We start from the raw sequence: 55894 nt of genomic DNA on the forward strand, positions 1-55894 counted from the left end.
CGGCAAACAAGCCGGATGAGCTTGAGGGAAGCTGAGCACGGCTCATTGCGTTTGCGTCCGACGCTGGATGACCCCCTCGCGATCCGGCGCACCATTTCCGTTGCCTGAGTTGACTTCACCCGTCGCGTCCGGTTTGTAACCGTGACGTCGCGAGGCGAGATCATGTCGCCGGAAAGTTCAACGGCTTTTCGGGCAAGACGGTCTTCAACTCGCTGATAACAGATAGTTTTTTGCCATCGGGTGCCTGTCCGATGGGAACGCGCCCTGGCGCAGCAACTTGGCCGGTACTCACTATGATGGACAAGACGTTCGATCCTGCCGCCGTCGAGGCGCGTATTTCCTCCCGCTGGGATGAAGCCGAGGCGTTCAAGGCGGGGCGCGAAGATCGCCGGGACGCTGCTCCCTACACGATCGTGATTCCGCCGCCGAACGTCACCGGCTCGCTCCATATGGGGCACGCGCTGAACAACACGATCCAGGACATCCTGTGCCGCTTCGAGCGCATGCGCGGCCGCGACGTGCTGTGGCAGCCGGGCATGGACCACGCGGGCATCGCCACGCAGATGGTGGTCGAGCGCCAGCTGATGGAACGCCAGATCCACCGCCGCGAGCTTGGCCGTGAGGAGTTCGTGAAGCGGATCTGGGAGTGGAAGGACGAATCCGGCGGGCGCATCAAAGCGCAGTTGCAGCGGCTCGGCGCCTCCTGCGACTGGTCGCGCGAGCGCTTCACGATGGACGAGGGTTTGTCGGCCGCCGTCCTCAAGGTTTTCGTCGATCTCCACAAGCAGGGCCTGATCTACAAGGACAAGCGCCTCGTCAACTGGGACCCGAAATTCCAGACCGCGATCTCCGATCTCGAGGTGCAGCAGGTCGAGGTGAAGGGCAGCCTCTGGCACATCCGCTATGCGATCGACGGCCAGCCTGAGCGCTTCATCACGGTGGCGACCACTCGGCCGGAAACGATGCTCGGCGACGTCGCCGTGGCGGTCCATCCCGACGACGAACGCTACCGCGACCTCGTCGGCAAATTCGCCATCCTGCCGCTGGTCGGGCGCCGCATTCCCATCGTGGCGGACGAATATTCGGATCCTGAGAAGGGCACCGGTGCGGTCAAGATCACGCCGGCGCACGACTTCAACGATTTCGAGGTCGCCAGGCGCCACAAGCTGGCATCCATCAACATCCTGGGCACGGAAGCGCAGCTGACGCTTGCGGACAACGAAGACTTCCTGCGCGATCTGCCGGAATCCGCCACGCTGCAAGCCGTGATGGCGCTCGACGGCCTCGACCGCGCGGAAGCGCGCAAGCGCATCGTCGCGATGCTGGAGGAAACCGGCGACCTGGTGGAGATTGAAGCGCACACCCACACGGTGCCGCATGGCGATCGCTCCGGCGTGGTGATCGAGCCTTATCTCACCGACCAATGGTATGTGGATGTGAAGCCGCTGGCAGAGCGGGCGCTTGGCGCCGTGCGTGCCGGCAAGACCAGGTTCGTGCCGGAAAACTGGGAGAAGACATATTTCCAGTGGCTGGAGAACATCGAGCCATGGTGCGTCTCGCGCCAGCTCTGGTGGGGCCACCAGATTCCTGCCTGGTATGACGAGGAGGGCAACCACTTCGTTGCCATGACCGAGACCGAAGCGCAGGCGCAGGCGCGCGCCAGGCACGGCCGCGACGTGGTCCTCGTGCGCGACGAAGACGTCCTCGATACCTGGTTCTCGTCCGCCCTGTGGCCGTTCTCGACCCTCGGTTGGCCCGACGAGACGCCCGAGGTGAAGCGCTATTATCCGACGAACACCCTCGTCACCGGCTTCGACATCATCTTCTTCTGGGTCGCCCGCATGATGATGATGGGCTTGCACTTCATGGACGAGGTGCCGTTCGACACGGTCTATATCCACGCCCTCGTTCGCGACGAGAAGGGCGCCAAGATGTCGAAGTCGAAAGGCAACGTCATCGATCCGCTCGACGTGATCGAACAATATGGCGCGGATGCGTTGCGCATGACGCTCGCCGCCATGGCGGCGCAGGGGCGCGACATCAAGCTCAGCGTTCAGCGCGTGGAAGGCTATCGCAACTTCGCGACCAAGATCTGGAACGCCGCGCGCTTTGCCGAAATGAACGGCTGCAGGCGCGTCGACGGATTCGATCCGAAATCCGTCACGGAGACGCTCAACAAATGGGCCCTCAGCGAAACGGCGAAAGCCGTCAATGAGGTCACGGCCGGGATCGAGGCGTACAAGTTCAACGAGGCCGCCCTTGCCGCCTATCGCTTCGTCTGGAACGTGTTCTGCGACTGGACGCTCGAATTGGCAAAGCCCGTGCTGCAGGGGCCGGATTCCGACGCCAAGGTCGAGACGCAAGCGACCATCGCGTACATCTTCGACGAGATCAGCAAGCTGCTGCACCCGTTCATGCCGTTCATCACCGAAGAATTGTGGGCGATCAAGGGCGAGGAGGGCCCCAGGCGCGAGACGATTCTGGCGCTTGCGGGCTGGTCCAATCTCGACGCGTTGATCGACCCCGCAGCCGAGGCCGAGATCGGCTGGGTGGTGGATCTTGTCAACGAGGTCCGCTCGGCCCGCTCCGAGACGAACGTTCCGGCAGGCGCGCAGATTCCGCTCGTCCTGGTGACGCCCTCAAGCGACGTGAAAGCCCGCGCCGCGCGGTGGGATGACACGCTGAAGCGCCTCGCGCGCCTCTCCGGCATCACCATCGTTGAGAAGGCGCCGAAAAGCTCCATCCAGTTGCTGATCCGCGGCGAAATCGCAGCGCTGCCGCTCGAAGGCGTGATCGATCTGGTCGCGGAGCGGGCGCGGCTCACCAAGGAAATCCAGAAGGTCGATTCCGACGTTTCGAAGATCGACGCGAAGCTCGGCAACGCGGATTTCCTCAAGCGCGCGCCCGAAGAGGTCGTCGACGAGCAGCGCGAACGCCGCGAGGAATCGCTAGGGCGCAAGGCCAAAATGGAAGACGCATTGCGGCGGTTGTCGGACGGTTGATGCGCGACGGCCGTGGGCGTTGATCGTCCACGGCACCGCCTGGGTCAGCCGAGAGCGAAGTCGAGCAACAGCTTGATGTTGAGTGTGACGATGATCATGGCGATGATGCCGGCGATGATCGACAGCCACAGGGGAGCAACCAAGGGACCCATCTTGGCCTTCGAGCGTGTGAACATCACGAGAGGCACCACGGCGAAGGGCAGTTGCAGGCTGAGCACCACCTGACTGAGAATCAGAAGCTTCGTGGTGCCGGATTCGCCGTAAAGGATCGTTACGCCCGCCGCCGGAACGATGGCGATGCCGCGGGTGACGAGGCGGCGCAGCCATGGTGGCAGCCTGAAATTGATGAACCCCTCCATGACGATCTGCCCTGCCATCGTGGCGGTGACCGTCGAGTTCAATCCGCAGCACAGGAGCGCGATGCCGAAAAGGGTCGGCGCGATGGCGGCGCCGAGCAACGGTTGCAGCAAGGTGTGGGCTTCGCCGATATCGGCAATGTCCGTTCGCCCTGTTTCGTGGAATGCGGCTGCCGCGAGGATGAGAAGCGAGGCGTTGATGGTGAGGGCGAACATCAGCGCGAGAGTGGAATCCAGCGTCGCAAAACGCAGGGCTTCGCGACGTTCGGGCAAGGTCTCGCCATAGGCGCGGGTCTGCACGATGCCCGAATGCAGGTAGAGATTATGCGGCATCACCGTCGCGCCGAGGATGCCGAGCGCGAGATAGAGCATATCCGGATTGGTCACGATCTCGGTCGTCGGTGCAAAGCCGCGCACCACATCGCCCCATTGCGGATCCGCAAGCGCGATCTGAATGCCGAAACACATTGCGATGACGCCGAGCAACGCGATCACGAAGGCCTCGACCCAGCGGAAGCCGATATTCTGCAGATAGAGGATCAGGAACACGTCGAGTGCCGTGATCATGACGCCGATTTCGAGCGGCAGGCCGAAGAGCAGATTGAGGCCGATGGCGGTGCCGATGACTTCGGCGAGGTCGGTCGCGCAGATGGCGAGTTCGGCCAGCGCCCACAACACCCAGGCCACCGGCGCCGGATAAGCGTCGCGGCAGGCCTGGGCGAGATCCCGCCCGCTGCCCACCGCGAGCCGCGCGCACAGCGCCTGCAGGACAATCGCCATGATGTTGGAGATCAGCGCCACCGACAGAAGCGCGTAGCCATATTTCGAGCCGCCCGCGAGGGAGGTCGCCCAGTTGCCGGGGTCCATATAGCCGACCGCGACGAGATACCCGGGCCCGAAGAAAGCCGCCATCCGCCGCCATTTCGACCCCGACCTGACCGCGATGGAGCGGCTTACCTCCGGCAGGGACGGCCCGAAACGGGCCTTGCGCCAGCCGGCATCGGGCGAGGGTGAGGAGGGGGCACGGGTGTCCATGGGGATTTCTGCAGTTGCGAACGAGTTGCAAAAAGGCTAGCGGCTCATTGCGCCGCCCGCAAGGAGTTTCTCGGGGGATCGCAGCGAGGAGCGCGGCCGTGGTGTCTAGCGCGCCGGAGCGTGCGCCGCCCGCTTGAGGGACATGCGACTTCGTGGAAGTCGGTTCCAAAAAACCTTCGCGCGTGACAACGCGCCAAGGTTTTGCTCTAGCTGAGAGACAACCGGCATCCGCGCGCGGCAGCCTGAGGGAGAGCCCATGCTCGAGAGCGTTCTGATCGCGAATCGCGGCGAAATCGCCTGCCGCATCATCCGCACGGCCCGGCGCCTCGGCATGCGAACGATCGCAGTCTACTCGGAAGCGGATGCGAACGCGTTGTTTGTGGAGATGGCGGACGAGGCGTATCTGATCGGCCCGGCGCCCGCCCGCGACAGCTATCTTCAGATCGACCGGATCATCGCCGCGGCAAAACAATCCGGCGCCGCGTCCATCCATCCCGGCTACGGGTTTTTGTCCGAGCGGGCGGAGTTCGCCGACGCCTGCGCCAAGACCGGCATCGTGTTCGTGGGACCTCCGGCGTCGGCCATCCGCGCCATGGGCCTGAAGGATGCGGCCAAGACCCTGGCGCAGCAGGCGGGCGTGCCGGTCGTTCCCGGCTATCACGGCGCGAAGCAGGAGCCGGATTTCCTGCGCCAGAAGGCCTATGAAATCGGCTACCCGGTGCTCATCAAGGCGGTTGCCGGCGGCGGCGGCAAGGGGATGCGGCGCGTCGACAAGGTGACGGATTTCGATGCCGCTCTCGAGAGTGCGCAGCGCGAGGCCGCGAGCGCGTTCGGCGATCCGCGCGTGCTGGTGGAAAAATACATCCTGTCGCCGCGCCACATCGAAATTCAGGTCTTCGCGGATGCGCATGGCAATGTGGTGCATCTGTTCGAGCGCGATTGTTCGCTGCAACGGCGGCACCAGAAGGTCATCGAGGAAGCGCCCGCGCCCGGCATGACGCCCGATATGCGCGCCGCCATGGGCAAGGCCGCGGTCGAGGCCGCAAGGGCGGTCGGCTATGTGGGTGCGGGGACTGTCGAGTTCATTGCCGATGGCCGCGACGGATTGCGACCGGACCGGTTCTTTTTCATGGAAATGAACACGCGGCTGCAGGTGGAGCATCCGGTCACCGAGGCGATCACCGGCCTCGATCTCGTCGAGCTGCAGTTCCGGGCCGCATCAGGCGAGACGCTCCCATTCAAGCAGGAGGATCTCGCGATTGCGGGTCATGCGGTGGAGGCGCGGCTTTACGCCGAGGACCCTGAGCGGGAATTCCTGCCTTCGACCGGCAAGCTCTGGGCGCTGGAGTTTCCCGAGAGCGACGGGATCAGGATCGACACCGGGGTGCGCCCCGGCGACGAGGTCACGCCGTATTACGATCCGATGATCGCCAAGGTGATTGCCCATGGCACGACCCGGGACGAGGCTTTGGCCTTGCTCGCCGATGCGCTCGGCGAAACGATCGTGGCGGGCCCGAAAACCAACGTGGCATTTCTCAAGAAGCTCTGCGAGGCTGACGACTTCAGGGCAGGGCGGTTCGATACGGATTTTATCGATCGCAATATCGAGGCGTTGGGCGCGGTGGCGCAGGAACCGGACGCGGAATCAATCCGCCTCGGCGTCTTAAGCCTGCTGGATCGCGATTTCGACGACCGCAATTACCGCGCCGCCACGAGAGACGGTTCAGTCGAATCGCCATGGAGCGACCACGATGGTTTTCAGCTCAGCGGAGCACGCCGCCAAACATATCCCGTGTCGGTGGATGGGGAACGAACCGAGGTGTCGCTCGCATGGCCGGGTTCGAGCGCGGCCGGCGAGGTGAACATTGCGGTGGCTCTGGCCGGACGATCCTCAGGCATGCTCGAGGATTTTCGAACCCGCGATCCCCGCAAGTTCGTGTCCACGGAAAACGGCGTGATCGTGCTCCATCACGGCCGCCAGACGCGAGTCGCGCTTTTCGATCCCTTCGCCGTCGATCTCGAACATCTCGACGGCGGCGACTCGGTCAAGGCGCCGATGCACGGCAAGCTGATCGCGGTCTTCGTCAAGCCCGGCGACAGGGTCCAGAAGGGGCAGCGGCTCGCCGTTGTCGAAGCCATGAAGATGGAGCATGCGCTGGTCGCGCCCGCGGACGGGGAGGTGGCGGAAGTCTCGGCCGAGCCCGGTGCGCAAGTGGCCGAAGGGGCGCGGCTCATTGCCCTTAAGACGGAGGAATAGGATGCGGCGGATCGCCCTGTTCTCGCGCCTCCCGGCCCGTGATTGATATCCTGTATGGCCCTGCACCTGCTCAAACTCTGCGTCGGCTGCGAGTCCATCGCGGATCTCGAAGGATGGATCGAGGAGAACCGCGCCCATCACAAACGGCTCGGACGACCTTTTGAGCAGACCCACACGACCCGGATGATGCCCAAGCGCGGCGACGAGCTTCTGGAGGGCGGGTCGCTTTACTGGGTCATTCGCGGGCAGATCGCCTGTCGCCAGACCCTGCTGGCGATCACGCCCTTCACGGATGCGGACGGCATCGGCCGCTGCCGTCTGTCGCTCGATCAGACGGTGGTTGCCGTGGAGCCGCGCCCCTATCGGCCCTTCCAGGGCTGGCGCTATCTGGCCGCCAAGGATGCGCCCCGCGACATCGACATGGGAACCGGCGACGTTGCCAAGATGCCCGAGGACATGCGGCGGCAACTGGCCGAGATGGGATTGTTGTGATGAAGATTGTCTCATACCTCCTGATGCTCTGTGCCTTGAGCACTTTCGCGGCGGGAGCCGCCGGCGCGAAAGATTGCCGTGTGCCGCATCTGCCCGGCGCGCGAGCCGTGAAACCGCCTCCCGGCTGCGATCTGCCGGCCAAGCCCGACAGGGATGCTGCTTCGCGGCTCAAGCAGGATGGCGGGTTCGTGGACCTCGGGAACGGCACGAAAGTGAAGATCGGTGGCCGAGTCCGTGTCGATGTGGGCGCACGGCCGTAGATCACGTTCATGAGTTTTCCGTCGATTCGATCGAAACTCAGCCTTTTGAACCAGGAACTTCTCGGAACTCCGCCACTCGAATTGGCATTGGCTCAACAGTTCGGTTGAGTATGAGTGGGAGGTTGCCATGTTCCTTGCGGTATCCGAAGGCTGGCACTGGCGTTATGAAGTCTGCGAGCATGCAGACGGCTACCTCGTCCAGATGCGCGATCTTGAAACCGGCGATCTCGACGAGGATTTCTCCACCGTATTCCGCACCATGCCCGTGGCTTTCGCCTATGCGGAGATGTCGGCTGCCTATGAGCGCTATGTGGCGACCGAGGGCGAGGAGGAGGATGCCGGCGAAACCGGGCTCGAACTCGCCACGACGGAACGCCACTTTGTGGATCTCAGCGACAGGCTCGGCGATTCAGGCGTTCATGGTGTGATGGTCGCGGCCTGGGAACAGGTGCGTCCGCCGGCCAAGCCGCGGGTCATTCACTAGATCGCGCGCTCAGACGGCGAAATTGTCGATGAGGCGGGTGGTGCCCAGTTTTGCCGCGACCAGCAGCCGGAGCGGGCGCGCGGATTCCGCCGCCGGGGGAGCGAGCGTTTCGGCATCTCTGGCTTCGAAATAATCGACCTGAAAATGAGCCTTGGACAGCACGGCGAAACCGGCCTCCACCACCTCGTCGCGATCGTCGCCCGCGCGGATGCCCTCGGCGCAGGATTTGAGGGTCTGATAGAGGATCGCCGCGTGTTCACGGTCCTCGGCGCTCAGGTAACGATTGCGCGACGACATCGCGAGGCCGCTCGGCTCGCGCAGCGTCGCCCCTGCGATGACGCGCACCGGCATGTAGAGATCCTGGACCATGCGGGTAATCACGCGGTGCTGTTGGTAATCCTTGTCGCCGAAAATCGCCACATCGGGCTGCACCTGATTGAAAAGTTTCGTCACCACCGTCGCGACGCCCTCGAAATGAGTCGGACGGAACCGGTCCTCGAGACCGACGGTCGCCGGGCCTGCGACCTGTACGCGCGTACTATCGCCGGGCGGATACATTTCCTCAACGGAGGGCGCGAAAATCAGATCCGCTAACCCGGACAGCCTCTGGCGATCCTCATCGAAACTGCGCGGATACTTCGACAGATCCTCGTTCGGCGCGAATTGCGTCGGGTTGACAAAGATCGAAACCACCACCTTGTCGGCTTCCGATCGCGCAAGCCGCACCAGGGACACATGCCCATCATGCAAGGCACCCATGGTGGGAACGAGAGCGATGCGCTGTCCGCTCCGACGCCACTCGGAGATCGCCTGGCGGAGAGCCGCGACGTGATCGACGACATTGGCAGGCGACATTGCACACTCCGCAAAATACCGTTGCGACCGAAGGCTGGGCCTCCCGTCCTCCGTCGCAGCGTGCTGAAAGCCAGCCCGTCCCGAAATCGGACGCGAAAGCGCTCTACCAGAGGCCGCAGGGACTAGGCAATTACCGCTCGCGGTCTCATTTACAAGCAGCTTGTCTTTGCCCACATGACAAGCGGGAACAAATAACATGATGCTGCTCTACGGACTTGCCGCCTTTGGAGCCCTGTGGTGGCTGTCGAAAGTCTTTGTCCGGTCCGATACCAAAGCGGTTGCCAGGGCGGTCAAGATCATCGGCGGCGTACTGGCGCTCGGCGCGGCCGCTGTGCTGGGGATGAAGGGCCGCATCGACATGGCGCTGCTGCTCGGCGGCGTCGGCGCATGGGCGCTTGGCTGGAGCGGTCTCAATCTCCCGGTGCCATGGCGCAAGTCCGGCGAAGGGCTCGCGCGCTTCAGGTCGGCGATGATCGAAATGGAAATCGATCGCCGCTCAGGCGCCGTGTCCGGTACCGTCCTCGCCGGCGGCTACATGGGCCGCCGCCTTGGCGATCTCGACCAGCCGTCCCTGCGCGCTCTCTACGGGGAGTGTCTTTCCTTCGATCCGGAGGGCGCCGCTTTCCTAGAGGCTTATTTTGACCGCCGGTTTCCCGGCTGGCGTGAATACGCTCAGGGCAATCGTGACACGCGGACGCGCACGCAGACGGGCGCGATGTCGAAAGAGGAAGCCTACCAGGTCCTGGGGCTTCAGCCGGGCGCGAGCCTCGACGAGATCCGCGAAGCGTATCGCCGGCTGATGAAGAAACTCCATCCCGACCAAGGGGGGACGGCGCACCTCGCGGCCAGGGTCAACCAGGCGAGAGAAGTTCTGTTGAGCCGACATCGCTGATACTCCACACGCGATCCCGAGAAGGAAGTCCGTGGCGGTACAAACACACGTGCCGCCGCCGGTCGATTTTTTAGATCACGACCTCACGGGACGTGATCAATGCCGACGAACTGGAGCATGGTGTCACCCAGAACTGCTCCCACGCTTTCGGCATCATGCCTCAGCCTCGCGCCGCGAAGCAGGTGAATCCGCTTTTCTTCAGTGCCTTGCAGGCATCCTGCGCGGCGCTCGATTCCTCGAAGCCCGAAAAGCGAGCCCGGTAGAGAGTATTGCCGCCAACCGTTACCTTTTCGGTAAAGGGCGATGCTTTCGGCACAAACTTGCCGGCGCGGTCGAGGACAGCCTTTGCCTTGTCCTCGTCATCCGTCGCCCCCAACTGGATCACCCACCCGGAAGCAGCCTGCCGTGCGGCGGGCTTGGCAGCCTCAGGCTCCGGGCTCACGGTTTCGGCATTGTCCAGCGACGCCGTCTTCACCGCGCTGGTTTGCGTCGGGGAGGATGCTGGCACGCGGGCTTCGATCTTTGCGGCGAGCGCCAGCTTCTGCTTTTCGGAAATCTCATCGGCCTCCTGCAGGGCCGCGAAGGCCTGTGCGTTCAGGGGCAGGGGCTGTGCGCCCTTCTGCCAGCGAACGCCGGAGGACGGCGTGGTGGTGCCGCTTGCGCCCGACGCCGAGGCAACGACGGGGCGAAGGGTACTGATATCGAGCGGCTTGCGAGCCGGAGGCACGGGCGTCGGCTCGACGGCAGCGGCTGTTTCGACCGGTGCGCTCTGGGCCGGGATCGTCGCCGCCGGCGACGCGTCGGCCACCATGATCTCGCGGCTGCCGCCTTCGACGACCGGCGGAGCGATGCGGGCACCCGCATAGGCGCGGGGAAGATTGGTGCCGATCAAATTTGCCATGGTGTTGTCGCGGGACGACGCAGAACGGCCTCCCAGGACCACGGCGACCACATGACGGCTGTCGGTCTTGACGTTGGTCAGAACGTTGAAACCCGACGCGCCGATGAATCCGGTCTTGATGCCGTCCACACCCTCGACCCGGCCAAGGAGACGGTTGTGGTTGCGCATGCTCTTGCCCGCGTAATTGAAAACGCGGGTGTTGAAATAAGTGTAGTACTTGGGAAATCGGTCCTGGATCGCCCGTCCGAGGATGGAGAGGTCCCGGGCCGTGGTCACCTGCTCGGGATCGGGAAGGCCGGACGCGTTCCGGTATACGGTGCGGGACATGCCGAGCTGGCGCGCCTTGCGGGTCATGCGGTCGGCGAACGCGTCCTCGGATCCGGCGAGGTTTTCAGCCACTACCACCGCGATGTCGTTGGCGGATTTCGTCACCAGCGCGAGGATCGCGTCTTCGACCTCGATGGTCTGGCCGGGGGGCAGGCCGAGCTTCGAGGGAGACTGACGGGCCGCGTAAGCGGAAACGGTGAACGGGGTATTCAGCCTGACCCTGCCGGCCTCGAGCTGCTCGAAGAGCAGATAAAGCGTCATCACCTTGGTGATCGAGGCGGGATGGCGGATGGCGTCGGGATTCTCCGCGTCCAGGACCTTTCCGGTCTTGGCATCTACAACGATGGATGCGCTCGGAGGATTGTATCCTCCGCCGGATTTCTTGCGGCGAGCAGCCTCCGCCGGGGAGGTGATAGCGATGACGAGCGAAGCCGCTGCCACACCGACAAGAGCCAGTGTCCTTCGACGTCCGACCCAAACGCGTACCGAATTCATCCTGTAAAGGTCCCTGCTTAGCTTGGTCTCAGGCCCCACGCCGACCGCTCCTTGGTGGAGATCGTTGCCGGCACAACACAGTCTCGGAAGTTAGGGGGATGCGGTTACGGGCGGGTTAACGCGAGGGAAATAGACGGAGGGTTATATTGCGGTGCACAATTTTCTTGACAATTATTGTGCGGTGCACATATTGGGTTTTGACACATTCCAGCCCCCTAAGTCTAACCTTGAGGTCTCCCATGATTCCGTCTTTCGACCAATTCCAGAAATATGGCCAAGAAAACATGGAAGCCGCCATTCAGGCGGTCGGCACTTTTTCTAAAGGTGCGCAAGCGATTGCTGCCGAGTCAAGCGACTTTGCACGCAAGGCGATCGAGCGCAACTCCTCGGCCATAGAGCAGCTCGCGGGCGCAAAGACCATCGAGAAGGCGGTCGAAATCCAGACCGAATACGTCAAGGGCGCTTATGAAGGCCTCGTGAGCCAGTCGACGAAGCTGGGCGAGCTCTATTCGTCCTTCGCTACGGAAGCGTTCAAGCCGATCCAGGGTCTCTATTCCAAATTCACGGCGGCGTAATCGCCCCCGTCCGATTTGTTGAGCCTTTCGACGCCCGGCCTTCGCGCCGGGCGTTTTTTTGTGACGCCCCCGCGCGCCGCGCCTCCGGCGAAAATGTCGCGCTTTCCGTGAACCGTGCGACCACCCACCTTGTTGATCTAGCGAAGCAGGTGGAGCGACTATACATTTGCATCAGCGACGCGGTCGCGAACGGGGCCGCGCCGCGGGTCATATGCAAGGGGTCGGTCGAAACATGATGCTGCGGATAGGTCAGGGCATTTCCGCTGGAGCCGAGCGCATATCCGTCACGGGCGCGGGGGCGCAAACGCCCGGCGGCGGCGATGACGGTCGCTCGGGAACGGCGATCGTCACAAAGACCAAACCACGGACGAAACGGCCCAATCTCTACCGTGTTTTGCTTTTAAACGATGACTACACCCCGATGGAGTTCGTGGTGCATGTGCTGGAACGGTTCTTCAACAAGGACCGCGAAGGCGCCACGCGCATCATGCTCCACGTTCATCAGAACGGCGTCGGGGAATGTGGAGTATTTACTTACGAGGTGGCGGAAACGAAAGTGACGCAGGTGATGGATTTCGCCCGCAAGCACCAGCACCCGCTGCAATGTGTAATGGAAAAGAATTAGCCGAGACGCCGTCTCATTAAGGACAAGCCGTTGCCGAGCTTTTCTCGCAGTCTGGAACAAGCCTTACACCGCGCCCTTGCGATCGCAGGGGAGCGCCGTCATGAATATGCCACCCTCGAGCATTTGCTGCTCGCGCTGGTCGACGACCAGGACGCGGCGGCTGTGATGCGGGCCTGCAATGTGGACGTGGACCTGCTGCGCCGTAATCTGGTGGAATATGTCGACGGCGAGCTTGCCAATCTGGTGTCGGACGGGCGCCAGGATTCAAAACCGACAGCGGGTTTTCAGCGCGTGATCCAGCGCGCCGTCATTCATGTTCAATCCTCGGGTCGCGACGAGGTGACGGGGGCCAACGTGCTCGTGGCGATATTCGCCGAGCGAGAGAGCCATGCGGCCTATTTCCTGCAGGAGCAGGACATGACCCGTTACGACGCGGTCAATTACATCAGCCACGGCATCGCCAAGCGCCCCGGCCTGACGGAAGGCCGCGCCCCGCGCGGCGCCGAGGAGGAGAGCAACGAGCGCCCCGCATCCGACGAGAGCGAGGTTCGCCCTAAGAAAAAGGGCGACGCGCTCGATAGTTATTGCGTGAACCTCAACAAAAAGGCGAAGGACGGCAAGATCGATCCGCTCATCGGCCGCGAGATGGAGGTGCAGCGCACGATCCAGGTCCTGTGCCGGCGCCAGAAGAACAACCCGCTGCTCGTCGGTGATCCCGGCGTCGGCAAGACCGCCATTGCGGAAGGCCTTGCCCGCAAGATCATCAAGGGCGAGGTGCCCGAGGTGCTGCGGGACGCCACGGTCTTCGCCCTCGACATGGGCACGCTGCTGGCCGGCACCCGCTATCGCGGCGATTTCGAAGAACGCCTCAAGCAGGTGATGAAAGAGATCGAAGCGCACCCGAACGCCATCATGTTCATCGACGAGATCCACACGGTGATCGGTGCAGGCGCGACCTCCGGCGGCGCCATGGACGCGTCGAACCTCCTGAAGCCGGCCCTGGCATCGGGAACTTTGCGCTGCATCGGCTCCACCACCTACAAGGAATATCGTCAGTATTTCGAGAAGGACCGCGCGCTGGTTCGGCGGTTCCAGAAGATCGACGTGAACGAGCCGTCGGTGCCCGACACCATCGAGATCGTGAAGGGCCTGAAGCCGTATTTCGAGGAATTCCACAAGCTCCGTTACACCAACGAGGCGGTGAAGGCGGCTGTCGAATTGTCGGCGCGCTACATCAATGACCGCAAGCTCCCCGACAAGGCGATCGATGTGATCGACGAGACCGGCGCTTCGCAAATGCTGTTGCCGGAGAACCGCCGCAAGAAGACCATCGGCATCAAGGAAATCGAGGCGACCATTGCCACCATGGCGCGGATTCCGCCCAAGACCGTGTCGAAGGACGACGCTGAGGTTCTGGCGCATCTCCAGGAAACCCTCAAGCGGGTCGTCTACGGTCAGGACAAGGCGATCGATGCGCTGAGTTCGGCCATCAAGCTCGCCCGCGCGGGATTGCGCGATGCGGAAAAACCGATCGGCTCCTATCTGTTCGCCGGCCCCACCGGCGTCGGAAAGACCGAGGTCGCCAAGCAACTGGCGGTCTCGCTCGGCGTCGAGTTGTTGCGCTTCGACATGTCGGAATACATGGAGCGCCACACGGTCAGCCGCCTGATCGGCGCGCCTCCCGGTTATGTGGGCTTCGACCAGGGCGGCCTCTTGACCGATGGCATCGACCAGCATCCGCATTGCGTGCTGCTGCTCGACGAGATCGAGAAGGCGCACCCGGATCTGTTCAACATCCTGCTCCAGATCATGGATCATGGAAAGCTGACGGATCACAACGGCAAGCAGGTCGACTTCCGCAACGTCATTATCATCATGACCACCAATGCCGGCGCCGCCGACATGGCGCGCCCGGCCTATGGGTTCACCCGCTCCAAGCGGGAGGGAGACGATACCGAGGCGGTCAACAAGCTCTTCGCGCCGGAATTCCGCAACCGCCTGGACGCCATCATCTCGTTCGGCCACCTGCCGAAGGAGGTCGTGCAGAAGGTCGTCGACAAGTTCATCATGCAGCTCGAACTGCAGCTGGCCGACCGCAATGTGTCGATCGAACTGGCTGAAGAGGCCCGCGAGTGGCTGGTCGAGCATGGTTATGACGAGACCATGGGCGCCCGTCCGATGGCGCGCCTGATCCAGATGAGCATCAAGACCCAGCTCGCCGAGGACGTCCTGTTCGGCAGGTTGAAGAATGGCGGCGCCGTCCGGGTCGTGGTGAAGACCGACGATATCGGCCTCAAGACGCTCGACTTCGAGTACCCCGAGGGTCCGGCGAAGCCGAAACCCGAAAAGGTCGCGGCCAAGCGCAAGCCGAGGGTGAAGACGGCGGGATCGAGCAAGCCAAAAAAAACCGTGAAGCCGAAGGGATCGGGTGGTAATAGCGGCGGAGGCATCCGCACCGTTCCCAAGGTTCCGCTGGTTAAGGCATGACGACCGAATTGCACGAAGGCCCTCTCGAGGCCGCCCCGACCATCGCTCCGGCGAAGCTGTCCTGGCGCGAACAGCGCCGGAACCGCCGGCGCAAACGCGTGTGGTTCGAGGAGATCCTCGGGTGGATCCTCGTGCCGGTGATCGTGGTCGGCAGCTATTGGCTGGCGGAGGGAATGCTCGCCGCGGTCGGCACGTCATTCTCGGCGATCTTCAACGGACTGACGACCATCACGCAGAATTTGTAGGGTTCGCTCGCGTCTTTCCGGGGCCGCGAAGCGGAGCCCGGAACCCAGACGCGCTCGCCTTGCAGGACAAGGCAGCGACGGCCGGCACTGCTCGTTCTGATCCTTTAGCGTTTATAGGTTCCGGGCTCTCGCTCCGCTCGCCCCGGAATGACGCGGCTATTCCTCCCCACGCCGGAACGGCGTCGCCGACGACAATTCGTCTGCGGCCTCCAGAACGTAGCGCCGCTCCTGCGCGAGGTAGTCGCTGACCGCGCGCTTCAGGCCCGGATCGGCAATATCATGGGCCGATGAGGTGATGACGGGCTTGTAGCCGCGCGCCAGCTTGTGCTCGCCTTGCGCTCCTGCCTCCACGCGATCGAGCCCGCGGGCGATGGCGAAATCCATCGCCTGATAGTAGCAGACCTCGAAATGCAGGAACGGATGATCCTCGATGCAGCCCCAGTTCCGCCCATAGAGCCTGCGATCGCCGATGAAATTGATGGCGCCTGCGATGTAGCGCCCGGACCGTTTTGCCATCACGAGCAGAACCCGCTCGCTCATCCGCTCGCCGATGAGGGAAAAGAACAGCCGATTGAGATAGGGCCGCCCCCATTTGCGCGAGCCGGTATCCATGTAGAACGCGTAGAACGCGTCCCAATGCGCCTCGGTGATCTCGGGGCCGGTCAGCCATTCGATGGTGATGTCGTGAAGGACGGCATCGCGCCGCTCGCGGCGGATCACTTTGCGCTTGCGAGAGGAGAGGGCGGCAAGAAATTCCTCGAACGTCGCGTAGCCTTCGTTGAACCAATGAAACTGCTGGTCGTCCCGGCGCAAAAATCCGCGCGACGTGAAGGCGTCGAGATCAGTTTCCTGAAGGAACGTTGCGTGGATGGAGGACGCGCCGGTTTGCTGCCGGACAGCGCGCAGGCCTGCGATCAGGTGGTCGCGGATTTCCCCGGCGCGCGGTCCATCCGGCACGAGAAGGCGCGGGCCCGTCGCCGGAGTGAACGGCACCGCCACCTGAAGCTTGGGGTAGTAGCGCCCGCCCGCCCGCTCATAAGCGTCGGCCCATGCATGGTCGAAGACGTACTCGCCCATGGAATGGGACTTAAGATAGCAGGGTGCGGCACCGAGCAGCGCGCCGTCGCCGCCTTCGGCCAGGATGTGGAGGGGCGCCCAGCCGGTCTGTTTCCCGACGCAGCCGGAATCCTCGAGCGCGGAGAGAAAGGCGTAGGACACGAATGGGTTATGCGGGTCTTCGTCGCCACGTCCGGATGGCGCGCAGGCATCCCAGGACGCGGCCGAAACCGATCCCAGCCCTTGGATCATTTTTACACGGAGCGTCACGTGAAAGCGGAATCTCGCCGTTGCCTCTCATAGGTAAGGTGATGGCGAGGTGCTGGCAATGCGACGGGGCGCCGAGGGCGCGCTTTTCCCTCCCCCTTGCGGGGGCTCAGGGTGGGGGTCGCAAAGTCAAGATGCGGCGTCTTCAAGTTCTCGCCGCTTCTTTCGATTTGCGTTCAACCCAGTCGTTCGACCCCCACCTCCAACTCCTCCCCGCAAGGGGGAGGAGAGCGGTCGGACCTACGGCAGGAATCCCTCGAACACCATCTGGTCCGCGTTCTTCTCGGCCCGGGCGCGCTCTTCCGGGTTGCGCACGGTCCAGGCCATCACCGGCAGGTTGCCGAGGAGCCGGGACAGGAAGGGTCCGGCGCATGGCAAATCGTGCACTTTCCATGAGATGAATTGCGGCTGGGACTCGTTGAAATGCAGCAGGTTCGCCAACCGGTGCTTCTGCTCGGGGCTCAGGATGCTGTCGGTCTTTGAGGCGTAATGCAGCTCACCGATGATTCCGCGCGAGACGTTCGGTGCCAGCGTCCGGAGCGCTTCCACGATGACCGGATCGAACGACTTGATGACGAACGGCCCATGGTAATCGGCCAGGATCTCGCAGACGCGCTTTGTCAGGCGCAGATCGCCGTCGAACTTGCTCTTGATCTCGATCACAAGCGGCACGCGCTTGGCGATCTGGCTCAAGAATCCCTGCAGCGACGGGATCTTGTCGCCCTTAACCGAGCCCGAGATCGTGATGGCGGTGAGATCCGCGAGCTTGCGGTCGATCACTCGGCCCTCGGCAGCGGTGACACGGGCGAGGTCGAAATCGTGGAACACCACGGCCTCGCCATCGGCGGTGAGCTGCACGTCGCACTCGATGGGAAACCCGTGAACGATTGCTGCCTCGGCGGCCGCGAGCGTGTTCTCGATGATGCCTTGCGTTTTGTTGTGAAGGCCGCGATGGGCGATGGGCTTCGCGACGAGCCAGCTTGGGGTGCTCATTGGACTTCGAACATCCCTTCGACCTCGACGCAGACATCCAGCGGCAATTCGGCGACGCCGACCGTCGAGCGGGCGTGACGGCCCTTGTCCCCCAGAACTTCGACCATCAGGTCGGAGGCGCCATTCATGACCGGCGCCAATGCTGCGAAGGTGGGTGTGGCGTTGATGAAGCCACCGAGGCGGACGCACCGCACGACCCGGTCGAGATCGCCGATCGCCGCCCGCAATTGCGCAAGCAGGTTGATGGCGCAGAGGCGCGCCGCGGCCTGTCCGGCTTCAGGCGAAATTTCCGCTCCGAGCTTGCCCTTGTGGGCGTCGGCAAGCTTGCCGTCGGCACCGAGGCAGAGCTGGCCCGAAATGACGATCAGGTTGCCGGTCCGCACGAAGGGCACGTAATTCGCCACCGGTGCCGCGGGCGTCGGCAGGGTGATGCCCAGTTCCTGGAGTTTCTTGTCGACATTGCTCATGTGAAGCCTCGGCCTGATCGTTGATCCGGCCACGTTGTGGCGGATGAGCCAGAAGGACGCAAGGGGGCGGCAAGGAGAAGCAAGCTGCAACGTTGCGGTGGAGGAAGGACGCTTCTATCGTGGCTAAAGGAAAATGGAGAATGCATGCGGTTCCTCGTCATCGTGTCCGGCCTGACCCTCGCGGCGCTCGCGCCGGCCGCCGCACAGCCGGTAAAGCCGACGGTGCAGCTCGTGCCGCATCGGGCGGTCTATGACCTCTCGCTCCTGCGCTCGCAGGGCGCCCGCGGTCTCGATTCCGCACGTGGTCGCATCGCGATGGATTTCGGCGGGGACGCCTGCGACGGCTATACGCTGAACTACCGTCAGGTCACCGTGCTCAACAGCAATGAGACCGGTGCCCGGACGGTTGACACGCAAACCGCCACCTATGAGGCCGGCGACGGATTGTCGATGCGGTTCAAGACCACGTCGACAAGCGGCAGCACGGTTTCCAGCGGCGTCGATGGCGACGCGCAATTGCGGCCTGATGGCTCGCTTGACGTGCGGTTCAAACAACCTAGGAGCGCGGGTTTCTCGGCGGCAGGGCAGCCGGTCTTCCCGACCGAGCATCTCAAGCGCGTCATCGAGGCCGCCCGCCACGGACAGACGACTCTCGCGGTGAAGGTCTATGACGGCTCCGACGACGGCAGAAAGATCTACGATACGCTCGGGGTCATCGGCCGCAAGATCGAACCCGGAGCGGGCAGCGATCTCGACGAGGCGAGCCGGCAGGCGGACCTGCTGAGGGTCCCGCGCTGGCCCGTGACGATCAGCTATTTCGCCGATGGCTCCGCCGACCGCGTTCCAGCCTACACGGTGTCGTTCGAGCTCTATGAGAACGGCATCAGCCGCGCCTTGAAGCTCGATTACGGCGATTTCGTCTTGAAAGGCGATCTGCAGAATCTGCAAATCCAGCCGAGCACCGCCTGTCAGCGCTGAGGTCTGCGCAACGCGATGCCCTTCTGCAGGGCGTCGATGCCGAACTTGTCGCGGATCTTGTCGATGGCCGATTCCATATGGGCCTGTTTCACCACACTCTGATCGGCAAGATCGCCGCGATCGGCCTCCACAGCGTCGCACAAATCCGCCGCCCCCACACCGATGAGGCGAAACGCGGTGCCGTCGCACGAGGCTTTCAGCAGCTGACGCGCCGGCTCGAACAGGCGGATCGCCAGCTGCGTCGGCGGCAGGCCCGAACGGGTGCGGGTCAGGATGCGGAACTCCGAATCCTTCAATTTCAGCGTGATGCTCTGCCCCGCGAGGTTTGCTGCCTTGAGACGGCGGGACACTTTCTCGGCAAGCCGCCACAGGATCGGTTCGAGGTCGTCGAAGGAGCGCAGATCGGTGTCGAACGTGGTCTCGGCCGAGACGCTTTTGGTCTCCCGCTCCGGCGTGACGCGGCGGTCGTCCTGTCCCCATGCGAGCTTCGCCAGCCGCTGTGAATCGCGACCGAGCGCCTCGTAGAGCGCCCGCAGCGAACCATCCCGCAGGTGGGCGATGCGCGTGATGCCAGCCCGCGCCAGCCGCGCCTGCGCGGCGGCGCCGATGCCCGGAATCATCGAGACCGGTTTGTCCGCCAGAAAATCCGCGGCCTCTTCCCGTCCGATGATCGAAAACCCGCGCGGCTTCTCGAAATCGGACGCGATCTTGGCCAGAAACTTGTTGTACGAGAGCCCGACCGAGATGGTGATGCCGATCTCGTCCTCCACCCGGCGGACAAATCGCGCCAGGGTTACGGCGGCACTGCCGTGATGGAGCCGCTCGGTGCCGGAGAGGTCGAGGAAGGCCTCGTCGATGGAAACCGGCTCCACCAGCGGCGTCAGCTCCAGCATGAGCTGGCGCACCTCGCGGCCGGCGATGCGGTATTTCTCCATATTGGGCTTCACGACGACCGCATGGGGACAGGCGTCGAGCGCCTTGAACATCGGCATGGCCGAACGCACGCCGTAGGTGCGGGCGACATAGCAGCAGGTCGCCACGACGCCGCGCTTGCCACCGCCGATAATGACCGGCTTGTCGGCAAGGCTAGGATTGTCCCGCTTCTCCACCGCGGCGAAGAATGCGTCGCAATCCACATGGGCGATGGAGAGGGTATCGCGCTCCTTGTGCCGGAGCAGGCGAGGGGAGCCGCAGACGGTGCAACGGGAAGCCGCAGGCCCCGTCGCGAAGGTCAGACAATCCCGGCAAAGGGGGGTGCCGCTCACGGCGCTTGTTACTCGAACTCGGAGGGCGAAAGGGCCATGTGCGCGCCCATCAGCCGCTCGGGCTTCACATTCATTTCGCTCGCCAGCGCGATGAGAAGCGGCTCATCGGCGACCACGTAATCGAGAATGCCGGCGAAGAATCGGGGTGAGCCTGCGGCCTCGCGAATCGTGTCCGGCCGGAGGCCCGAGACGGCCATGAAGCGGCTCATCCTTTCCTCGTCGCCCATAATGGCCGAAAATGCCGCCACGGCGAGGGCTTCCGCCTCGTCGGCGGAGGTTTTTTGAGGCAGTGCGTGCATTTTCACGGCGGGATTCTCATTTCGTCAATAAGTTCGAAACTACGGTCATCATCGGATGAATATGTGGGCCGGTGAAGTCGGTTTTTGGTCACCTGTTCTTGTTTCAACGCACGATCTTTACGGCGAACCGGTATCCACCTCGCCTGATCATGCTTTAGGATCGCGGCAATGAAAAAGACCGTGCTCATCGTTGAGGACAATGAGCTCAACATGAAGCTCTTTAACGACCTCCTCGAAGCGCATGGCTATGCCACGCTCAAGACGGGGCACGGAATCGAGGCGATGGAGCTGGCGCGCGCCCACAAGCCCGATCTGATTCTCATGGACATCCAGCTGCCCGAAGTCTCCGGACTCGAGGTCACCCGCTGGCTCAAGGCCGATGACGACCTCAAATCCATCCCGGTCATCGCCATCACGGCCTTCGCCATGAAGGGCGACGAGGAGCGGATCCGCGAGGGCGGCTGCGAGGCCTACCTGTCCAAGCCCATCTCCGTCGCCAAGTTCATCGCCACGGTGAAAACCTATCTGGAAGCGGACGGCCCGACGCGTTGATCCTGCCCCAAGGACGGGCTGCGCCGCGGGCTTATCGACCGACTGCTGCTTAAGCCCGACGCTGGATAACCGAGCCTTGCCTTTGCGCCGGCACCTGCTAGCGTAGGAGTGACATTACAGAATATCAGGAATATCGGGCTCTTGTGTTGTCCGATGTTTCCTTTATGTTCACATCTCATACGCCCCTCGAAGGGGCAGTTATGCCTTACGGATGCTCAGGTCCGCCGCATCTCCTGGGAGTTCGTAGGCTCGGCCAGGCTGGGGACGATTGTTGCCTCTACAACACCGTCTCCAGCCGGCCACCTTTCCTGGCGCCCGTATCCGTTTCACTGCCATCAACAGATCTTTCGCGGATTTGATGGGCCACCGCCTCGATCGAGGAATAGCGCTCGTCATCCTTGAGACGTTCCGTCCTTGCCACGGAGGATGACGTGCCCGCTTCGCAACGGCTGACTTTTCGTTCGCTGGCCTACAACAACGCCTGGGCGAACCACCGCCTGCTGTCGGCCTGCGCCGGACTCACGCAAGGCGAGTTCGAAGCGACCCGGACGAGTTTCTTTCCGTCTCTCCAATCGACCCTGAACCACATCCTCGCCGTCGACCGGTTCTATGTCGATGCGCTCGAAGGCGGAACGCTCGGTCTTGCGGCCTTCGCCAACCCTTTGCCCTGCCCAGCGGTCAAGGAGCTTCTGCCGGCTCAGGCGATGATCGACCGGCGTTTGATCGCGTGGTGCGAGGCCATCGGTGAGGGCACCCTCGATCAAATGATCCAGGTCCATCGCGGCACGACCATCCAGTCCGAGCGCGCCGACCGGTTGCTCCTGCACGTGTTCCAGCACCAGATCCACCATCGTGGCCAAGCCCATGCCATGCTGAGCGGCACGAAGGTCCCTCCGCCGCAACTCGACGAGTTCTTTGCCTGGGACGAAGCATCCTTTCGCGCCAGGGACTTCGCAGAACTCGGCTGGTCGGAAGAGATGATCTGGGACGACCGGCCCCAAACGAAAAAACCGCCCGATGGGGCGGTTTGAACTCTCGATATCGGCGTCAAGCGTCGCCGTTACTTGATCTTGTGTTCCTTGAACTCGACATGCTTGCGCGCGACGGGGTCGTATTTCTTCATCGCGAGCTTGTCGGTCTGCGTGCGGGAGTTCTTCTTCGTCACGTAGAAATAGCCGGTGTCTGCGGTCGAGACGAGCTTGATCTTGATGGTGGCGGCTTTGGCCATGGTCGGACCTCTATGTTTTAGGGTTTCGGAGCTTCCATTGAGCCGAAACGCAAAGGCCGGGCGAACCCGGCCGAAAATCGTTGCGATCCCATGCCCCATCGCGCCGGTTTCGTCAAGAGTTTCGAGCGCTTTGGTGGACTTCAGCCGCTGAGCCCGCCAATGGGCTGTGCCTGGATCCGGCTGCGCTCGCCCAGCCAGATCAGGGGGAGAGCCGCCAGCGGAAACAGGGCCGCGACCCAGCCGAGATCCATGGCGCTTCCGAACCGCAAGGCGAGGCCGCCGATCAGGGAGCCGAGCGCCACGCCGAGATAGAGGGCCGATCCGTTGAGCGACAGCGCGAGCGGGGCGCTGCCGGGCGCGATCGCCAGAATGCGGCTCGCCTGGGCGGGTGGAAACGACCACGACGTGATTCCCCAGGGAAGCAGCATGGCAATGAAGGTCGGCCCCACCCATGAGGCGGGAAGGTGCGCTATCACCGAGAACAGGAACAGCATGCCGGTATTGACGATCAGTGCGGCGACCACGATGCGCTGCGCTCCCCACCGATCAGCCATCTGGCCGCCGGCGTAATTTCCGATGGCGGCGCCGATCCCATAGATCAGGAGCACCGTTGGAAGCATCTCCCGGCCGAGACCGGCCTCGATCGCCATGGGGGCGATATAGGTGAGAACCGCAAAACCGCCGGTCATATACAGCAACGTGGTCATGAGAGTCGGCAGGATCCTTGGCTGAGACAGGACCTTGAGACGCGCCTTGAGCGACAACCTGTCGCCGCGCAGACCGGCCGGCACCATGACCCAGAGCGCCGCAGCCGCGGTGAAACCGGCGCCGGCGATGACCATGTATGTTCCTCTCCAGCCGGCAAAGGAGGCGATGAACGCCCCCAGAGGCGCACCGAACGCGACGGCAAGCGACGTTCCGCCGATGATGATGGAGATCGCCCGTGCGCGATGGTCGGCATGGGAGATGGCGACCGCCGTCGCCTGGGCCGTCGCCGCATAAAGGCCGGCCGCGCAGGCAATGGTCATCCGGGCGATCATCAGGACCGCGTAAGTGGGGGCGAGGCTTGCGCCGAGTGCCCCGATGGCAAAGGCGAGCGCGCTGGCGGTGAGCACTCGGCGACGGTCTCGGGCACCTGTCAGGGCCGTCAGGATGGGAGATCCGATGGCGTAGGTGAGGGCGAATGCCACGACGAGATAGCCAGCCTCGACGACGGTGACTCCGGTATCCTCGGAGATTTGCGGCAACAGCGAGGAGATCACGAAGCCTTCGGCGCCGATGGCAAACGTGCCGAGCGCGAGCCAGAAAAGTCGCTTGTTCATGGGATTGCCTTGTTCAAGGTTTATTGAACAATGGATCTCGGCGACTCCGCATGTCAAGACATAGTTCAAGGAGCATTGAACAACCTAGCGGGAATCGGTAAGGATGGCCCTATGACTGGCCTGGCCCATCCCGATATCGACGAGATCGTTCTATCAGACGTGCTGGCGGCGCTCGGTGACGAAACGCGGCTCGCGATCGTCGCGACTTTGGCGCGCAACGAGCACGCGGCCATGACCTGCAGCCAGTTTCTTGAGTTCGGTTCGAAAACAGCCCTGAGCTACCATTTTGCCAAGCTGCGCGAAGCGGGGCTGATCTCTGTCCGGCCCGAAGGAACACGGCGTTTGATCAGCCTGCGCCGTGCCGATCTCGACCAGCGTTTCCCAGGCCTCCTCGATTCGCTCATCGCCTGTCACGCGGCGTCGCCTGCAGGAGCGGAGCCCTAAAGCCTCTCGCAGATCGAGCGGCCGCTGCGGTGATAGTAGAACGGCACCGGCAGTTCGGGGGCGAAGCCGTTGGCCAGCCGGTCTTCCAGATCTGCCAGGATGATGCGGGTGATGATCGGGAGATCGAGCGCTCGCGCCTGCGTGAGCGTTACCCAGGCGAGTTCGACCAGCTCGGATTCCGGTCCCACCACGCCGTCTGTCACGTGGCCGATGGCGCGGCGGTCGATGGCGAAAAAGCGCGTGTCGAAGCGCCTGGCGCGCTTTGACGGCGTGATCGCGCGGGCGATGACCTGAAGCGCTTCGAGATCCGGCAGCACGCCATGCTGCCGGAACGCCTCCCAGCCGCCATTCGGAACCCGCTCGGGGCCGCCGTAGGCGCGGCTGCCGAACAGGATGCCGGTTTCCTCATACATCTCGCGGATTGCGGCGAGTGCGAGTGCGCGACCGCGCTGGGGGGAGGGCCGTGCCACATGCGCCATCAGGGCTTGTTCGGCGCGCGGATGCAAGGCACCGACGACGGGCATGGCTGCATCGCCGGGCTCGATTCGCCCGCCCGGAAACACGAACTTGCCGGGCATGAACTTCAGGCCCGCATGGCGCTTGCCCATCAGGAGTTTCGGTGTGCGACCCGTCCGGTCGATGACGATCAGGGTGGCCGAGTCGAACGGGCGGATTCGCGGCTTGTTGACCGGAATGGGGGCTGCCTCAGCGAGCGCCGACGTCACGGGATTCGTCGTTTTCACCAGCGCGTCCATCCGTCGTCAGACCTTTCTCTGCGAGCGCTTTCGCCCTCCCGAAACCATGCATGCCCAACGCGAACTGCAACCCCACCACCGCGCCCTTGACCGGCTGAAGCAGCGCGAGGCAAAGGGCCAGCGTCAAAATCGGCCATACGGTGACCTGGACTGCCAGCGGCACCTCGAAACGTGTCTCCGACATGAGAATGCAATAACCGATCACGTGCCCGACGATGAACATGACGATATAGGGCGGCATGTCGTCGGCGCGGTGATGGTGGAATTCCGTGCCGCAGCACGCGCAGGTATCGTTTACCTTCAGATACCGTCCGAACAACCGGCTCTCACCGCAGGCCGGGCACCGTCCAAAAAATCCGCGCTTCATGGCCGTGTAGCGACTGACCGCTTGCGGCAGCGGCATTGCGAGGTCTGGCATCTCTCATCCTGTCAGGCGGTGCGTTGCCGCCCGCCCTTGTTCTTGACGCGCGGCGTGGTGCGTCTGCTCGGCGTCGCCGATTTCGATCCGCGCCCGCCTTTGCTCCCCGTGGCTTTGCGGCTGAAACGCCCTTCGGAGAGCAATTCGAACCTTAAAGCCCCGGCAACCGGCGCTGCCTCGACCAGCTTGACCTGAACCCGATCGCCGAGACGGTAGGTTTCTCCCGTGCGCTCGCCCCGCATGGAATGCGTCCTGTCGTCGTACCGGTAATAATCGGCCCCGATGGTCGCCGCCGGCACGAAGCCATCCGCGCCGGTCTCATCGAGCTTGATGAAGAGCCCCGATTTGGTGACGCCGGAGATCTGGCCTTCGAATGTGGCGCCGATGCGGTCGGCGAGGAAATGGGCGATCAGGCGATCATTGGTCTCGCGCTCCGCCGCCATGGCGCGCCGTTCCGCCGCCGAAATCCGGGCGCTGATCTCGATCAGTTCCGCGCGCGTCGTGTCGGGCGGCAGGCCGTCCTTGCCGAGCTTGAGCGAGGCGATCAGCGCGCGATGCACGATGAGATCTGCATAGCGGCGGATCGGCGACGTGAAATGGGCGTAGCGCTTCAGGTTGAGGCCAAAATGGCCGTAATTCTCAGCGGAATACTCGGCCTGGGATTGGGAGCGCAGCACGACCTCGTTGATGAAGAGCTGGTGTTCCGATCCGTCGACGGTTCGCAGGATGCGGTTGAAAAGCTCTGGCCGGATCGGGCCTTGCGTCGGCAGCTTCAGGGCGATGGAGGCGAGCACCTCGCTCAGGGCGCGCATCTTCTCGAGCGAAGGCTCGTCATGGACCCGGTAGATCAGGTCGGACTTGGCCTTCTCCAACGTCTCGGCGGCCGAGACGTTGGCGAGAATCATGAATTCCTCGATCAGCTTGTGGGCTTCCAGCCGCTCGGGCACGAGCACGCGATCGACGGTCCCGTCGGGTTTGAGCAGGATCTTGCGCTCGGGAAGATCGAGAAACAGCGGCTCGCGGATGTCGCGCGCCTTCTTCACCGCCGCATAGGCATCCCACAGGGGTTTCAGGATCGGGGCGAGCAGGGGACCGGTCGTGTCGTCCGGCCTGCCGTCGATGGCGGCCTGCGCCTGCTGGTACGACAGCTTCGCCGCCGAGCGCATCATGATCCGGTGAAAGGCATGGCTGCGCTTGCGGCCATCCGCCCCGATGATCATCTGCACGGCGATGGCGGGGCGGGGCTCGTGCGGGCGAAGCGAGCAGAGATCGTTGGAGATCCGCTCCGGCAGCATCGGCACCACGCGATCGGGGAAATACACCGAATTGCCGCGCTCCTGGGCCTCCCGGTCGAGCGCCGTGCCGGGCCGCACATAGGCGGCCACATCGGCGATGGCGACTGTGACGATGAATCCGCCGGCATTCTCCGGGTTTTCATCCGGCATCGCATGGACCGCATCGTCATGATCCTTGGCGTCGGGCGGATCGATGGTGATAAGCGGCAGATCGCGCCAATCCTCGCGGCCCGCCAGTTGCGCGGGCTCGGCCCTGTCGGCCTCCGCCTGCACGTCGGAGGAAAAGACGTTGGGAATGTTGTGGGTGTGAATTGCGATCAGGCTGACGGCTTTCTCGGATTTCACCGATCCGAGCCGCTCCTTCACCTTGGCGTGCGGGAGGCCGATGCGCGGATGCTTGACCACGGAAGTGGCGACCAGATCGCCATCCTGCGCGCCGCCCTCGTCGCCGGGGAGAATGTGGATTTCCCGCTCGCGCGATTTCTTTTCGACCGGGATCAACCGCCCGCCTCCCTCAGGCAGGGGGCGGAAGATGCCGAGGACCTGGGCGCGCTGCTTCTCGAGAATCTTCGTCACGCGCCCGGCATAATGATGGATGTCGCCGGCTTTCAGGGGATTGACCCGGATCAGCGCGCGATCGCCGATGCCCGGAACGGGAGAGCCGGGGCGGGGCTTGCGGGGCATCGAGATGATGATGGTGGGGATCGGGCCGTGCTCTTCGGCATCCCATTCGGTCGGCTCGGCAATCAACTCGCCATCGCGATCGCGCCGCTTGATGTCGGCCAGAACGACGGGGGGCAGCTGGCCCGCCCGGTGAACGTTCTTGCCGCGACGATCGACAACGCCTTCGATTTCGAGGTCCTTCAGCATCTGCTTGAGCCAGATCCGGTCGCCGCCCTTGATGTTGAAGGCCTGCGAAATCTCGCGCTTGCCAACCTTGCCCGGCGTCTCGGCAATGAAGGCGACGATCTGTTCGCGGGTGGGAAGGCCGGGGGCGGCGGGTTTGGTGCGCTTAGCCAAAGGAGAAACTCGAAAAATCCATCAGGTCTTGTCGCACGTGGGAGAGAGGGCGGCTAGCCTGCCGCGACGTGGGAGTGTCACCTCATCAAGTGGGACGGGCGTGAACAAAAAAAAGGCCTCCTTTGCAGAGGCCTTTAAGGGACCGGCTCGTGGGGGCAGAATGAGCCGGTGATACCTAAAAACGACTGGATCCGAGGAAGGTTCCGGGAGATTCGAGAAATTTCAAAATTTCTTTGCGCCGGAGTGGGAGAGCCTGCACTTGCCGGCGTGGATTCCTGCTGGCGGAGAGCGCGCGGATCCTTCGCTTCAATGGGAGTCGCGGTCGGCGCACAATTGCTTCGGCTTCATTTCATGAGCAAACACGCCGATCGGTTACGGCATGTGCTTCCTCCGATTCGGATCAGCGCTAGGGCCTCGGCATTGTGAGAGCGCGACAATCGTCAAAAATTCCTCGCCGCATCCGAGCTCTTAATGGAAGCGGCAAATCGATGGCATATTTTCAACATTAGCTTGATTTTCCTAGAAGCTTGGCGTCTGAAGGTTCCCTAACGTCAGCCGTTTTGCGGCAATTGGTTTTGAGGAATGGCAATGTTCGTCGGCAAAAATGCGATCGCAATATTCACCGTCCTGTCGGGTGTAGCGACGGGCTCCTGCGCCTTCGGGGTTTCTGCGCTTGCGGCAGATCCTATCGTTGTGAAGCAGGTTGCGCCGGCTGTGGTCGCCGACACATGGTCCATCCAGGTCACGCCATATTTTTGGATGGCAGGGCTCAAGGGACCGGTGCGCGTTGGACCTCGCTTGCCGCAGGTCGAGGTGGATCAGTCGTTCTCGGATATCTTTGACGACCTCGACGGCGCGTTCACTGGCCTTGCTGTTGTTCGCTATGGGCGCTTCGGCTTCTCGGCCGATCTGTCTTATACGGGGACGACGACGGCCGTCCCAACTCCCAGTCCCATGTTCGGGAGAGGACATATCAGCGAAGAAGTGTTCTTTGCGACCGTTGCCGGATCCTACACCGTCCTTGAAAACAGCAATGGTTCGCTTGACGTCATGGGCGGGATCCGCATCTGGTCCTGGGATTCCGCACTGGAGCTGCCGCTTGCCGGCCTCGGTATTTCGCTTAACGCCTCACAGGACAAATCCTGGGTGGACCCGGTGATCGGGTTGAAGGGACGGATCAATCTGACCGACAAGTTCTTTCTCGTCGGCTACGGCGACATCGGCGGGTTTGCAGGTGGATCCGACTACACTTGGCAACTCCTTGGGACGATCGGTTACCAGGCGACAGAGAACATCGCGCTTTCGGCCGGCTACAGGCACTTGGCGGTCAAGTACGAGGACAAGGGCTACGAGCGGGACGTGGCGTTCTCCGGCCCGATCCTGGGTGCGACTTTCAAGTTTTGACGGTGGTTCCACGTCACTTTGCCGATGTTCCCCGCCGGACGAAACGAATGATCTTCACCCGAACCGCGATTGCGGCGGCGCTCGTCGTTGGTTGCGTTGATTCCGGTTCCGCACAAGATTCATCCGGGCAGAACGATGCCAACAACCCGCTGACGCCGAAGGTCACGCTGAACGTACAGGACTACTACACGCCGTCGAGCATCGGCTCTCCTGGCACCCGGCCCAATCAGTTTCTCCTGAGAGGCCTCATTCCATCCGATCTGTTCGGGGCGCCTCAGTTGATGCGCTTTACGCTCCCGATCGAATCCGTCTCTTCGCCTCAGATCGGCTCGGATGAGGGGTTCGGCGACCTCACATTGATGGACGTGTTCATCGTCCCGGGGCAGGAGGTCTCGTTTGGCTTCGGCCCTATCCTCGTCGCGCCGACAGCAGAAGTGATCTTCTTGGGGCTGGCAAATGGCAGGCTGGGGCCGCCGCAGTGATCATGGTTCCGAAGAGCTGGGGAATTTTCGGTGGCTTGCTGACGTTTCAGCAATCGTTTGCCGGCGATCGAGATCGCGCTGATGTCGAAAGCCTGACCTTTGAGCCCCTCGTCACCGTCAACCTGCCGCAAGGATTCTACGTTCGATCCTCGGCCACCTGGTCGTTTGATATCGAGAACGACACTTTCGTGATTCCGGTCGGCCTTGGAATCGGCAAGGTGTGGCACCTGTCGAAAGCAGCGACGTTGAATACGTATGTTGAGCCGCAATACAGCGTTTTCCACCAGGGAACGGGAATTCCCCGGTGGCAGATCTTCGCAGGCGTCAACCTGCAGCTGGCAATTGGAAAGTAACGACCCGGGGTCGGAACGCCATCTCGAACAAACGACGCATCGAACGTTGCGAACTCTCGGACGTGTCCGCGTCATCCTTCAACTGAGCGATAAATCGAGGTGCTGCCGCTGCATATTCTCATCGTCGGCCGCGTGCCCCTGACGAGGCGGGCGCCGCCGGCGATGAGAAGAGCGTTCTAACTCACTGCTTCGGAAAGGCGATCGCCGTTGGCGTCGGGTTGGCTTTCAATGGTGCGATCTGCAAGGTCTTCGCGTCGAGATCGAAGCTCATCAGATCGACCGACCGCAGAACCTGATCCTCATAGCTTTTGATGTAGTAGCGTTTGGCACGAAGGTCGGCGACCGACGACCATTGGGTATATTCGAGCTGCCCGCCCTTCGGGTCGGTGCGGATGAAGCCGATCGGGATATCGAAATTGTTGAGAATGTGCTCGGCGAGACGGACGGTCTGAGGACCGTCGGGGAGCTGCTTGGCTGATGCGACATATCCAAGTGCGCGAATGAAACGCGACGGCGGCGTCGGGTCTCCAGGAATTCCAAGAAGGCCGGAACCCTGTCCGAAGGGCGCAATCGTCTGTCCGGCAATCTTCAGGGACGGCGCGTCCACCGGCGTGATGTTCACGTAGTTGCTGACGTTGTTGATGTGCCAGTCGAAGGTCGGCGAATTTGTCAGAACCCCGAGCGGATTGTCGTGGATTTTCAGTTTTCCGTCGATCGGCTCGATCACGATCGAGGCTCCGGTCGCGTCATGAAACGCAAAATGGAGCGGGAGCGTGAAGTTGATGCCCGGCGTCGGGACATCGATGATCGAGATCTTTGCCGCCGCCGCCTTCACCTCTGCGACGGTCGCGAAATTCGTCAGCGCCCAAGTCAGAAACTCCCATGGGGCGAGAGAGGAGCTCGGGTCGGCATCCTTGGGAGCCGTGTAGCTCGCGAAGCCGGGAAAGTACAACGCGCCACCGGCGAGGCCTTTCTCGTTCATGCCGTCCGACACGACCGGTTTTCCCAGATTGATGACGCCAGCCAGCGCGTAGCGGCTCTTCCACTTGAACGTCGTCGTATTGTCGGGACCCGTGCCCACATAACCATAATTGCGAGGGATGACCGCCAGTTCGGATTGGATGTTGAACGCATATTCCATGGTGCGGCCATAGACGGGCGTGCCATCGGCAGCGGTCAGAAGAATGTTCGTGCAGGCCTGCGCGGCCGGTGCGACCGCCATGGTGCTTGCCAGAGTAAGAGCGGTTAGCCGACCAAATATTCCAGATAGACGACGAGACATTCACTTACTCCGTTTCATGCAGTGAACATGCCTACTACCCCTGCTGACGTAAGGGAACAAGTCCTAGGACTTGGAAGAGATGTCTGTTCGAACAGGAAGGTAAATTCCAGTGCGCTCGCTCTACGGTGCGGGCTGCTGAGGTTCGCTCCGGCCGTTCGGCGACGGCGTGGCGTCATTCCTCGCTCCCAGTCGGGCGGGCCTTCTCAAAAGGTCGCAGCTCGATAGCGGGCGAACCACGACCTGCAAGCCGCTCAAACTCGTCCGGGGACGCCAGCGGCGGGGCGCAATGAGAGAGTGGTATGGCCGGGGAGAATGAGACACTCGCACCGGCCCACACAGCCTCAGATATCCAGCGCTTCCTCATTGGCGAAGGCCGCCCGTTCCTGAATGAACGCGAACCTTGCCTCGGGTTTGTTGCCCATCAGCCGTTCGACGGCATCGCCGGTTTCCGGCCGCTCGTCGGCATCGATCACCACTTTCAGAAGCATGCGCTTCTTCGGATCCATGGTGGTTTCCTTGAGCTGCGCCGGCAGCATTTCGCCCAGGCCCTTGAAGCGACCGATCTCGACCTTTCCGCTGCCCTTGAAGGCGGACTTCATGAGCCGGTCCTTGTCGGCGTCGTCACGGGCATAGACGGTCTTGGCACCTTGGGTCAGCCGGTAGAGCGGCGGCACCGCGAGATAGAGATGACCGGCGTCGATCAGGCGCGGCATCTGGCGGTAAAAGAAGGTGATGAGGAGCGAGGCGATGTGGGCGCCGTCCACATCCGCGTCCGTCATGATGACGACCCGCTCGTAGCGCAGGTCGGCGTCCCGATAGGCGGTGCCCATGCCGCAGCCCAAAGCCTGCACGAGATCGGACAATTGCTGGTTCTGGTGCAGCTTGTCGCGCCCCGCCGACGCCACGTTGAGGATCTTGCCGCGCAACGGCAGGATCGCCTGGCTCTTGCGGTCGCGCGCCTGCTTGGCCGAACCGCCCGCCGAATCGCCCTCGACGATGAAGAGTTCCGACCCCGCCGCGCCCGCGTTGGAGCAATCGGCGAGCTTGCCGGGCAGGCGCAGCTTGCGGGTCGCGGTCTTGCGGGCGACTTCCTTTTCCTGCCGGCGGCGCAAGCGCTCATCGGCCCGGTCCATGACCCATTCGAGGATCTTGTTGGCCTGAAGCGGGGAGGCGGCGAGCCAATGGTCGAAGGTGTCGCGGATGGCGCTCTCGACGATGCGGCCGGCCTCCAAGGTCGCGAGCTTGTCTTTGGTCTGACCCTGGAATTCCGGCTCGCGGATGAACACCGACAGCATGGAGGCGCAGGTCGACATCACATCGTCGGTGGTGGCCGGCGCCATGCGCTTCTGCTGGCCGACCCGCTCGGCATGGTCGCGCAGGCCGCGCAGCAGGGCGATGCGCAGACCGTTTTCGTGCGTGCCGCCCTCGGGCGTCGGCACGGTGTTGCAATAGGAGGATGAGAATCCATCCTCATGCGCCATCCAGGCCACCGCCCATTCAAGCGAGCCATGGCCGCCCGGCTTGGTGATCTTGCCGGAGAAGATCTGGTCCGACACCAGCTCTTTCCCCTCGATGTCGTGCGCCAGATAATCCTTCAGGCCGTTGGGAAACTTGAACGTCGCCTCGGCCGGCACGCTGTCGATTCCGGCGAGCAGCGAGGGCGCGCATTTCCAGCGGATTTCCACGCCACCGAACAGATAGGCCTTGGAGCGCGCCATTTTGAACAGGCGGCGCGGCTGGAAATGGGCATCCTTGCCGAAAATCTGGTGATCGGGCTTGAAGCGCACCCTGGTGCCGCGCCGATTGAGCACGCGGCCAACCGTTTCGAGCTTCGTCTGCGGCAGGCCGCGGGAAAACACCTGGCGATAGAGCGTCTGGCCGCGCGCGACCTCGACCTCGAGAGTTTCCGACAGCGCGTTCACCACCGAGACGCCGACACCGTGCAGGCCGCCCGAGGTTTCATAGACCTTCGAGTCGAATTTCCCACCCGCGTGCAGCGTGGTCATGATGACTTCGAGGGCCGATTTCTTCGGGAATTTCGGATGCGGATCGACCGGGATGCCGCGACCGTTATCCAACACCGAAAGCCAGCCGCCTTCCTCCAACTCGACCTCGATGAAAGTCGCGTGTCCGGCCACCGCCTCGTCCATCGAATTGTCGATGACCTCGGCGAAGAGGTGGTGGAAGGCCTTCTCGTCCGTGCCGCCGATATACATGCCGGGACGCCGCCGCACCGGCTCCAGCCCTTCGAGCACCTCGATGTCGGACGCGTCATAGCCGCTCTCGTCCGGCGTGCCTTTGGGAACCGCGCGGGCGAGTTTCGCCGTGGCCGCTTTCGCTGGTGCGCTGCGCCTGACCGGCGCCGCATCGCCCCCGAAGAGATCGTCGTCGTTATGGGTCATTGGGACCTTGGTCCGTCGTGATTCGCGTTTCGCCGATGGAGCACTCATACCTCATGTCATACGTGAACAAATCAGAAACGTGAAGGCTTGCTCGATGATTGCGAGCCATAAAAGAAATTGCGCGCCGGCGCCATCTCCGTGTGGAGAGGCATCCACCGCGACCGGAGGTTCGAACCGCCCGGAGATGAACGCAATTGCCCGATTCCGCCTAAAGAATGGCTGTTCGCTTACGGCAGGAACTGTTTAACTCCGGTTCACGTTAAGGCACTATGGTGAACAAGCTTGACGGGAGACCAGACGTGACGCGGATTGTGGCAGCGACCCATCATATTCATCTCGATCGTGCTGCACGCAATGCCGGCGAAGCGTTCGCCTTCGACGAGCCCGATACGGCGCCGGTCGCTCAGAAATCCAACCGGCTCAACGCCCTATGGGGCGCGGTCGCGGCGGTCGCTCTCACCGCGCTGTATTTCTTCATCTGACGCTTTCGACGAGCCCTTCGGCCTTTTGAGCGCGCGACCAAAAAAGTGCTCGACGGACTTTCCGAAGACCAGAAGCGCGAGCGCGATCACCGTGCCGACGAAGGTGAGAAACCATTCTCCGAGCCCCGCCGACACGCCGAAAGTCGCCGCGATCAAGACCGTGGCGGCGGTGGTGAGGCCGTGAATTTCCAGCCGCTCCGGTTCGCGGAGAATCACCCCGGCGCCAAGGAATCCCAACCCCGTCAGAACGCCCTGAATGATGCGGCTGGCCGCATCCCGATGGATCGTCAAGTCGCCGAGATCCGATCCGGCGAGCACGACAACGGCTGAACCCAGCGACACCAACCCCAGGGTCCGCATGCCCATCGGCTTGTCGTGAAGGTCGCGGTTGAGCCCGATCACCATCCCGGCACAGGTCGCCGCAATCAGTCGCAACAGGATCTCCAGGTGCACGTCGGTGATCAGATCAGCCCAGGTTTTCATCAGGTTGGCCCGATTTTCTAAACTGCCTTCTTGGTAGCAGCTTTCTTGACTGCGACCTTCTTCGGCGCCGCTTTCTTGGCCGCTGGTTTCTTGGTTGCGCTCTTAGTCGCGGTTTTCTTCGCGACAGTCTTGGTAGCAGTCACCGGCGCCTTTTTAGTTGCGGTCTTCTTGGCAGCGGCCTTCTTCGCCGGCGCCTTCTTGGCAGCGATCTTGCGGCCGCGCGACGGCTTCTTCGACGGGCCCGCGGCCCGACGCGCCACGAGCAGCGCAATCGCTTCGTCGAGCGTGACCGCCTCGGCGGTTATCGATTTCGGCAGCGTGGCGTTGGTCTCGCCATCCGTCACGTAAGGCCCGAAGCGCCCGGCCTTCACCACGATGGGCTTGGCCGATTCCGGATCCTCGCCGAGCGGACGTCCCGGATCGGCGGCGCCACGACGGAATCCGCCGCCATTCTCCTTGGCGACGATCAAGTCGATCGCCCGATTCCCGCCGATTTCCAGCACATCGTCTTCGTTGCCGATATTGGCGTAGGTCTTGCCATGCTGAACATACGGTCCATAGCGGCCGATGCTGGCAAAGATCGGCTCGCCCGAGACCGGATGCTTCGCCACTTCGCGCGGCAGGGCGAGCAGTTTCAGCGCCGTCTCAAGGTCGATCGAGGCCGGCGAGCGGCCCTTCGGCAGCGACGAACGCTTCGGCTTCTCGCCTTCGCCGAGTTGAACGAACGGGCCGAACCGGCCATCGCGGATGGTGACCTGCTGGCCGCTCTCGGGATCGTCGCCCAGAACACGAACGCCCGGCTGGCCGCCATTCTCGGACGTGCCTTCGCCTTCGCCATTGGCGCCGGTTGCGGCGAGCTGACGGGTGAACTTGCATTCCGGGTAGTTCGAGCAGCCGATGAACGCGCCGAACTTGCCGAGCTTCAGCGAGAGCTGGCCGGTGCCGCAGGTCGGACAGGTGCGCGGGTTGGAGCCGTCGCCCTTGTCGGGGAAGATATGGGGGCCGAGCAACTCATTAAGCGAGTCCAGCACCTGCGTGGTGCGCAGGTCGGTCGTCTCGCCGATGGCCGCCGAGAAGTCGCGCCAGAAATCGCGCAGAACCTGCTTCCAATCGACCTCGTGGTTGGAAACACGATCGAGCTGCTCTTCCAGATCCGCGGTGAAGTCGTATTCCACATAGCGGCGGAAGAAGCTCTCGAGGAAGGCGATGACGAGCCGGCCCTTGTCCTCGGGAACCAAACGCTTCTTGTCGATCCGCACATATTCGCGGTCGCGCAGCACCTGCAACACCGCCGCGTAGGTGGAGGGACGGCCGATGCCGAGTTCTTCCATGCGCTTGACGAGGCTCGCCTCCGAGAAACGCGGCGGCGGCTCGGTGAAATGCTGCGTCGAGACGATGCGGCGGCGGGTCAGCGCGTCGCCCTTGCTCATGGGCGGCAGGCGGCCCTCATCCTCGTCCGCCTCGTCGTCCTTGCTCTCATTGTAGAGCGTCAGGAAGCCGTCGAACTTGATGACCTGACCGGTGGCGCGCAGGTCGAGCCTGCGTGGGCCGACCTCGGCCAGAATGTCGGCCGTGGTGCGCTCGAGCTGGGCCGATTCCATCTGGCTCGCAATCGTGCGGGTCCAGATCAGCTCGTACAGCCGGGCCTGCTCGGGTTCGAGATACTTCGCCACTTGCTTGGGCAGGCGGCTGATGTCGGTGGGCCGAATGGCCTCGTGCGCTTCCTGCGCGTTCTTGGCCTTCACCGTATATTTGCGGGGAACGCCCGGCACGTAGTTGTCGCCATATTCCTTGCCGATGACGCGGCGGATGTCCTGCACGGCCGGCGGATCGATATCGACGCCGTCGGTTCGCATATAGGTAATGAGACCGACGGTCTCGCCGCCAATCTCGACGCCTTCATAGAGACGCTGCGCCACCCGCATGGCCTGGGCCGGCGCCAGCCCCAGCTTGCGCGAGGCCTCCTGCTGCAGGGTCGAGGTGGTGAAAGGCGGGTAGGGATGGCGTTTCGCCGGCTTCGCCTCGATGTTCGACACCGAGAAAGTCGCCAGTTCGAGGTCGCGCTTGAAGGCCTCGGCCTCCTCGCCCTTGCCGATGTCGAGCCGGGTAATCTTCTTTCCGTCGGCTCCCACAAGGCGGGCATCGAACACGCCGCCATCCTTGGTCGCCAGCGTCGCAACCAGCGACCAGTATTCCTGGGACTTGAAGGTCTCGATCTCGAGTTCGCGGTCGCAGACGAGGCGCAGGGCCACCGATTGGACGCGGCCGGCCGAGCGTGCGCCCGGCAGCTTGCGCCACAGAACCGGCGACAGGTTGAACCCGACGAGATAATCAAGCGCACGGCGTGCCAGATAGGCATCGACCAGCGCCTGATCGATCTGGCGCGGATTGCGAAGCGCGGTCAGCACCGAATCCTTAGTGATCGCGTTGAAGGTCACGCGCTCGACCGGCAGATCCTTGAGGACGCGCTTCTCCCGCAGGGCTTCGAGAACGTGCCAGGAAATGGCCTCGCCTTCGCGATCCGGGTCGGTCGCCAGAATGAGCTTGTCGGCGCCCTTGATGGCGCGGGCGATATCGTTCAGCCGTTTGCCGCCCCGGTCGTCGAGGGTCCAGATCATCTTGAAATCGTTTTCGGGATCGACCGAGCCGTCCTTGGCCGGCAGGTCGCGGATATGCCCGAAGGAGGCCAGGACCTCGTAATCCTTGCCGAGATATTTGTTGATCGTCTTGGCCTTGGCGGGCGACTCGACGACGAGGATTTTCATGTGCGACTTCCTAATAGCCGCGAGCGGACGCTCGGTGGTCACGGCAAAAACCGGCAGCCAAGCCTGACTGCCGTGGGGGCGGATAAGTGGTTGATGATCGCCGACAAGTCAAATCGGTCTAGAAGGCGAACCCGCTATATGGTCTGAAACACCCGCTCCAGCAAGGCGTCGGTCGCACCGCCCAGATCATTGCTCCCGATCAGGCCGGCCGGCCGGGCGAGGCGGGAGCGAGCCCAGGCCTCGGCGATTTCGGGCGGGGCCGAGGCCGCCAGCGCCGCGGTCGCCGCCAATGCAAACAGCCGGTCGGCGATGAAGCGGGCTCGCGCCTCGGCCTCCGGGGATTTAAGCGCCTGGATGATCTCGCTGGCGGTGTCCCGGGCGCCCGGGAGGTGATCGACGCCGCTCATGAGGCTGGCGAGAACGGCGGCCGCAGCCTGGGGTTCGCGGTTTTCCGTGCGCAGGATATCGAGCGCGATCACATTGCCGGAACCTTCCCAGATCGCGTTGACGGGTGCCTCCCGGTAGAGGCGGGGCAGGGGACTCTCTTCCACATAGCCGTTGCCGCCGAGGCACTCCATCAGCTCATAGAGGAGGCGCGGCGCCGCCTTGCAGATCCCGAATTTCGCCGCGGGCGTGATGAGACGGGCGAAGGCGGCCTCGGTGCTGTCGGCGCCGTCGAAACTCCGTGCCAGCCGCATGGACAGGGCGGTCATCGCCTCCGATTCCAGCGCAAGGTCGGCCAGCACGCTGCGCATGAGCGGCTGGTCGATGAGTCTCTTCCGGAAGACCTCGCGGTGGCGAGCGTGATGATGGGCGAGAACGAGGCCCATCCGCACGAGCCCGGCCGAGGCGACGGCGCAATCGAGCCGCGTCAGCTGGACCATCTTGAGGATAGTGGTGATGCCGCGACCTTCCTCGCCGATGCGCCACGCGAATGCCTGCTCGAACTCCACCTCGGCGGAAGCGTTCGAGCGATTGCCGAGCTTGTCCTTCAGCCGCAGCAGGCGCAGCGCGTTCAAGGAGCCATCCGGCCGAAACCGCGGCAGCAGGAAGCAGGTAAGCCCGCCGGGCGCCTGCGCCAGCACCAGAAAGGCATCGCACATGGGCGCCGACATGAACCATTTGTGCCCGGTGAGCGCATATTCGTCGCCCGTGACGAGGATGGCTGTCGTGGTATTCGCCCGAACATCGGTACCGCCCTGCTTCTCGGTCATGCCCATGCCGAGGGTCACGGAGGTCTTGTCCCAGAACGGAATGAAGCGGGGATCGTATTCCCGCGAGAGAATTTTCGGCAGCCATTCGGCAAGCCGTTCCGGGCTCGCACTGAGCGCCGCCACGGAAGCATGCGTCATCGTCAGCGGGCAGACATGGCCAGCCTCTATTCCCGAAATCATGAAGAGGCGGGCGGCGCGGGCGACGGATTTGCGGCCCTCGTCGTCGCCGGCGATCCGCTCGTCCCAGGTCGAAGCATGAAGCCCATCGGCCATGCTGGCCGTCATCAGGGAATGGTAGGCAGGGTGGAATTCCACCACGTCGAGCCGGTGGCCGACGGGATCGTGGGTCCGCAGGCGCGGCGGGTTTTCATTGGCCAGGCGACCGCGCTCGAAACGCTGCCCGCTGCCCCAGCGCTTGCCGAAGGAGGCAAGGCCCTCCGCGTCGAGATCCACATGGTTGGCAGCCAGCGCATCGAGCAGCGGCCTGTCGGTCGAGGTCAGGTCGAAATCGACAAGAGGCGGTGTCTGGTTGAAAACCTCGTGCGGATCCATGGCGGTTCCTGCTCTGCCTGATGGGGAAGTCTAGCGCCCGCCAGTCGATTTTTACACCATCCCGTCATTCCGGGGCCGCGCCAGCGGAACCCGGAACTCATACCCGCTGAGATTCCCGAACAGGGCGCCATCGGAGCCGTCGCGCTTCTTTTCACCGGTCGGCGTTTATGGGTTCCGGGTTCGCGTTTCACGCGCCCCGGAATGACGTTGGCGCCACCCCGTCATTCCGGGGCCGCGCAGCGGAGCCCGGAACCCATACGCGCAGAGGTCGCTGGATAGACCCGTCCATCACGCAGCCTTCGAACGACAGCGCATATCCGTTCCAGGTTCGCGCTTCGCGCTCCGGAATGACGGCGAATAAAGCGTTAGGCGGCGTGCCACGCTTGCCGCCTTCTTCAACTCCCCGTATAGCCATCGTTTTAAGATGAGTGACACACCCCGACCCGTTTTTCCCCATCGCCACCTGCTCGGAATCGAGGGGTTGTCCGCGCTGGATCTCACCGCCTTACTCGATCTTGCCGACGAGCAGGTCGAGGTCAGCCGGCAGGTCGAGAAGAAAAAATCGACCCTCCGCGGCCGCACCCAGATCAACCTGTTCTTCGAGCCGTCGACGCGCACCCAATCCTCGTTCGAAATCGCCGGCAAGCGCCTTGGCGCCGATGTGATGAACATGTCGGTCGCGTCCTCCTCGGTGAAGAAGGGCGAGACGCTAGTCGATACGGCCGCGACCCTGAATGCCATGCGGCCCGACCTCATTATCGTGCGCCACCACGCGGCAGGCGCCGTGCATCTGCTCGCGCAGAAGGTCGATTGCTCGGTGGTCAATGCCGGCGACGGCGCGCACGAGCACCCGACACAGGCGCTGCTCGACGCGCTCACGATCCGCCGCAACAAGGGCGGCATCGAGGGGCTTACGGTGGCGATCTGCGGCGACATCGTGCATTCGCGGGTCGCCCGCTCGAACATGCTGCTGCTGGCGACCCTTGGCGCGCGCGTGCGCCTCGTCGCCCCATCGACCCTGCTGCCGCCCGGAATCGAAGGGCTCGGCTTCGAGACCTTCACGGACATGCGCCGTGGGCTGGACGGCGCCGATATCGTCATGATGCTGCGCTTGCAGCGCGAGCGCATGAACGGCTCGTTCGTGCCGTCCACCAAAGAATATTTCCGCTTCTACGGTCTCGATCAGGAAAAGCTTTCCTGGGCGAAGCCCGATGCGCTGGTGATGCATCCGGGACCGATGAATCGCGGCGTCGAAATCTCCTCAGAAGTCGCCGATGGCGCGCAATCGCTGATCCGCGAGCAGGTTGAAATGGGCGTGGCCGTGCGCATGGCGGTGCTGGAGGCTCTGGCGAGCCATTTGCCGAATCGATAGAAACCTTCCCTCTCCCCTCTGCGGGAGAGGGTGGCCGCCGAAGGCGGTCGGGAGAGGGGCCATGACGATCAGAAAAAACCAGGTCCCCACCGCACTCCGCGACTTCGCAAAGGAGCAACGCTCCCTTCAGACTCGTGCCGAAGATCGGTTCTGGCAGCAGGTTCGGGCGGGCCGATTCCACGGCTATAAATTCAAGCGACAGGTTCCCATCGCTCCATACATCGTGGATTTCCTTTGTTCTGCCGCGAGGGTGATCGTCGAACTCGACGGGCCGCCACATGACACGCCTGAACAGCGAGCGCACGATCGAGCGCGGGATGCGTTTCTTCAGCGCCAGGGCTTTCAGGTGCTGCGCTTTTCGAATGATGTGATGCTGGGTAACGGCAATCTGGTGCTTGACTCTGTGCGCGCGGCAATTGAATCCCAGCTCTGCCCCTCTCCCGACCTGCTTCGCAGGCCACCCTCTCCCGCAGAGGGGAGAGGGAGAGGGAAACCCGCATGACGTCGTCTCATCCTCCGCTCCTCCTGAAAAACGCCTGGCTCGTCGATCCCGCCACCGGGCACGAGGAACGCGGGGGCGTGCTGATCGAGGGTGGGCTCATCAAGGCACTCGGTCCCGCCGTTGCGGCTCCCGAGGGCGCCGAGGTGATCGATTGCGGCGGGCAGGTGCTGGCGCCGGGTCTGATCGACATGCGGGCGTTCATCGGGGAGCCGGGAGCGGCGCACCGCGAGACCCTGAAAAGCGCCGGCGAGGCGGCGGCGGCGGGCGGCGTCACCACAATCGTGTCGATGCCGGATACCAACCCGGTGATCGATGATCCGGCCATGGTCGATTTCGTCCAGCGTCGGGCGCGCGATACCTCGATCGTCAATATTCGTCCTGCGGCCGCCCTCACCAAGGGGTTGCTGGGGCAGGAGATGGCCGAGATCGGCCTTTTGCGCGAGGCGGGCGCGATCATGTTTACCGACGGGGCGCGCTCCATCACCAACGCCCAGGTGATGCGCCGTGCCCTGACCTATGCGCGCGATTTCGATGCCCTCATCGTCCATCATGTGGAGGATCCCGACCTTGTCGGCCAGGGGGTGATGAACGAAGGGGAATTTGCCGCCCGGCTCGGTTTGCCCGGCATCCCGCGGGAGGCCGAAACGGTGATGCTGGAGCGCGACATGCGTCTCGTTCGCCTCACCGGTGGGCGCTACCACGCCGCGATGATCTCCTGCGCCGATTCGGCGGACATCATCCGCACCGCAAAGGCGGCGGGCCTTCCGGTAACCTGCGGGGTATCGATCAACAATCTGGCGCTGAACGAAAACGACATCGGTGATTACCGCACGTTCTTCAAGCTCTCGCCGCCGCTGCGTGACGAGGACGATCGGCAGGCGATGATCGCCGCGCTCGCGGACGGCACCATCGACGTCATCGTGTCCGATCACAATCCACAGGATGTGGAGACCAAGCGGCTGCCATTTGCCGAGGCCGAAGACGGCGCAGTCGGGCTCGAAACATTGCTGTCCGCGGCCCTGCGGCTCCTCCACGCGGATCTCATTTCGCTGCCTCAGCTCCTGCGCGCACTCTCCACCAGACCCGCTGAAATCCTTGGTTTGCCGGCCGGGCGGCTCGAATGCGGCGCGCCTGCGGATCTCATCGTGTTCGATCCCGACGCGCCCTACGTTCTCGACAAACGGCAATTGCGCTCGCTATCCAAGAACACGCCGTTCGAGGAAGCCCGTCTGGAAGGGCAGGTGACGCTGACGCTGGTTGCGGGCAGGATCGTGTTCGACCGCCGGTCCACCTGAAGGGAAACGATAGCGAATGTCCGACGACGCCCACCTGCTCTTCCTGCTGGCCGCCCTTGTCGTCGGCTATCTCCTCGGCTCCATCCCGTTCGGCGTCATCTTCACCCGCATGGCGGGGTTGGGCGATATCCGGAAGGTCGGTTCCGGCAATATCGGCGCCACCAATGTGCTGCGGACCGGCCGCAAGGGTCTCGCGGCCGCGACCTTGATCGGCGATGCCCTAAAAGGGACCGCGGCCGTTCTCCTCGCGCGCTACTGGGCGGACGATCTCGGCGCGGTGGCGGCGCTCGGCGCCTTTCTCGGGCACCTGTTTCCCGTCTGGCTCGGGTTCAAGGGCGGCAAGGGCGTGGCGACCTTTCTCGGCGTGCTGCTCGGATTGCAGCCGCTGGCAGCTTTGGCCTTCGTGGTGATCTGGCTCGGGCTTGCCTTCACGACACGTTATTCGTCGCTTTCCGCCCTGGTGGCGAGCGCAGCCTCGCCCATCGTGCTGTGGCTCCTCGACGAGCCGCAGATGGCCGGCGTCGCATTCATCCTCGCGGCCTTGCTGTGGTGGAAGCATAGCGAGAACATCCACCGGCTGCTCGAGGGCACCGAAGGCCGAATTGGACAGAAGGGTTGAGCGCCGGCGCATTGCTGACGGATGAGCAGCGCCTCGACTGGCTGCGCCTGATCCGTTCCGAGAATGTCGGCCCACGGACTTTCCGCGCCCTCATCAACCAATATGGCGGCGCATCGGCGGCGCTGGAAGCGCTGCCGGATCTCGCCCGCAGGAGCGGACGGGCGGCGCTGAAAGTCACGAGCCGCGCCGCAGCCGAGAAGGAACTCGCCGCCGCCGCACGGCTCGGCATCCGTTTCATCGCCATGGGCGAACCGGACTATCCCAAGACCCTCCAGGCCGCCGATACCGCGCCGCCGCTGATCGGCGTTCGCGGATCGACCGAGATCCTTTCGCGGCCGGCTGTGGCGATGGTCGGCTCCCGCAATGCTTCGGCGGCCGGGCTCACCTTTGCCGAGCGCCTGTCGCGGCAATTGGGGGAATTCGGCTACGTGATCGTGTCGGGCCTTGCCCGCGGGATCGACACGCGAGCCCACAAGGCGACCCTTGCCAGTGGCACCATCGCGGTGCTCGCCGGCGGTCAGGATCGCGTCTATCCGCCCGAGAACGAGCCGCTTCTGCTCGCCATCATCGAGAATGGCGGGGCGGTGATCTCGGAGATGCCTATGGGGTGGGAGCCGCGCGGCCGCGATTTTCCGCGCCGCAACCGGATCGTTTCCGGCCTCTCCTACGGGGTCGTGGTGGTGGAGGCGGCGCGCCGCTCCGGCTCGCTCATCACCGCGCGCTTCGCCCTCGAGCAGGGCCGGGAGGTGTTTGCCGTCCCCGGCTCGCCGCTCGATCCGCGCGCGGAGGGAACAAACGATCTCATCCGCGACGGCGCAACGCTCTGCGCCGGGCTTGAACATGTGACGAACGTGCTGGAGCCGCTGGTCGCAGCCGGTCCGAAACTCGATCCGGATATGGGCGAGCCGCTCCACCTTCTCGGCACCGAGGAATTGTGGGACGAACTCGATTTGCCCGAGATCGGCCGTCCAGCCGTCGGCATGGTGCTGCCGGATGCCGGCTTGCTGGATGAAGCCGGCGACGGTGACCGGATCGAAATCGATCTCGTCTCGCTGCTGGGGCCTTCGCCGGTGCCGGTCGACGATCTCGCGCGGCAATCGGGGCTCTCCATCCGGCATGTGCAGATGGCGCTGCTGGAGCTGGAAATCGCCGGGCGGCTGGAGCGCCATGGCGGCAATGCGGTATCGCTGATCGCGACGTCCTGAGCGTCAGGATTCCGGGTTGCTCGCCTGCACGACCCGAATCGCTTCGAGTCTCGCCATGTCGAGCAGATAGGCCAGCAGGTCGAGCCGCGAACGGCGCGCCAGCGACGCCAGCTCGATGGTGAAATCCGCCACGAATTTCGCCGTCTCGACGGGATCGGCGCCGCCCTTCAGCAGGCCTTCCGCGCCGGCAGCAGCCGCAGCGCCAGGGGTTGATAAACTTTTGGTTGTGCTCGGCGTCTTGGACATGAGACCTTTGGCTGGCAGTAACGTTGCAATGTCGCTCAATAACAATACAACCGCCGGCACACAACAAAAATTAAATAACCGTAAGTTGTGATCGTTTCCTACCCGAGCAGAACAATCAGCAATGGCATCGATCCCATGGCCACCAGCGTCTGCAGGGTCAGGATCTCGGCCATCAGGGGCGCGTTGCCGCCCATCTGCCGCGCGAGCACGAAGGCGGAGCTTGCCGAGGGCACGGAGGCGGCGATGATCGCTACTGCGAGGTCGTCGCCCGTCACCCCGCCGAGGCGCGCCACGCTGACCACCACCAGCGGCAGGACCAGCAATTTCAGAACACCCGACACCGCATGCGCGACCCCAGGCCGCGCGAGACGACGGATGTCGAGTCCCGCTCCGACCACCAGAAGGCCCGCCGCGAGGGCCGCTCTTCCCAGGAACTCGACATAGCTGCCGATGGGCTGCGGCAGGGGCGGCGCCAGGAGGTTGAGGCTGATTCCGATGGCGCAGGACCAGATAAACGGGTTCGCCGCGAAGGAGCGCAGGATTTCATAGGGGCTTTGACGGGCCTGGCCCGCAAAGCGGATGAACACATAGAAGGCGAGGAGGTTGAGCAGCGGCACCATGGCGGCGATCGCAACCGCAATCAGCGCGACGCCGCGATGCCCGAACAGGCTGCCGGCGACGGACAGGCCGATGAAGGTGTTCCAGCGTGTCGCGCCCTGGAAGATCGACGTGAAGCTCGGCCCGTCGATGGCAAAGCGGCGGGCCAGCAGCGGGCGCAAAGCCAGCGTGATGACGGTGATCACCAGGATGCCGACCACCAGCGCGCCGCCGACTCCCGCGACCGGAACCTCCCGGAGATTGGCGCGCAAGAGCGTATCGATGATGAGGGCGGGAAAGAAGATCGTGTAGGTCGTCCGCTCCAGCCCGGCCCATTGCCGATCGTCGACAAAGTTGGTGGCGCGGCAGAGCCAGCCTGTCGCGATGATCAGAAAGGTCGGGATAAGACTGGCGAAGACCGCTGACATGAGGGAGCCGGAAAGAAGAGCGCGGCGGGGCGCGGTTTTCGGTGGGCATCGCCGGATGTGCATTTCCGGATGTGCTCGAGGCGCTTAGCCTCTATTGAGATCCTTCACAAGCGAGCCGCCGAATGATCACCGGCATGTTTTTGGTCGAGGCGTCATGATTCAGGTGACCAATTCTCTGTCGATCGACGAGGATGAGCTGCAGGAAAGCTTCATCCGCGCATCGGGCCCCGGCGGCCAGAACGTCCATAAGGTTTCGACCGCGGTGCAATTGCGCTTCGATGTTCGCCGCTCGCCGAACCTGCCCGATGACGTGCGCCAGCGGCTCGAGCGGCTGGCCGGCCAGCGCCTGACCAATGACGGCGTTCTCATCATCACGGCGCAACGCTTCCGCACGCAGGAGCGCAACCGCGAGGATGCGCAGGCGCGTCTCGTCGAGCTGATCCGACAGGCGACCGAACGCCCGAAACCGCGACGCCCGACGCGCCCGACCCTGGCCTCGAAAGAGCGGCGGCTGGAATCCAAGGGGCGGCGCGCGGATATCAAGAAGGGGCGGGGCGCGAAGGGCAGTTTCGACTGAAACGAACAGGCGCGAGTTCGAGCGCAGGAAACGGATCGCGCCGATCGCCGCCGGCTCTAAGCTGGGAGGCCAGCTAAAGCCTCCGCCTTGAAAAAGGCGAAGCGCCTGTCCCACAGCCTCATCCTGAGGAGCCGCGAAGCGGCGTCTCGAAGGACGAGGCGTCTCCAGTAGGCACAGGACGACCCTTCGAGACGCAGCCTTTGGCTGCTCCTCAGGATGAGGGGAAGTATATGACCCACAGTTTTCAGGAGCCGCGCGTGAATCGCCGTACAAGCACATCTCTTTCCAGTCCCACCATCAACCGCATCATGAGCTGGCACGAGTGGGCGATGCTGCTTGCGCTCTCGGTGCTGTGGGGCGGCTCGTTCTTCTTCACCGGCATCGCCGTGAAGGAGCTGCCGCCTTTCAGCATCGTGGTGCTGCGGGTCGGGCTTGCGGCGATCATCCTGCTGGCCGTCTTGCGGTTGTCAGGCATCCGCATGCCGACGGATCCGAGAGCCTGGGCGGCGTTCATTGCCATGGGGCTGATGAACAACGTGGTGCCGTTCTGTCTCATCGTCTGGGGTCAGACCCATATCGCGTCGGGTCTGGCATCCATCCTCAACGCCACGACGCCGCTTTTCGGCGTCCTGGCGGCGAATTATCTCACCAGCGACGAGAAGATGACCGGCAACCGGCTCGCCGGCGTGCTGGTGGGGTTCGTCGGGGTCGTTTTCCTCATCGGACCGGCGGTCCTGGAGCAATCGGGGGCGAACATCGCGGCGCAGACGGCCTGCCTTGCGGCGGCATTCTCCTATGCGCTCGCGGGGATCTACGGGCGGCGCTTCAAGCGCATGGGCGTTGCGCCGATGGCCACCGCCACCGGTCAGGTGACTGCGTCCGCCATCCTTCTGCTTCCGCTGGCACTGATCGTCGATCGGCCATGGGTCCTGCCGATGCCGGGTCTCGATACCTGGGCGGCGATCGCCGGCATCGCGATCCTTTCGACGGCGCTTGCCTATGTGCTGTATTTCCGCATCCTGTCGACCGCCGGCGCAACCAACCTCCTCCTGGTCACTTTCCTGATCCCCGTCAGCGCGATCCTGCTCGGCTCCCTGGTGCTCGGGGAAAGGCTGGACCCGAGGCATTTTGCGGGCATGGCGCTGATCGGCGCGGGGCTGGCGGCGATCGATGGACGGCTCTTGCGGACGCTGAGGTCGAAACCTGCAAAACTCTGAGGTCTCCACCTCCTCCGAACCTTCACCCGCGGAACGGGGCGGCGAAGGAGGGCGTTTTTTCCGCATGTCTTACCGCCGTTTCCCGATCGTTTACGATGTGGTGTTCTTCATTGCCCTGCTGGCGACCGCGCTGGCGCTTGGCGCTGCGCTCGCCCACGTCCTCGAGCTGCCGAACAAGATCGGGCTTCCGCGCGATGAGTATTTCATCGTCCAGCAGGTCTATCGCGGGTGGGACAGGCTCGCCTTTCTCCTGCTCGTCGAGCTTGCGGCGATGATCGCGCTTGCGGTGATGTCTCGTCGGCGACCGCGGGTCTTCTGGCCTGTCGTCGGGGCGATCTTCTGTCTTCTGTCCGCACAGCTGCTGTTCTGGCTCTTCACCTTTCCGGCAAACGTCGCGACCGAGAACTGGACGCGGATGCCCAATGATTGGGGGAGGCTCCGCACGCAATGGGAATATTCGCACCTAGCAGGCGCCATATTCCAGGTTCTCGCCATGGCGGCGCTCATCGTCGCGGCGCTGGCCCATGCCCGAACGGGCGCGGTGGCGCGAGCTCCCTATTCGTCGCCGGGCGGATAGGCATGCTCGGCGCCCCGGAAATCCGCAACCGCATAGCAGCCGTCGCTGGTTTGCCGAATGCTTCTCGCTCCGATCTCCGCCTTCCCGTATCCGCCGGGAATGTCGAGGATGTAGGTCGGTTGGCACAGGCCGGAGATGCGGCCGCGCAAGGCTGTCACGAGCGCCTGTCCCTCGGCGATCGAGAGGCGGAAATGGCTGGTGCCGGGGGCGAGGTCCGGGTGGTGGAGGTAGTAGGGCTTGATCCGCGTCTCCACGAAGGCGCGCATGAGATCGGCGAGCACATCGGCATCGTCGTTGACGCCGCGCAGCAGCACCGATTGGCTGATCATGACGATGCCCGCATCGACGAGGCGCGCGCAGGCCCTGCGGGCTTGCTCTGTCAATTCGCGCGGATGATTGGCGTGAAGCGCCACATAGGTGGTCCTGCCGCTGGATTTCAGGGCAGCGATCAGGGCCTCGTCCACATGGTCCGGCTCGACCACGGGAACCCGCGTGTGGAAGCGTACGATCTTCACATGCTCGATGGCGGCAAGCCGCCGCATGATCTCTTCGAGCCGGCGCGGCGACAGCACCAGCGGATCGCCGCCGGTGAGGATCACCTCCCAGATCTCGCGGTGTTCGGCGATATAGGCGAAAGCCGCATCCATGGCGTCTGGCGAGAGCGTGCCCAAACCTTGCGGCCCGACCATCTCGCGGCGGAAGCAGAAGCGGCAATAGACCGGGCAGATATGGACGGCCTTGAGCAGAACCCGGTCGGGATAGCGGTGCACGATGCCTTCGACGGGACTGTGAGCAAGATCGCCGATGGGATCGGTGCGTTCGTCCGGTCTCGTTGAAAGCTCCGCGCCGGTCGGGACGAACTGGCGCGCAATGGGGTCGGCAGGATCATTCGGGTCGATGAGGGCCGCCATCGCGGGACTGACGGCCACGGCGTACAGCGCGGCCACCCGCTCGATGTCCTGCTGCAGCTCCGGCGAAATCATCCCGGCATCGATCAGTTCGGCCGGTGTGCGCAACGTGCGGGAGATGTTCAACGGCCGATCTCCGGCAGCGGCGTCCACAGCACCTGTTCGATGCGGGAGGCGCCGGTCGCCAGCATCACGAGGCGGTCGAAGCCGAGGGCGATGCCGGAGGCCTCCGGCATCAGCGCGAGCGCTGCCAGAAAATCCTCATCCACCGGATAACTCTCGCCATAGACCCGCATCTTTTCCGCCATTTCCGCCGCGAACCGGCGCGCCTGCTCGGCCGGGTCCGTCAACTCGCCGAAGGCGTTGGCCAATTCGACCCCGCAGGCATAGAACTCGAACCGCTCCGCCACGCGTGGATCGCGGGCGGTCGGACGGGCGAGCGCTGCCTCTGCGACCGGGTACTCATCGAGGATCGTGGCGCGCCCAAGGCCGAGATTGGGCTCGACCCGCTCCACGATGACGCGGCTGAAAAGGTCCGACCAGGTGTCGTCCTTTGCCACCCGCAGGCCTGCGGCTTGCAGCGACGCCGCGAGAGACGCCGCATCGGTCGAGCCGTCGGGCGCGATCGACGACAAGAGATCGATACCCGCGAACCGCTCGAAGGCCTCAGCGACGCTCAGGCGCTCGGGTTCCTGAAAGGGGTCGGTCTCGCGGCCGCGGAAGGAGAGGGTGCGGGTCCCCGCCACATCGGCAGCCAGCGCCAGCATCTCCCCGCAATCGCGCATCAGCGCCTCGTAGGGTTGGCCGGCGCGATACCATTCCAGCATCGTGAATTCCGGGTGGTGGAGCGGCCCGCGCTCGCGATTGCGATAGACATGGGCGAAGCAGGAAATCTTGCGTTCGCCCGCGGCCAGCAGCTTCTTGCAGGCGAATTCCGGCGAGGTGTGCAGGTAGAGCGGGGTCCTGTCGCCGCCAGCGGACACCGCTTCGGTCGCAAAAGCATGAAGATGCGCCTCATTCCCCGGCGAGACCTGAAGCGTCGCCGTATCGACTTCGATGAAACCGCGCTCCGCGAAAAACCCGCGCAGGGCCGCCTGGATGTGATTCCGCGCCATGAGGAACGGACGCCGGTCCGCATGGACGTGCGGCGTCCACCACGGTGAAGCGGCGGGCAGGGATGGGGACGCGGGCAGGGCCGCTTTCTTGGTTTCCACGATCCGGTTCAGGTTTTGGCCGCTCAGGCTGGCGATTTGCTTAAAGATAGGCTAGTGCGGCGTTGAAACAGTTTTCAGGCGTCGTCCGGGGCCAGTTCTCCCGTCCCTTCGACGTGCCCTATGTGTCACAAGGAACGCTTTCCGTGAAGGTCATCGCCTCTACGCTCCGCAAAGGCAACGTCGTCGATGTCGACGGCAGGCTTTATGTGGTTCTCACCGCCCAGAACATCCACCCCGGCAAGGGCACGCCTGTCACCCAGCTCGATATGCGCCGCATCTCCGACGGTGTGAAGGTCTCCGAGCGGTATCGCACCACCGAGCAGGTCGAGCGTGCGTTCGTGGAAGACCGAGAGCACACCTTCCTCTACGCCGACGGCGACGGCTACCATTTCATGAACCCCGAAAACTTCGACCAGGTTCAGGTGCCGGCGGACATCGTGGGCGACATGAAGGTCTACCTTCAGGAGGGCATGCCGGTGATGCTCTCGACCCATAACGGCCTCCCGATCTCGCTCGAACTGCCCGCGCGCGTGACGCTGGAAATCGTCGAGACCGAGCCGGTCGTGAAGGGCCAGACGGCTTCCTCCTCGTACAAGCCCGCGATCCTGTCAAACGGCGCGCGCACCCTTGTGCCGGGACACATCGTTCCCGGAACCCGCGTGGTCATCATGACGGAAGACGGTTCCTACGTGGAACGCGCCAAGGATTGATCTTGGGAGACGAGTTGCGGCGTTCGATGCTGCAACTCGATCACTAGACAGCGGCTGCGATTGCCTCGATCTCGAGCATGAGATCCGGTCTCACCAGGTCTGGGATGATGTGCGTCGTCCAAGTCGGCACGTGATCGCCAAGGATTTCTTTTGAGATCGCGGTCACCCTCGCCCGGGCATCATCTCCGATCGGGCGAAATCTCTCCACGATCAGTACCGTGCACTTCACGATGTCCGTCAGAGACATTCCGCCTGCCTCAACGTTCAGGATGATGTTTTGCAGAGCATAGCGCCACTGTTCCTCATAGGTGATGCCAAGCAATCCCTCCGGAGACATCCCAATCTGCCCGGAAATCAGCAACAACCGGGCATTCGGCGGTATGGACACCGAATGTGTGTAGCGCCCAATTGGCGGCGCGACTGTAACAGGATTCCGAAAAACGATCATGTGAACTCCGGCCGGGCAAATGTTACGTCATAGCGCCAGTATTCTTGATCCACAGTACGGTCAAGGCGATAGCTGCTTTCTTGCCAACCGCTCCCACAGGACAGTGCTTCATGACAACCGCCACGCCTGCCGCGATCAACCCGCTGGTTGCCGATGTCGGCAGCCCGCCGATCCCCGAGGCGCAAGGCTGGCTGGCGCGATATGACGGCTCGCGCGGTCCGGTGATCAACCTTTCGCAGGCCGTTCCGGGATCGGCTCCGCACCCCTCGATGCTGGAGCGTCTGGCGGCCAGCGCCGGCTCGGCCGCATCGGCAAAATACGGGCCGATCAATGGCGACGACGAGCTTTGCGCCACCTATGCGGCCGACCTGTCGGCGCTCTATGGCGGACGAATCGAGCCGCGGGATACGGCAATCACGGCAGGCTGCAATCTCGCGTTCTTCGCCACCATGATGCTGCTCGCCCGCCACGGCGACGCGATCCTGCTGCCGGCGCCGTGGTACTTCAACCATCAGATGTCCCTCGACATGCTCGGGATCGAGCCGCGTCCGCTGCCGTGCCGGGCGGATGCCGGATTCGTGCCCCGCATCGAGGATGCGGAGCCGCTGATCGACGGCAAGGTCCGGGCCATCGTCCTCGTGACGCCCAACAACCCGACCGGTGCGGTCTATCCCGATCAAGTGATCAAAAGTTTCGCCGACCTGTGTCGCCGGAAGGGAATTTCTCTCGTACTGGACGAGACATACCGGGATTTTCTGCCGAATGAAATTAGCAAGGCGCACGGCCTCTTCGCCAGCGAGGCGTGGCGCGACACGGTCATCCAGCTCTATTCGTTCTCGAAATCCTACGCGATTCCCGGCCACCGGACGGGCGCGATCACGGCGGATCATGCTGTCATCGATCAGGTGGCGAAAATCCTCGACTGCATCCAGATCTGCCCGCCGCGGACGGCGCAATCGGCGCTGCCATGGGCGATCGACAACCTGCGCGGCTGGCGCGAGGAAAACCGGCACGAGATCAACCATCGCGCGGAGGTCTTCCGGAAGGCCATCGCGCCGCTGCCGGGATGGCGGATCGAGTCGGCGGGAGCCTATTTCGCCTATCTGACCCACCCGTTCGCAGACAAGAGCGCTCAAGCGGTGGCAGCGAAGCTGGCGACCGAACGCGGCGTTCTCGTGCTGCCCGGCAGCTATTTCGGGCCTGGGCAGGAGCGTCAGCTGCGCGTGGCGTTCGCCAATGTGGGAGCGGATGTGCTGGTCGGCCTGACGGATCGCTTGCGCGGTTTTTCCGTCTGAAGGCCTTCGCGGCCGTTCATAAACCCGGCGCCAGCCCCGAAACACGGCCCGCGCCCTTGGCGAAAAAGAGGGCGACAGGTACTCTCAGGCGAAACCGGCGTCGGATGCCGATGCCAAGGATTGAGTTTTGACTGTGAAGTACGATGCGATTGCCGGGTCCCAGGAGGCGCGGTCGGGCCCGGTCTCGGGTTCCGAGCGGGATTCGCGCGGGGCCGAGCCCACGTCAGGATCGTCGCAGATTTCCGAGAAGCGCCGCTCGAGTCGCACCTACGCTGCCCTTGACCTCGGCACCAACAATTGCCGCCTCCTGATCGCCGAGCCGGCCCATTTCGGCTTCCGGGTCGTGGATGCGTTCTCGCGCATCGTCCGTCTCGGCGAAGGCTTGGGGCATGGCAACCAGCTCGGGGCGGACGCGATCGAGCGGACCATCGATGCGCTCCGGGTCTGCCGCGACAAGATGGATACCCGAGCAGTGGCGCGCGCCCGCCTGGTAGCGACGGAAGCGTGCCGTCTTGCCGAAAACGGCCCCGCATTCATCGACCGGGTTCGCGAGGAACTCGGGATCACGCTCGAGATCGTCGACCGCAAGACAGAAGCTTATCTGGCGGTGACGGGTTGCGCCTCGCTGGCCGATCCCGACGCGGATTCCGTCGTCGTGTTCGATATCGGCGGCGGGTCGACGGAAATTGCCTGGCTCGACGGGCCGGCCACCAACATGCTGGTCGATCCATGCCGGCGTATCCGCGCCTGGGATTCGCTTGCGGTCGGCGTGGTGACGCTGGCTGAGCGCCACGGCGGCGTGCAGGTGACGGCCGAGAGCTTTCGCGGCATGGTCGAGGAAGTGTCGGACCTGCTCGTCAATTTCAATCTGGCGGCGTCCGGCTCGGGCGAGGGCGCCAATTTCCATCTCCTCGGCACCTCGGGCACGGTCACGACCGTCGGCGGCATTCATCTCGGCCTGCAGCGCTATGATCGGCGCCGCGTTGACGGTATGTGGATGCAAGACACCGAGATCTCTGCGGTTCTCGAACGATTGCTGAATTCGGATTTTGATCAACGGGCGGCCAATCCCTGCATCGGGCGCGAGCGAGCCGATCTCGTTCTGGCGGGCTGCGCCATTCTCGAGGCGATCCGGATGGCGTTTCCGTCGGATCGATTGCGGATTGCCGATCGCGGGCTTCGCGAAGGAATTTTGATGAACATGATGCGCGATGATGGGGTCTGGCTGCAGGGGGCTTATCGATGAGCACCAGCAAGCCCGGATCGGGTGTCCGCAACATGAAGCAGCGGGTGAAGACCGCGAACAAGCGTTCGCTGTCGTCCAAGATCTGGCTCGAGCGCCAACTCAACGATCCCTATGTGGCGCGGGCGAAGCGCGAGGGCTATCGGTCCCGCGCGGCGTTCAAGCTGCTGGAGATTGACGACAAGTACAATCTTCTGAAACCCGGCCAGCGTGTGGTCGACCTTGGCGCGGCCCCCGGCGGCTGGTCGCAGATTGCCGCGCGCAAGGTGGGCGCGAAGGGTCGCGTGGTCGGCATCGACCTGCTGCACATCGACCCGATGCCCGGCGTCGAATTCATCGAACTCGACTTCCTCGATGAAGGCGCTCCCGGGAAACTCATGGAGCTTCTGGGCGGACCCGCCGACGTGGTGATGTCCGACATGGCGGCGAACACCACCGGCCACAAGAAGACCGACCACCTGCGCATCATGGGGCTGGCGGAGGCGGCAATCTTCTTCGCGCGCGAGGTGCTGGCGCCGGGCGGCAGCTTCATCGCCAAGGTGTTCCAGGGCGGCACCGAAGGGCAGCTCCTGACCGACCTGAAGCGCGATTTCGCGGTCGTCCGTCACGTGAAGCCGGCGGCGAGCCGTTCGGATTCGGCGGAACTGTATGTGATGGCGACCGGTTTCAGAGGCACGGCCGGCAACGAGAAGCCCGACTACTAGCGCTCCGGATGAGTTTGGATAAGTCCGGCCCAAACTCATCGTGATCCGAGGGGACAGCTCTCATGGCTCCGCACCGCGTCGGCATCATCGGCTTCGGCAAGATCGCGCAGGACCAGCACCTGCCGGCCATTCGGGCCAATCCCGATTTCGAGTTGCTGGCCGTGTCGAGCCAGCGCGGCCTTTCGCCGGAGGACGCCAAGTACACGTTCGTCGATTATCGCGAGATGCTGAAGCTTCCCGATCTCGATGCTGTGGCGATCTGCACGCCGCCGCAGGTCCGGCACGACATCGCCAAGCAGGCGCTTCAGGCGGGCAAGAGCGCGCTCCTCGAAAAGCCGCCCGCCGCGACCTTAAGTGAGCTCGAAGACCTGAAACGCATCGCCTCATCCGCACGCAAAACGCTATTCACCGCCTGGCACGCCCAGCACAATGACGGCGTGGACGCGGCCGCCAAGGCGCTGCAAGGACAGGCCATCAAACGTCTGCTGATCACCTGGAAAGAGGATGTGCGGCAATGGCATCCGGGCCAGCAATGGATCTGGCAGGCGGGCGGGTTCGGCATCTTCGATCCCGGCATCAATGCCCTGTCGATCCTCACCCGCATCGCCCCGCAACCGATCTTCATCAAACAGGCGACACTGGAATTTCCCGCCAATCGCGATGCGCCGATCGCCGCGAGCCTCGTCTTCGCATCCGGGTCGGTAGGCGAGGACCTGCGGGCCGAGTTCGACTGGCGCCAGACCGGCCCGCAGACCTGGGACATTGAGATCGACACGGCGGCGGGCCAGCACCTCCTGCTGACGAAAGGCGCGGCGCGGCTCGAATTCGACGGCAAGGTCGTGGTCGACGAAACCCCGGCCGAATATACGGGCGTCTACCAACAATTCGACACGCTTCTGAAAGCCGGAACCTCCGACGTGGAAGACATGCCATTCCGGCTCGTGGCGGATGCGTTCATGATCGGCAAGCGGGTGCCGGTGGAAGCGTTCGAGGATTAGGGCATTTCCCTTCCCTTTGTAGGAGGATCAGGGTGGGGTGTTGGCGCAAATCTCAAATCGTGTGGCGCCCACACCCCCACCTCCAACTCCTCCCCACAAGGGGGAGGAGAGCCCCGGTGGCGCCTGGTAGCGTTGGCTTTTACCTGAACTCCGGCACCGCGCGGTTTCCCTCCCCCTTGTGGGGAGGGTCAGGGTGGGGGTGTGAGCGCCAACCTCGATTCAGTTGGCGCCAGCGCCCGACCTCCAACTCCCACCAAAGGGAGGAGAGTCCGCCCGGATTCTGCACCAAATTTCACCCCAGATGCTTCTTCAAGAACGCCACGGTCCTCCTCCATGCCAGATCCGCCGCGCCCTTGTCGTAACGGGCTGCGTTGGCGTCATTGTTGAAGGCGTGGTTGGCGCCCTTGTACAGGTGGATCTCGTAGGTCTTGCCTGCTTGTCTCAACGCCGCCTCATAGGCCGGGATGCCCGCGTTGATGCGCTCGTCCAAGCCGGCGTAATGCAGCATCAGCGCCGCGTTGATCTTCGGCACGTCCTCGGCCTTGGGCTGGCCGCCGTAATAGGCGATTCCGGCGGCAAGATCGGGTTCCGCCACCGCCAGGTTGTTGACCGCGCCGCCGCCCCAGCAGAAGCCGATCGCGCCGACCTTGCCATTGCTGTCCGGGTGACCCTT

Annotated in this window: 55 protein-coding genes (1 of these 55 only partly in view); 31 read left to right on the forward strand and 24 right to left on the reverse strand. The window is 63.6% G+C overall.

Annotated features, from left to right (window positions below; all coding sequences use genetic code 11):
• Window positions 1–293: 293 nt before the first annotated feature.
• Window positions 294–3002, forward strand: a complete 2709-nt coding sequence (locus FEZ63_RS05975; protein WP_150942727.1) for a valine--tRNA ligase — start codon at window positions 294–296, stop codon at window positions 3000–3002.
• Window positions 3003–3046: 44 nt separating this feature from the next.
• On the opposite strand, the gene FEZ63_RS05980 is transcribed toward FEZ63_RS05975, so the two are convergent.
• Complete coding sequence (locus FEZ63_RS05980; protein WP_150942728.1) at window positions 3047–4393, reverse strand: Nramp family divalent metal transporter; 1347 nt, start codon at window positions 4391–4393, stop codon at window positions 3047–3049.
• Window positions 4394–4649: 256 nt separating this feature from the next.
• On the opposite strand from FEZ63_RS05980, the gene FEZ63_RS05985 reads away from it, so the two are divergent.
• From FEZ63_RS05985 to FEZ63_RS06000, 4 genes are all read left to right on the forward strand, one after another.
• Window positions 4650–6650, forward strand: coding sequence for an acetyl/propionyl/methylcrotonyl-CoA carboxylase subunit alpha (locus FEZ63_RS05985; protein ID WP_150942729.1), 2001 nt, complete (start codon window positions 4650–4652; stop codon window positions 6648–6650).
• Window positions 6651–6704: 54 nt separating this feature from the next.
• Window positions 6705–7142 carry a DUF1489 family protein gene (locus tag FEZ63_RS05990; protein ID WP_150942730.1) on the forward strand — a complete coding sequence of 146 codons (438 nt, stop codon included), beginning with the start codon at window positions 6705–6707 and terminating at the stop codon, window positions 7140–7142.
• Window positions 7142–7402, forward strand: a complete 261-nt coding sequence (locus tag FEZ63_RS05995; protein WP_150942731.1) for a hypothetical protein — start codon at window positions 7142–7144, stop codon at window positions 7400–7402. The genes FEZ63_RS05990 and FEZ63_RS05995 overlap by 1 nt, the downstream gene beginning before the upstream one ends.
• Before the next feature lie 127 nt (window positions 7403–7529).
• A complete protein-coding gene (locus tag FEZ63_RS06000) occupies window positions 7530–7886 on the forward strand; it encodes a hypothetical protein (RefSeq protein WP_150942732.1) in 357 nt (118 codons plus the stop codon).
• 9 nt (window positions 7887–7895) lie between these two features.
• Here the strand turns inward: FEZ63_RS06000 and panC are convergent, their stop codons facing one another.
• Complete coding sequence (gene panC, locus FEZ63_RS06005) at window positions 7896–8741, reverse strand: pantoate--beta-alanine ligase (RefSeq protein ID WP_150942733.1); 846 nt, start codon at window positions 8739–8741, stop codon at window positions 7896–7898.
• A gap of 196 nt (window positions 8742–8937) precedes the next feature.
• Between panC and FEZ63_RS25895 the strand changes: the two genes are divergently transcribed.
• Entirely contained in the window at window positions 8938–9633 is a 696-nt protein-coding gene (locus FEZ63_RS25895; RefSeq protein ID WP_275552334.1) for a J domain-containing protein, read from the forward strand.
• A 160-nt stretch (window positions 9634–9793) separates the two neighbouring features.
• Here the strand turns inward: FEZ63_RS25895 and FEZ63_RS06015 are convergent, their stop codons facing one another.
• Window positions 9794–11356: a D-alanyl-D-alanine carboxypeptidase gene (locus FEZ63_RS06015; protein WP_150942734.1), complete on the reverse strand. Its 1563-nt coding sequence runs from the start codon at window positions 11354–11356 to the stop codon at window positions 9794–9796.
• A gap of 239 nt (window positions 11357–11595) precedes the next feature.
• Between FEZ63_RS06015 and FEZ63_RS06020 the strand changes: the two genes are divergently transcribed.
• The 4 genes from FEZ63_RS06020 (at window position 11596) to FEZ63_RS06035 (ending at window position 15288) form a co-directional block, all read left to right on the forward strand.
• The gene (locus FEZ63_RS06020; protein WP_150942735.1) at window positions 11596–11931 is read left to right on the forward strand and encodes a phasin family protein; all 336 of its coding nucleotides are present in this window, start codon (window positions 11596–11598) and stop codon (window positions 11929–11931) included.
• A 235-nt stretch (window positions 11932–12166) separates the two neighbouring features.
• Window positions 12167–12556: an ATP-dependent Clp protease adapter ClpS gene (gene clpS / locus FEZ63_RS06025; RefSeq protein WP_150942809.1), complete on the forward strand. Its 390-nt coding sequence runs from the start codon at window positions 12167–12169 to the stop codon at window positions 12554–12556.
• A gap of 30 nt (window positions 12557–12586) precedes the next feature.
• Window positions 12587–15043, forward strand: coding sequence for an ATP-dependent Clp protease ATP-binding subunit ClpA (gene clpA / locus FEZ63_RS06030; RefSeq protein ID WP_150942736.1), 2457 nt, complete (start codon window positions 12587–12589; stop codon window positions 15041–15043).
• Window positions 15040–15288: a hypothetical protein gene (locus tag FEZ63_RS06035; RefSeq protein ID WP_150942737.1), complete on the forward strand. Its 249-nt coding sequence runs from the start codon at window positions 15040–15042 to the stop codon at window positions 15286–15288. Before clpA ends, FEZ63_RS06035 begins: the two co-directional genes overlap by 4 nt.
• Window positions 15289–15444: 156 nt before the next feature.
• Here the strand turns inward: FEZ63_RS06035 and FEZ63_RS06040 are convergent, their stop codons facing one another.
• From FEZ63_RS06040 to FEZ63_RS06050, 3 genes are all read right to left on the reverse strand, one after another.
• Complete coding sequence (locus FEZ63_RS06040; protein ID WP_150942810.1) at window positions 15445–16596, reverse strand: GNAT family N-acetyltransferase; 1152 nt, start codon at window positions 16594–16596, stop codon at window positions 15445–15447.
• A 255-nt stretch (window positions 16597–16851) separates the two neighbouring features.
• On the reverse strand, window positions 16852–17604 hold the full coding sequence (locus tag FEZ63_RS06045) for a glycerophosphodiester phosphodiesterase family protein (protein WP_150942738.1): 753 nt from the start codon (window positions 17602–17604) through the stop codon (window positions 16852–16854).
• A complete protein-coding gene (locus FEZ63_RS06050) occupies window positions 17601–18071 on the reverse strand; it encodes a RidA family protein (RefSeq protein WP_150942739.1) in 471 nt (156 codons plus the stop codon). Before FEZ63_RS06050 ends, FEZ63_RS06045 begins: the two co-directional genes overlap by 4 nt.
• 144 nt (window positions 18072–18215) lie before the next feature.
• Here FEZ63_RS06050 and FEZ63_RS06055 point away from each other — a divergent pair, with 144 nt between their 5' ends.
• Window positions 18216–19049, forward strand: a complete 834-nt coding sequence (locus FEZ63_RS06055; RefSeq protein WP_150942740.1) for a cell envelope integrity EipB family protein — start codon at window positions 18216–18218, stop codon at window positions 19047–19049.
• On the opposite strand, the gene FEZ63_RS06060 is transcribed toward FEZ63_RS06055, so the two are convergent.
• Both FEZ63_RS06060 and FEZ63_RS06065 read right to left on the reverse strand, forming a co-directional pair.
• Window positions 19040–20314 carry a DNA polymerase IV gene (locus FEZ63_RS06060; RefSeq protein ID WP_150942741.1) on the reverse strand — a complete coding sequence of 425 codons (1275 nt, stop codon included), beginning with the start codon at window positions 20312–20314 and terminating at the stop codon, window positions 19040–19042. The genes FEZ63_RS06055 and FEZ63_RS06060 overlap by 10 nt on opposite strands.
• Window positions 20315–20322: 8 nt before the next feature.
• Window positions 20323–20613, reverse strand: coding sequence for a DUF3572 domain-containing protein (locus tag FEZ63_RS06065; protein ID WP_244622665.1), 291 nt, complete (start codon window positions 20611–20613; stop codon window positions 20323–20325).
• 168 nt (window positions 20614–20781) lie between these two features.
• On the opposite strand from FEZ63_RS06065, the gene FEZ63_RS06070 reads away from it, so the two are divergent.
• Together FEZ63_RS06070 and FEZ63_RS06075 are read left to right on the forward strand one after the other, a co-directional pair.
• Complete coding sequence (locus FEZ63_RS06070; protein ID WP_150942743.1) at window positions 20782–21165, forward strand: response regulator; 384 nt, start codon at window positions 20782–20784, stop codon at window positions 21163–21165.
• A gap of 431 nt (window positions 21166–21596) precedes the next feature.
• On the forward strand, window positions 21597–22196 hold the full coding sequence (locus FEZ63_RS06075) for a DinB family protein (protein ID WP_150942744.1): 600 nt from the start codon (window positions 21597–21599) through the stop codon (window positions 22194–22196).
• A gap of 29 nt (window positions 22197–22225) precedes the next feature.
• Here the strand turns inward: FEZ63_RS06075 and rpmG are convergent, their stop codons facing one another.
• Entirely contained in the window at window positions 22226–22393 is a 168-nt protein-coding gene (rpmG, locus tag FEZ63_RS06080) for a 50S ribosomal protein L33 (RefSeq protein WP_150942745.1), read from the reverse strand.
• A gap of 140 nt (window positions 22394–22533) precedes the next feature.
• Window positions 22534–23715: an MFS transporter gene (locus FEZ63_RS06085; RefSeq protein ID WP_150942746.1), complete on the reverse strand. Its 1182-nt coding sequence runs from the start codon at window positions 23713–23715 to the stop codon at window positions 22534–22536.
• 111 nt (window positions 23716–23826) lie between these two features.
• Between FEZ63_RS06085 and FEZ63_RS06090 the strand changes: the two genes are divergently transcribed.
• Window positions 23827–24159: an ArsR/SmtB family transcription factor gene (locus FEZ63_RS06090; protein ID WP_150942747.1), complete on the forward strand. Its 333-nt coding sequence runs from the start codon at window positions 23827–23829 to the stop codon at window positions 24157–24159.
• On the opposite strand, the gene FEZ63_RS06095 is transcribed toward FEZ63_RS06090, so the two are convergent.
• Genes FEZ63_RS06095 through rnr form a run of 3 tightly spaced genes read right to left on the reverse strand, consistent with a single transcriptional unit; the run spans window position 24156 to window position 27647 of the window.
• Complete coding sequence (locus tag FEZ63_RS06095) at window positions 24156–24914, reverse strand: NUDIX hydrolase (RefSeq protein ID WP_162419681.1); 759 nt, start codon at window positions 24912–24914, stop codon at window positions 24156–24158. The two genes, FEZ63_RS06090 and FEZ63_RS06095, sit on opposite strands and share 4 nt — an antisense overlap.
• Window positions 24865–25332 (reverse strand): DUF983 domain-containing protein, encoded by a 468-nt coding sequence (locus FEZ63_RS06100; RefSeq protein ID WP_244622659.1) that lies wholly within the window; start codon window positions 25330–25332, stop codon window positions 24865–24867. The genes FEZ63_RS06095 and FEZ63_RS06100 overlap by 50 nt, the downstream gene beginning before the upstream one ends.
• 11 nt (window positions 25333–25343) lie before the next feature.
• Window positions 25344–27647 carry a ribonuclease R gene (gene rnr / locus FEZ63_RS06105; protein ID WP_150942748.1) on the reverse strand — a complete coding sequence of 768 codons (2304 nt, stop codon included), beginning with the start codon at window positions 27645–27647 and terminating at the stop codon, window positions 25344–25346.
• A gap of 588 nt (window positions 27648–28235) precedes the next feature.
• On the opposite strand from rnr, the gene FEZ63_RS06110 reads away from it, so the two are divergent.
• The 3 genes from FEZ63_RS06110 to FEZ63_RS25495 are packed head-to-tail and all read left to right on the forward strand — an operon-like array spanning window position 28236 to window position 29886.
• Window positions 28236–29051 carry a hypothetical protein gene (locus FEZ63_RS06110; RefSeq protein WP_150942749.1) on the forward strand — a complete coding sequence of 272 codons (816 nt, stop codon included), beginning with the start codon at window positions 28236–28238 and terminating at the stop codon, window positions 29049–29051.
• A gap of 47 nt (window positions 29052–29098) precedes the next feature.
• The gene (locus tag FEZ63_RS25490; protein WP_244622660.1) at window positions 29099–29533 is read left to right on the forward strand and encodes a hypothetical protein; all 435 of its coding nucleotides are present in this window, start codon (window positions 29099–29101) and stop codon (window positions 29531–29533) included.
• Window positions 29534–29535: 2 nt separating this feature from the next.
• Window positions 29536–29886, forward strand: coding sequence for a hypothetical protein (locus FEZ63_RS25495; protein ID WP_244622661.1), 351 nt, complete (start codon window positions 29536–29538; stop codon window positions 29884–29886).
• Between the two features lie 181 nt (window positions 29887–30067).
• On the opposite strand, the gene FEZ63_RS06120 is transcribed toward FEZ63_RS25495, so the two are convergent.
• Both FEZ63_RS06120 and parE read right to left on the reverse strand, forming a co-directional pair.
• Window positions 30068–31168 carry a linear amide C-N hydrolase gene (locus tag FEZ63_RS06120; protein WP_150942750.1) on the reverse strand — a complete coding sequence of 367 codons (1101 nt, stop codon included), beginning with the start codon at window positions 31166–31168 and terminating at the stop codon, window positions 30068–30070.
• A gap of 341 nt (window positions 31169–31509) precedes the next feature.
• Window positions 31510–33570 carry a DNA topoisomerase IV subunit B gene (parE, locus tag FEZ63_RS06125; protein WP_150942751.1) on the reverse strand — a complete coding sequence of 687 codons (2061 nt, stop codon included), beginning with the start codon at window positions 33568–33570 and terminating at the stop codon, window positions 31510–31512.
• A gap of 299 nt (window positions 33571–33869) precedes the next feature.
• Between parE and FEZ63_RS06130 the strand changes: the two genes are divergently transcribed.
• Window positions 33870–34052, forward strand: a complete 183-nt coding sequence (locus tag FEZ63_RS06130) for a hypothetical protein (RefSeq protein ID WP_150942752.1) — start codon at window positions 33870–33872, stop codon at window positions 34050–34052.
• Here FEZ63_RS06130 and FEZ63_RS06135 read toward each other — a convergent pair.
• The 3 genes from FEZ63_RS06135 to FEZ63_RS06145 all read right to left on the reverse strand — a co-directional run bounded on the left by FEZ63_RS06135 (window position 33999) and on the right by FEZ63_RS06145 (window position 39066).
• Window positions 33999–34535 (reverse strand): MgtC/SapB family protein, encoded by a 537-nt coding sequence (locus FEZ63_RS06135; RefSeq protein WP_150942753.1) that lies wholly within the window; start codon window positions 34533–34535, stop codon window positions 33999–34001. The genes FEZ63_RS06130 and FEZ63_RS06135 overlap by 54 nt on opposite strands.
• A gap of 17 nt (window positions 34536–34552) precedes the next feature.
• Window positions 34553–37300: a type I DNA topoisomerase gene (topA, locus tag FEZ63_RS06140; protein ID WP_150942754.1), complete on the reverse strand. Its 2748-nt coding sequence runs from the start codon at window positions 37298–37300 to the stop codon at window positions 34553–34555.
• Between the two features lie 134 nt (window positions 37301–37434).
• Window positions 37435–39066: an isovaleryl-CoA dehydrogenase gene (locus FEZ63_RS06145; protein WP_150942755.1), complete on the reverse strand. Its 1632-nt coding sequence runs from the start codon at window positions 39064–39066 to the stop codon at window positions 37435–37437.
• 424 nt (window positions 39067–39490) lie between these two features.
• Between FEZ63_RS06145 and FEZ63_RS06150 the strand changes: the two genes are divergently transcribed.
• The 5 genes from FEZ63_RS06150 (at window position 39491) to dprA (ending at window position 44059) form a co-directional block, all read left to right on the forward strand.
• Entirely contained in the window at window positions 39491–40438 is a 948-nt protein-coding gene (locus FEZ63_RS06150; protein WP_150942756.1) for an aspartate carbamoyltransferase catalytic subunit, read from the forward strand.
• A 61-nt stretch (window positions 40439–40499) separates the two neighbouring features.
• A complete protein-coding gene (locus FEZ63_RS06155; RefSeq protein ID WP_150942757.1) occupies window positions 40500–40940 on the forward strand; it encodes an endonuclease domain-containing protein in 441 nt (146 codons plus the stop codon).
• A complete protein-coding gene (locus FEZ63_RS06160) occupies window positions 40937–42235 on the forward strand; it encodes a dihydroorotase (protein ID WP_150942758.1) in 1299 nt (432 codons plus the stop codon). Before FEZ63_RS06155 ends, FEZ63_RS06160 begins: the two co-directional genes overlap by 4 nt.
• 16 nt (window positions 42236–42251) lie before the next feature.
• The gene (plsY, locus tag FEZ63_RS06165; protein WP_150942759.1) at window positions 42252–42854 is read left to right on the forward strand and encodes a glycerol-3-phosphate 1-O-acyltransferase PlsY; all 603 of its coding nucleotides are present in this window, start codon (window positions 42252–42254) and stop codon (window positions 42852–42854) included.
• Window positions 42851–44059, forward strand: coding sequence for a DNA-processing protein DprA (gene dprA / locus FEZ63_RS06170; protein WP_244622663.1), 1209 nt, complete (start codon window positions 42851–42853; stop codon window positions 44057–44059). Before plsY ends, dprA begins: the two co-directional genes overlap by 4 nt.
• Before the next feature lie 3 nt (window positions 44060–44062).
• On the opposite strand, the gene FEZ63_RS06175 is transcribed toward dprA, so the two are convergent.
• Both FEZ63_RS06175 and FEZ63_RS06180 read right to left on the reverse strand, forming a co-directional pair.
• A complete protein-coding gene (locus FEZ63_RS06175; protein WP_150942760.1) occupies window positions 44063–44305 on the reverse strand; it encodes a hypothetical protein in 243 nt (80 codons plus the stop codon).
• 98 nt (window positions 44306–44403) lie between these two features.
• Window positions 44404–45330: an AEC family transporter gene (locus tag FEZ63_RS06180; protein ID WP_150942761.1), complete on the reverse strand. Its 927-nt coding sequence runs from the start codon at window positions 45328–45330 to the stop codon at window positions 44404–44406.
• 154 nt (window positions 45331–45484) lie between these two features.
• On the opposite strand from FEZ63_RS06180, the gene arfB reads away from it, so the two are divergent.
• The 3 genes from arfB to FEZ63_RS06195 all read left to right on the forward strand — a co-directional run bounded on the left by arfB (window position 45485) and on the right by FEZ63_RS06195 (window position 47701).
• Window positions 45485–45907: an alternative ribosome rescue aminoacyl-tRNA hydrolase ArfB gene (gene arfB, locus FEZ63_RS06185; RefSeq protein ID WP_150942762.1), complete on the forward strand. Its 423-nt coding sequence runs from the start codon at window positions 45485–45487 to the stop codon at window positions 45905–45907.
• A 308-nt stretch (window positions 45908–46215) separates the two neighbouring features.
• Window positions 46216–47124, forward strand: coding sequence for a DMT family transporter (locus tag FEZ63_RS06190; RefSeq protein WP_150942814.1), 909 nt, complete (start codon window positions 46216–46218; stop codon window positions 47122–47124).
• Window positions 47125–47188: 64 nt separating this feature from the next.
• Window positions 47189–47701 carry a DUF1772 domain-containing protein gene (locus FEZ63_RS06195; protein WP_244622664.1) on the forward strand — a complete coding sequence of 171 codons (513 nt, stop codon included), beginning with the start codon at window positions 47189–47191 and terminating at the stop codon, window positions 47699–47701.
• Here FEZ63_RS06195 and FEZ63_RS06200 read toward each other — a convergent pair.
• A complete protein-coding gene (locus FEZ63_RS06200; RefSeq protein WP_150942763.1) occupies window positions 47680–48735 on the reverse strand; it encodes a lysine-2,3-aminomutase-like protein in 1056 nt (351 codons plus the stop codon). The two genes, FEZ63_RS06195 and FEZ63_RS06200, sit on opposite strands and share 22 nt — an antisense overlap.
• Window positions 48732–49784 carry an EF-P lysine aminoacylase EpmA gene (gene epmA / locus FEZ63_RS06205; protein ID WP_150942816.1) on the reverse strand — a complete coding sequence of 351 codons (1053 nt, stop codon included), beginning with the start codon at window positions 49782–49784 and terminating at the stop codon, window positions 48732–48734. The genes FEZ63_RS06200 and epmA overlap by 4 nt, the downstream gene beginning before the upstream one ends.
• Before the next feature lie 182 nt (window positions 49785–49966).
• On the opposite strand from epmA, the gene efp reads away from it, so the two are divergent.
• Window positions 49967–50533, forward strand: coding sequence for an elongation factor P (gene efp / locus FEZ63_RS06210; RefSeq protein WP_150942817.1), 567 nt, complete (start codon window positions 49967–49969; stop codon window positions 50531–50533).
• A 43-nt stretch (window positions 50534–50576) separates the two neighbouring features.
• Here the strand turns inward: efp and FEZ63_RS06215 are convergent, their stop codons facing one another.
• Window positions 50577–50981, reverse strand: a complete 405-nt coding sequence (locus tag FEZ63_RS06215) for a RidA family protein (RefSeq protein ID WP_150942764.1) — start codon at window positions 50979–50981, stop codon at window positions 50577–50579.
• A 110-nt stretch (window positions 50982–51091) separates the two neighbouring features.
• Here FEZ63_RS06215 and FEZ63_RS06220 point away from each other — a divergent pair, with 110 nt between their 5' ends.
• The 4 genes from FEZ63_RS06220 (at window position 51092) to FEZ63_RS06235 (ending at window position 55221) form a co-directional block, all read left to right on the forward strand.
• Window positions 51092–52276 carry an aminotransferase gene (locus FEZ63_RS06220; RefSeq protein WP_150942765.1) on the forward strand — a complete coding sequence of 395 codons (1185 nt, stop codon included), beginning with the start codon at window positions 51092–51094 and terminating at the stop codon, window positions 52274–52276.
• 148 nt (window positions 52277–52424) lie between these two features.
• Window positions 52425–53522 (forward strand): Ppx/GppA phosphatase family protein, encoded by a 1098-nt coding sequence (locus FEZ63_RS06225; protein WP_150942818.1) that lies wholly within the window; start codon window positions 52425–52427, stop codon window positions 53520–53522.
• The gene (locus FEZ63_RS06230) at window positions 53519–54223 is read left to right on the forward strand and encodes an RlmE family RNA methyltransferase (protein WP_150942766.1); all 705 of its coding nucleotides are present in this window, start codon (window positions 53519–53521) and stop codon (window positions 54221–54223) included. The genes FEZ63_RS06225 and FEZ63_RS06230 overlap by 4 nt, the downstream gene beginning before the upstream one ends.
• A 62-nt stretch (window positions 54224–54285) precedes the next feature.
• Window positions 54286–55221, forward strand: coding sequence for a Gfo/Idh/MocA family protein (locus FEZ63_RS06235; protein WP_150942767.1), 936 nt, complete (start codon window positions 54286–54288; stop codon window positions 55219–55221).
• Between the two features lie 292 nt (window positions 55222–55513).
• On the opposite strand, the gene FEZ63_RS06240 is transcribed toward FEZ63_RS06235, so the two are convergent.
• A protein-coding gene (locus FEZ63_RS06240) for a dienelactone hydrolase family protein (protein ID WP_150942768.1) crosses the window boundary here: on the reverse strand, window positions 55514–55894 show its final stretch. The gene runs 474 nt beyond the window's last position; the window shows 381 of its 855 coding nt (coding positions 475–855); its start codon lies off the right edge, out of view; its stop codon occupies window positions 55514–55516.

Source organism: Microvirga brassicacearum (assembly GCF_008757455.1).
Lineage (GTDB): Bacteria > Pseudomonadota > Alphaproteobacteria > Rhizobiales > Beijerinckiaceae > Microvirga > Microvirga brassicacearum.

Coding starts and splice junctions, on each gene's coding strand:
- FEZ63_RS05975 (WP_150942727.1), top strand. CDS start 294: ATGATGGACAAGACGTTCGATCCTGCCGCCGTCGAGGCGCGTATTTCC.
- rpmG (WP_150942745.1), bottom strand. CDS start 22,393: ATGGCCAAAGCCGCCACCATCAAGATCAAGCTCGTCTCGACCGCAGAC.
- FEZ63_RS06190 (WP_150942814.1), top strand. CDS start 46,216: ATGAGCTGGCACGAGTGGGCGATGCTGCTTGCGCTCTCGGTGCTGTGG.
- FEZ63_RS06175 (WP_150942760.1), bottom strand. CDS start 44,305: ATGTCCAAGACGCCGAGCACAACCAAAAGTTTATCAACCCCTGGCGCT.
- FEZ63_RS06120 (WP_150942750.1), bottom strand. CDS start 31,168: ATGTCTCGTCGTCTATCTGGAATATTTGGTCGGCTAACCGCTCTTACT.
- FEZ63_RS06150 (WP_150942756.1), top strand. CDS start 39,491: ATGAGTGACACACCCCGACCCGTTTTTCCCCATCGCCACCTGCTCGGA.
- FEZ63_RS06235 (WP_150942767.1), top strand. CDS start 54,286: ATGGCTCCGCACCGCGTCGGCATCATCGGCTTCGGCAAGATCGCGCAG.
- FEZ63_RS06155 (WP_150942757.1), top strand. CDS start 40,500: ATGACGATCAGAAAAAACCAGGTCCCCACCGCACTCCGCGACTTCGCA.
- FEZ63_RS06160 (WP_150942758.1), top strand. CDS start 40,937: ATGACGTCGTCTCATCCTCCGCTCCTCCTGAAAAACGCCTGGCTCGTC.
- FEZ63_RS06040 (WP_150942810.1), bottom strand. CDS start 16,596: ATGATCCAAGGGCTGGGATCGGTTTCGGCCGCGTCCTGGGATGCCTGC.
- FEZ63_RS25490 (WP_244622660.1), top strand. CDS start 29,099: ATGATCTTCACCCGAACCGCGATTGCGGCGGCGCTCGTCGTTGGTTGC.
- FEZ63_RS06000 (WP_150942732.1), top strand. CDS start 7,530: ATGTTCCTTGCGGTATCCGAAGGCTGGCACTGGCGTTATGAAGTCTGC.
- FEZ63_RS05990 (WP_150942730.1), top strand. CDS start 6,705: ATGGCCCTGCACCTGCTCAAACTCTGCGTCGGCTGCGAGTCCATCGCG.
- FEZ63_RS06110 (WP_150942749.1), top strand. CDS start 28,236: ATGTTCGTCGGCAAAAATGCGATCGCAATATTCACCGTCCTGTCGGGT.
- FEZ63_RS05985 (WP_150942729.1), top strand. CDS start 4,650: ATGCTCGAGAGCGTTCTGATCGCGAATCGCGGCGAAATCGCCTGCCGC.
- panC (WP_150942733.1), bottom strand. CDS start 8,741: ATGTCGCCTGCCAATGTCGTCGATCACGTCGCGGCTCTCCGCCAGGCG.
- FEZ63_RS06195 (WP_244622664.1), top strand. CDS start 47,189: ATGTCTTACCGCCGTTTCCCGATCGTTTACGATGTGGTGTTCTTCATT.
- FEZ63_RS06055 (WP_150942740.1), top strand. CDS start 18,216: ATGCGGTTCCTCGTCATCGTGTCCGGCCTGACCCTCGCGGCGCTCGCG.
- plsY (WP_150942759.1), top strand. CDS start 42,252: ATGTCCGACGACGCCCACCTGCTCTTCCTGCTGGCCGCCCTTGTCGTC.
- FEZ63_RS06050 (WP_150942739.1), bottom strand. CDS start 18,071: ATGAGCAATGTCGACAAGAAACTCCAGGAACTGGGCATCACCCTGCCG.
- topA (WP_150942754.1), bottom strand. CDS start 37,300: ATGAAAATCCTCGTCGTCGAGTCGCCCGCCAAGGCCAAGACGATCAAC.
- FEZ63_RS06100 (WP_244622659.1), bottom strand. CDS start 25,332: ATGCCAGACCTCGCAATGCCGCTGCCGCAAGCGGTCAGTCGCTACACG.
- arfB (WP_150942762.1), top strand. CDS start 45,485: ATGATTCAGGTGACCAATTCTCTGTCGATCGACGAGGATGAGCTGCAG.
- FEZ63_RS06220 (WP_150942765.1), top strand. CDS start 51,092: ATGACAACCGCCACGCCTGCCGCGATCAACCCGCTGGTTGCCGATGTC.
- FEZ63_RS05995 (WP_150942731.1), top strand. CDS start 7,142: ATGAAGATTGTCTCATACCTCCTGATGCTCTGTGCCTTGAGCACTTTC.
- FEZ63_RS06065 (WP_244622665.1), bottom strand. CDS start 20,613: ATGCACGCACTGCCTCAAAAAACCTCCGCCGACGAGGCGGAAGCCCTC.
- FEZ63_RS06095 (WP_162419681.1), bottom strand. CDS start 24,914: ATGGACGCGCTGGTGAAAACGACGAATCCCGTGACGTCGGCGCTCGCT.
- FEZ63_RS06035 (WP_150942737.1), top strand. CDS start 15,040: ATGACGACCGAATTGCACGAAGGCCCTCTCGAGGCCGCCCCGACCATC.
- FEZ63_RS06145 (WP_150942755.1), bottom strand. CDS start 39,066: ATGGATCCGCACGAGGTTTTCAACCAGACACCGCCTCTTGTCGATTTC.
- FEZ63_RS06090 (WP_150942747.1), top strand. CDS start 23,827: ATGACTGGCCTGGCCCATCCCGATATCGACGAGATCGTTCTATCAGAC.
- FEZ63_RS06230 (WP_150942766.1), top strand. CDS start 53,519: ATGAGCACCAGCAAGCCCGGATCGGGTGTCCGCAACATGAAGCAGCGG.
- FEZ63_RS06215 (WP_150942764.1), bottom strand. CDS start 50,981: ATGATCGTTTTTCGGAATCCTGTTACAGTCGCGCCGCCAATTGGGCGC.
- FEZ63_RS06015 (WP_150942734.1), bottom strand. CDS start 11,356: ATGAATTCGGTACGCGTTTGGGTCGGACGTCGAAGGACACTGGCTCTT.
- parE (WP_150942751.1), bottom strand. CDS start 33,570: ATGACCCATAACGACGACGATCTCTTCGGGGGCGATGCGGCGCCGGTC.
- FEZ63_RS25495 (WP_244622661.1), top strand. CDS start 29,536: ATGGTTCCGAAGAGCTGGGGAATTTTCGGTGGCTTGCTGACGTTTCAG.
- FEZ63_RS06070 (WP_150942743.1), top strand. CDS start 20,782: ATGAAAAAGACCGTGCTCATCGTTGAGGACAATGAGCTCAACATGAAG.
- FEZ63_RS05980 (WP_150942728.1), bottom strand. CDS start 4,393: ATGGACACCCGTGCCCCCTCCTCACCCTCGCCCGATGCCGGCTGGCGC.
- FEZ63_RS25895 (WP_275552334.1), top strand. CDS start 8,938: ATGATGCTGCTCTACGGACTTGCCGCCTTTGGAGCCCTGTGGTGGCTG.
- FEZ63_RS06020 (WP_150942735.1), top strand. CDS start 11,596: ATGATTCCGTCTTTCGACCAATTCCAGAAATATGGCCAAGAAAACATG.
- FEZ63_RS06045 (WP_150942738.1), bottom strand. CDS start 17,604: ATGAGCACCCCAAGCTGGCTCGTCGCGAAGCCCATCGCCCATCGCGGC.
- clpS (WP_150942809.1), top strand. CDS start 12,167: ATGCTGCGGATAGGTCAGGGCATTTCCGCTGGAGCCGAGCGCATATCC.
- FEZ63_RS06085 (WP_150942746.1), bottom strand. CDS start 23,715: ATGAACAAGCGACTTTTCTGGCTCGCGCTCGGCACGTTTGCCATCGGC.
- FEZ63_RS06135 (WP_150942753.1), bottom strand. CDS start 34,535: ATGAAAACCTGGGCTGATCTGATCACCGACGTGCACCTGGAGATCCTG.
- FEZ63_RS06180 (WP_150942761.1), bottom strand. CDS start 45,330: ATGTCAGCGGTCTTCGCCAGTCTTATCCCGACCTTTCTGATCATCGCG.